This is a genomic window from Aquipseudomonas ullengensis (assembly GCF_014174475.1).
GTDB lineage: Bacteria > Pseudomonadota > Gammaproteobacteria > Pseudomonadales > Pseudomonadaceae > Aquipseudomonas > Aquipseudomonas ullengensis.
Genome location: NZ_JACJUD010000005.1, coordinates 112268 through 169044, shown reverse-complemented (window position 1 = coordinate 169044; position 56777 = coordinate 112268). Strand labels below are relative to the sequence as shown.

Annotated in this window: 47 protein-coding genes, 6 tRNA genes and 3 pseudogenes (1 of these 56 cut by a window edge); 40 read left to right on the top strand and 16 right to left on the bottom strand. The window is 57.4% G+C overall.

Annotation, left to right across the window (positions count from 1 at the left end; translation table 11 throughout):
- From H3H51_RS15890 to H3H51_RS15830, 13 genes are all read left to right on the top strand, one after another.
- Window positions 1-844: the 3' portion of an aspartate aminotransferase family protein gene (locus H3H51_RS15890; protein WP_183090036.1), read on the top strand. It extends 377 nt beyond the left edge of the window; only the last 844 of its 1221 coding nucleotides appear in the window; the start codon falls outside the window, past its left edge; the stop codon is at window positions 842-844.
- 179 nt (window positions 845-1023) lie between these two features.
- On the top strand, window positions 1024-2040 hold the full coding sequence (aruF, locus tag H3H51_RS15885) for an arginine/ornithine succinyltransferase subunit alpha (RefSeq protein ID WP_183090035.1): 1017 nt from the start codon (window positions 1024-1026) through the stop codon (window positions 2038-2040).
- A 109-nt stretch (window positions 2041-2149) separates the two neighbouring features.
- Window positions 2150-3175 (top strand): arginine N-succinyltransferase, encoded by a 1026-nt coding sequence (gene astA / locus H3H51_RS15880; RefSeq protein ID WP_183090034.1) that lies wholly within the window; start codon window positions 2150-2152, stop codon window positions 3173-3175.
- On the top strand, window positions 3172-4635 hold the full coding sequence (gene astD / locus H3H51_RS15875) for a succinylglutamate-semialdehyde dehydrogenase (RefSeq protein WP_183090033.1): 1464 nt from the start codon (window positions 3172-3174) through the stop codon (window positions 4633-4635). The genes astA and astD overlap by 4 nt, the downstream gene beginning before the upstream one ends.
- On the top strand, window positions 4635-5981 hold the full coding sequence (gene astB / locus H3H51_RS15870) for an N-succinylarginine dihydrolase (RefSeq protein WP_183090032.1): 1347 nt from the start codon (window positions 4635-4637) through the stop codon (window positions 5979-5981). The genes astD and astB overlap by 1 nt, the downstream gene beginning before the upstream one ends.
- A gap of 15 nt (window positions 5982-5996) precedes the next feature.
- Complete coding sequence (locus tag H3H51_RS15865) at window positions 5997-6284, top strand: topoisomerase II (RefSeq protein ID WP_183090031.1); 288 nt, start codon at window positions 5997-5999, stop codon at window positions 6282-6284.
- 14 nt (window positions 6285-6298) lie between these two features.
- On the top strand, window positions 6299-7291 hold the full coding sequence (gene astE, locus H3H51_RS15860; RefSeq protein WP_183090030.1) for a succinylglutamate desuccinylase: 993 nt from the start codon (window positions 6299-6301) through the stop codon (window positions 7289-7291).
- 156 nt (window positions 7292-7447) lie between these two features.
- Window positions 7448-10072, top strand: a complete 2625-nt coding sequence (gene alaS, locus H3H51_RS15855; RefSeq protein ID WP_183090029.1) for an alanine--tRNA ligase — start codon at window positions 7448-7450, stop codon at window positions 10070-10072.
- Window positions 10073-10173: 101 nt separating this feature from the next.
- The gene (locus H3H51_RS15850; RefSeq protein ID WP_183090028.1) at window positions 10174-11412 is read left to right on the top strand and encodes an aspartate kinase; all 1239 of its coding nucleotides are present in this window, start codon (window positions 10174-10176) and stop codon (window positions 11410-11412) included.
- A gap of 185 nt (window positions 11413-11597) precedes the next feature.
- Window positions 11598-11783, top strand: a complete 186-nt coding sequence (gene csrA / locus H3H51_RS15845) for a carbon storage regulator CsrA (protein ID WP_003244478.1) — start codon at window positions 11598-11600, stop codon at window positions 11781-11783.
- Window positions 11784-11845: 62 nt separating this feature from the next.
- Window positions 11846-11936 (top strand) — tRNA-Ser (locus tag H3H51_RS15840).
- 104 nt (window positions 11937-12040) lie between these two features.
- Window positions 12041-12117, top strand: a tRNA-Arg gene (locus tag H3H51_RS15835).
- Between the two features lie 70 nt (window positions 12118-12187).
- Window positions 12188-12264: transfer RNA gene (locus H3H51_RS15830), tRNA-Arg, on the top strand.
- Between the two features lie 40 nt (window positions 12265-12304).
- On the opposite strand, the gene H3H51_RS15825 is transcribed toward H3H51_RS15830, so the two are convergent.
- Complete coding sequence (locus H3H51_RS15825; RefSeq protein ID WP_183090027.1) at window positions 12305-12799, bottom strand: DUF4124 domain-containing protein; 495 nt, start codon at window positions 12797-12799, stop codon at window positions 12305-12307.
- 314 nt (window positions 12800-13113) lie between these two features.
- Here H3H51_RS15825 and mgtE point away from each other — a divergent pair, with 314 nt between their 5' ends.
- Window positions 13114-14556 carry a magnesium transporter gene (gene mgtE / locus H3H51_RS15820; RefSeq protein WP_183090026.1) on the top strand — a complete coding sequence of 481 codons (1443 nt, stop codon included), beginning with the start codon at window positions 13114-13116 and terminating at the stop codon, window positions 14554-14556.
- A gap of 75 nt (window positions 14557-14631) precedes the next feature.
- Here mgtE and H3H51_RS15815 read toward each other — a convergent pair whose 3' ends face one another.
- Window positions 14632-14958: an Arc family DNA-binding protein gene (locus H3H51_RS15815; protein WP_183090025.1), complete on the bottom strand. Its 327-nt coding sequence runs from the start codon at window positions 14956-14958 to the stop codon at window positions 14632-14634.
- Window positions 14959-15330: 372 nt separating this feature from the next.
- On the opposite strand from H3H51_RS15815, the gene H3H51_RS15810 reads away from it, so the two are divergent.
- Window positions 15331-15438 (top strand) — tRNA-Arg (locus tag H3H51_RS15810).
- A gap of 6 nt (window positions 15439-15444) precedes the next feature.
- Window positions 15445-15519: transfer RNA gene (locus H3H51_RS15805), tRNA-Arg, on the top strand.
- Window positions 15520-15661: 142 nt separating this feature from the next.
- Here H3H51_RS15805 and H3H51_RS15800 read toward each other — a convergent pair.
- Together H3H51_RS15800 and H3H51_RS15795 are read right to left on the bottom strand one after the other, a co-directional pair.
- A pseudogene (locus H3H51_RS15800) lies at window positions 15662-15804 on the bottom strand (IS3 family transposase); the annotation flags it as partial.
- Window positions 15805-15906: 102 nt separating this feature from the next.
- A complete protein-coding gene (locus H3H51_RS15795) occupies window positions 15907-16128 on the bottom strand; it encodes a helix-turn-helix domain-containing protein (RefSeq protein ID WP_183090024.1) in 222 nt (73 codons plus the stop codon).
- Window positions 16129-16233: 105 nt separating this feature from the next.
- Between H3H51_RS15795 and H3H51_RS15790 the strand changes: the two genes are divergently transcribed.
- From H3H51_RS15790 to H3H51_RS15765, 6 genes are all read left to right on the top strand, one after another.
- Window positions 16234-16821 (top strand): hypothetical protein, encoded by a 588-nt coding sequence (locus H3H51_RS15790; RefSeq protein WP_183090023.1) that lies wholly within the window; start codon window positions 16234-16236, stop codon window positions 16819-16821.
- A complete protein-coding gene (locus tag H3H51_RS15785) occupies window positions 16818-18212 on the top strand; it encodes a DEAD/DEAH box helicase (RefSeq protein ID WP_183090022.1) in 1395 nt (464 codons plus the stop codon). The genes H3H51_RS15790 and H3H51_RS15785 overlap by 4 nt, the downstream gene beginning before the upstream one ends.
- A 2-nt stretch (window positions 18213-18214) precedes the next feature.
- Complete coding sequence (locus tag H3H51_RS15780; protein ID WP_183090021.1) at window positions 18215-18706, top strand: HAD domain-containing protein; 492 nt, start codon at window positions 18215-18217, stop codon at window positions 18704-18706.
- Between the two features lie 137 nt (window positions 18707-18843).
- Complete coding sequence (locus H3H51_RS15775; RefSeq protein ID WP_183090020.1) at window positions 18844-19650, top strand: inositol monophosphatase family protein; 807 nt, start codon at window positions 18844-18846, stop codon at window positions 19648-19650.
- 158 nt (window positions 19651-19808) lie between these two features.
- Window positions 19809-20045: an AbrB/MazE/SpoVT family DNA-binding domain-containing protein gene (locus H3H51_RS21175; protein ID WP_235981392.1), complete on the top strand. Its 237-nt coding sequence runs from the start codon at window positions 19809-19811 to the stop codon at window positions 20043-20045.
- Between the two features lie 88 nt (window positions 20046-20133).
- Window positions 20134-20781 (top strand): HAD family hydrolase, encoded by a 648-nt coding sequence (locus H3H51_RS15765; RefSeq protein ID WP_183090018.1) that lies wholly within the window; start codon window positions 20134-20136, stop codon window positions 20779-20781.
- A gap of 74 nt (window positions 20782-20855) precedes the next feature.
- On the opposite strand, the gene H3H51_RS15760 is transcribed toward H3H51_RS15765, so the two are convergent.
- Window positions 20856-21278, bottom strand: coding sequence for a hypothetical protein (locus tag H3H51_RS15760; RefSeq protein WP_183090017.1), 423 nt, complete (start codon window positions 21276-21278; stop codon window positions 20856-20858).
- 458 nt (window positions 21279-21736) lie between these two features.
- On the bottom strand, window positions 21737-22189 hold the full coding sequence (cadR, locus tag H3H51_RS15755; protein WP_183090016.1) for a Cd(II)/Pb(II)-responsive transcriptional regulator: 453 nt from the start codon (window positions 22187-22189) through the stop codon (window positions 21737-21739).
- Window positions 22190-22461: 272 nt separating this feature from the next.
- On the opposite strand from cadR, the gene H3H51_RS15750 reads away from it, so the two are divergent.
- The 4 genes from H3H51_RS15750 to H3H51_RS15735 all read left to right on the top strand — a co-directional run bounded on the left by H3H51_RS15750 (window position 22462) and on the right by H3H51_RS15735 (window position 26992).
- The gene (locus H3H51_RS15750) at window positions 22462-24657 is read left to right on the top strand and encodes a heavy metal translocating P-type ATPase (protein WP_456237008.1); all 2196 of its coding nucleotides are present in this window, start codon (window positions 22462-22464) and stop codon (window positions 24655-24657) included.
- Window positions 24658-24669: 12 nt separating this feature from the next.
- Window positions 24670-25014 carry a DUF3703 domain-containing protein gene (locus tag H3H51_RS15745; RefSeq protein WP_183090015.1) on the top strand — a complete coding sequence of 115 codons (345 nt, stop codon included), beginning with the start codon at window positions 24670-24672 and terminating at the stop codon, window positions 25012-25014.
- Between the two features lie 260 nt (window positions 25015-25274).
- Complete coding sequence (locus H3H51_RS15740) at window positions 25275-26600, top strand: OprD family porin (RefSeq protein ID WP_183090014.1); 1326 nt, start codon at window positions 25275-25277, stop codon at window positions 26598-26600.
- Window positions 26601-26761: 161 nt separating this feature from the next.
- The gene (locus H3H51_RS15735; RefSeq protein WP_183090013.1) at window positions 26762-26992 is read left to right on the top strand and encodes a hypothetical protein; all 231 of its coding nucleotides are present in this window, start codon (window positions 26762-26764) and stop codon (window positions 26990-26992) included.
- Between the two features lie 204 nt (window positions 26993-27196).
- On the opposite strand, the gene H3H51_RS15730 is transcribed toward H3H51_RS15735, so the two are convergent.
- The 4 genes and pseudogenes from H3H51_RS15730 to H3H51_RS15715 all read right to left on the bottom strand — a co-directional run bounded on the left by H3H51_RS15730 (window position 27197) and on the right by H3H51_RS15715 (window position 31094).
- Window positions 27197-28003 (bottom strand): DNA/RNA non-specific endonuclease, encoded by an 807-nt coding sequence (locus H3H51_RS15730; RefSeq protein WP_183090012.1) that lies wholly within the window; start codon window positions 28001-28003, stop codon window positions 27197-27199.
- Window positions 28004-28222: 219 nt separating this feature from the next.
- Window positions 28223-28912: pseudogene (locus H3H51_RS15725) on the bottom strand (OprD family outer membrane porin); the annotation flags it as partial.
- Between the two features lie 65 nt (window positions 28913-28977).
- On the bottom strand, window positions 28978-30423 hold the full coding sequence (locus tag H3H51_RS15720) for a heavy metal sensor histidine kinase (protein ID WP_183090011.1): 1446 nt from the start codon (window positions 30421-30423) through the stop codon (window positions 28978-28980).
- The gene (locus H3H51_RS15715; protein WP_183090010.1) at window positions 30420-31094 is read right to left on the bottom strand and encodes a heavy metal response regulator transcription factor; all 675 of its coding nucleotides are present in this window, start codon (window positions 31092-31094) and stop codon (window positions 30420-30422) included. The genes H3H51_RS15720 and H3H51_RS15715 overlap by 4 nt, the downstream gene beginning before the upstream one ends.
- 562 nt (window positions 31095-31656) lie before the next feature.
- On the opposite strand from H3H51_RS15715, the gene H3H51_RS15710 reads away from it, so the two are divergent.
- The 5 genes from H3H51_RS15710 (at window position 31657) to H3H51_RS15690 (ending at window position 39099) form a co-directional block, all read left to right on the top strand.
- Window positions 31657-32847, top strand: a complete 1191-nt coding sequence (locus H3H51_RS15710) for a TolC family protein (RefSeq protein WP_183090230.1) — start codon at window positions 31657-31659, stop codon at window positions 32845-32847.
- A 371-nt stretch (window positions 32848-33218) separates the two neighbouring features.
- The gene (locus H3H51_RS15705; protein WP_183090229.1) at window positions 33219-34472 is read left to right on the top strand and encodes an efflux RND transporter periplasmic adaptor subunit; all 1254 of its coding nucleotides are present in this window, start codon (window positions 33219-33221) and stop codon (window positions 34470-34472) included.
- Window positions 34473-34495: 23 nt separating this feature from the next.
- Complete coding sequence (locus H3H51_RS15700) at window positions 34496-37687, top strand: CusA/CzcA family heavy metal efflux RND transporter (protein WP_183090009.1); 3192 nt, start codon at window positions 34496-34498, stop codon at window positions 37685-37687.
- Between the two features lie 297 nt (window positions 37688-37984).
- Window positions 37985-38419 carry a disulfide bond formation protein B gene (locus H3H51_RS15695; RefSeq protein WP_183090008.1) on the top strand — a complete coding sequence of 145 codons (435 nt, stop codon included), beginning with the start codon at window positions 37985-37987 and terminating at the stop codon, window positions 38417-38419.
- Window positions 38416-39099 (top strand): DsbA family protein, encoded by a 684-nt coding sequence (locus tag H3H51_RS15690; RefSeq protein WP_183090007.1) that lies wholly within the window; start codon window positions 38416-38418, stop codon window positions 39097-39099. The genes H3H51_RS15695 and H3H51_RS15690 overlap by 4 nt, the downstream gene beginning before the upstream one ends.
- A 116-nt stretch (window positions 39100-39215) precedes the next feature.
- Here H3H51_RS15690 and H3H51_RS15685 read toward each other — a convergent pair.
- Window positions 39216-40366, bottom strand: a protein-coding gene (locus tag H3H51_RS15685) for an IS3 family transposase (protein WP_183090006.1) whose coding sequence is annotated in 2 segments (ribosomal slippage) — window positions 39216-40123 and window positions 40123-40366 — 1152 coding nt in all. Because the reading frame shifts where the segments join, the coding sequence is not laid out codon by codon here.
- Between the two features lie 19 nt (window positions 40367-40385).
- Here H3H51_RS15685 and H3H51_RS21170 point away from each other — a divergent pair.
- From H3H51_RS21170 to H3H51_RS15670, 4 genes and pseudogenes are all read left to right on the top strand, one after another.
- A pseudogene (locus H3H51_RS21170) lies at window positions 40386-40708 on the top strand (LysR substrate-binding domain-containing protein); the annotation flags it as partial.
- 442 nt (window positions 40709-41150) lie between these two features.
- Complete coding sequence (locus H3H51_RS15680) at window positions 41151-42425, top strand: site-specific integrase (protein WP_183090005.1); 1275 nt, start codon at window positions 41151-41153, stop codon at window positions 42423-42425.
- On the top strand, window positions 42425-45601 hold the full coding sequence (locus H3H51_RS15675; RefSeq protein ID WP_183090004.1) for a hypothetical protein: 3177 nt from the start codon (window positions 42425-42427) through the stop codon (window positions 45599-45601). Before H3H51_RS15680 ends, H3H51_RS15675 begins: the two co-directional genes overlap by 1 nt.
- Before the next feature lie 9 nt (window positions 45602-45610).
- Window positions 45611-46243 carry a hypothetical protein gene (locus tag H3H51_RS15670; protein WP_183090003.1) on the top strand — a complete coding sequence of 211 codons (633 nt, stop codon included), beginning with the start codon at window positions 45611-45613 and terminating at the stop codon, window positions 46241-46243.
- 215 nt (window positions 46244-46458) lie between these two features.
- Here the strand turns inward: H3H51_RS15670 and zigA are convergent, their stop codons facing one another.
- A complete protein-coding gene (gene zigA, locus H3H51_RS15665) occupies window positions 46459-47664 on the bottom strand; it encodes a zinc metallochaperone GTPase ZigA (RefSeq protein ID WP_183090228.1) in 1206 nt (401 codons plus the stop codon).
- A 186-nt stretch (window positions 47665-47850) separates the two neighbouring features.
- Between zigA and H3H51_RS15660 the strand changes: the two genes are divergently transcribed.
- Entirely contained in the window at window positions 47851-49968 is a 2118-nt protein-coding gene (locus H3H51_RS15660) for a TonB-dependent siderophore receptor (protein WP_183090002.1), read from the top strand.
- A 17-nt stretch (window positions 49969-49985) separates the two neighbouring features.
- Complete coding sequence (locus tag H3H51_RS15655) at window positions 49986-50714, top strand: DUF4198 domain-containing protein (protein WP_183090001.1); 729 nt, start codon at window positions 49986-49988, stop codon at window positions 50712-50714.
- A 127-nt stretch (window positions 50715-50841) separates the two neighbouring features.
- On the opposite strand, the gene H3H51_RS15650 is transcribed toward H3H51_RS15655, so the two are convergent.
- The 3 genes from H3H51_RS15650 to mobA form a co-directional block, all read right to left on the bottom strand.
- Window positions 50842-50918: transfer RNA gene (locus H3H51_RS15650), tRNA-Pro, on the bottom strand.
- A gap of 111 nt (window positions 50919-51029) precedes the next feature.
- Entirely contained in the window at window positions 51030-51251 is a 222-nt protein-coding gene (locus tag H3H51_RS15645; protein WP_183090000.1) for a YgdI/YgdR family lipoprotein, read from the bottom strand.
- Between the two features lie 63 nt (window positions 51252-51314).
- Window positions 51315-51917: a molybdenum cofactor guanylyltransferase MobA gene (gene mobA / locus H3H51_RS15640; protein ID WP_183089999.1), complete on the bottom strand. Its 603-nt coding sequence runs from the start codon at window positions 51915-51917 to the stop codon at window positions 51315-51317.
- Between the two features lie 65 nt (window positions 51918-51982).
- Between mobA and moaB the strand changes: the two genes are divergently transcribed.
- Window positions 51983-52522 (top strand): molybdenum cofactor biosynthesis protein B, encoded by a 540-nt coding sequence (moaB, locus tag H3H51_RS15635; protein WP_183089998.1) that lies wholly within the window; start codon window positions 51983-51985, stop codon window positions 52520-52522.
- Window positions 52519-53715 (top strand): molybdopterin molybdotransferase MoeA, encoded by a 1197-nt coding sequence (locus H3H51_RS15630; RefSeq protein WP_183089997.1) that lies wholly within the window; start codon window positions 52519-52521, stop codon window positions 53713-53715. Before moaB ends, H3H51_RS15630 begins: the two co-directional genes overlap by 4 nt.
- 194 nt (window positions 53716-53909) lie before the next feature.
- Here the strand turns inward: H3H51_RS15630 and gliR are convergent, their stop codons facing one another.
- A complete protein-coding gene (gliR, locus tag H3H51_RS15625; RefSeq protein ID WP_183089996.1) occupies window positions 53910-54938 on the bottom strand; it encodes an AraC family transcriptional regulator GliR in 1029 nt (342 codons plus the stop codon).
- A gap of 126 nt (window positions 54939-55064) precedes the next feature.
- Here gliR and H3H51_RS15620 point away from each other — a divergent pair, with 126 nt between their 5' ends.
- Complete coding sequence (locus tag H3H51_RS15620; RefSeq protein WP_183089995.1) at window positions 55065-56666, top strand: FAD-binding oxidoreductase; 1602 nt, start codon at window positions 55065-55067, stop codon at window positions 56664-56666.
- The last annotated feature ends 111 nt before the right edge of the window (window positions 56667-56777 follow it).

The following is a 56777-nucleotide window of genomic DNA, read 5'->3' as shown; positions in this document are numbered from 1 at the left end:
ATTCGGCCCGGAGAAGTGCGAGATCATCGCCGCCACCAACAGCTTCCACGGCCGCACCCTGTTCACCGTCAGCGTCGGTGGCCAGCCCAAGTACTCCGACGGTTTCGGCCCGAAGATCCAGGGCATCAGCCATGTGCCGTACAACGACATCGAAGCGCTGAAGGCGGCGGTATCGGACAAGACCTGCGCCGTGGTGCTGGAGCCGATTCAGGGCGAAGGCGGCGTATTGCCGGCTGACCTGGCTTACCTGCAAGCGGCCCGTGAGCTGTGCGACAAGCACAACGCGCTGCTGATCTTCGACGAAGTGCAGACCGGCATGGGCCGCACCGGCGAGTTGTTCGCCTACATGCACTACGGCGTGACCCCGGACATCCTCTCCAGCGCCAAGAGCCTGGGCGGCGGTTTCCCCATCGGCGCCATGCTGACCACCACCGAGCTGGCCAAACACCTGGTCGCCGGCACCCACGGCACCACCTACGGCGGCAACCCGCTGGGTTGTGCAGTGGCCGAGGCGGTGATCGACGTGGTCAACACCCCAGCGGTGCTGGACGGCGTCAAGGCCAAGAGCGAGCAGTTCAAGGCGCGCCTGCGGGCGATCGGCGAGCAGTACGGCGTGTTCAGCGAAGTCCGCGGTCTGGGCCTGCTGATCGGTTGCGTGCTGTCCGACGCCTGGCTGGGCAAGGCCAAGACCATTCTCGATGCTGCGGCGGTCGAGGGTTTGCTGGTGCTGCAGGCCAGCCCGGATGTGGTGCGCTTCGCCCCGAGTCTGGTGGTCGAGGATGCCGATATCGAAGAAGGCCTGGCGCGCTTCGAGCGTGCGGTGGCCAAGCTGGTCAACGCCTGAGGCATTGATCGGAACGGCGGTGCAGGACGCGCCGCCGTGGTTGTTTCTCAGGATGAGCGATTTCATGCGTGATCGGGCTGCGGCCTGATCTTTCTCCAGGGGTTTTGCGAAACCCTTTGGAGTTTTTATTCGACAGGCGTCTTTCAGCGGAAGGCGCTGTTTTGGAAAGGAGTAACGCCATGCTGGTTATGCGTCCTGCGCAGATGTCCGACCTTGCCGAAGTGCAGCGTCTGGCCGCGGACAGCCCGGTTGGCGTCACTTCGCTGCCGGACGACCTCGGTCGCCTGGGCGACAAGATCCAGGCTTCCGAAGCCTCGTTCGCCGCCGAGGTCAGCTTCAACGGTGAGGAGAGCTATTTCTTCGTCCTCGAAGACACCAGCAGCGGGCGCCTGGTTGGCTGCTCTGGCGTGGTCGCCTCGGCAGGTTATTCCGAGCCGTTCTACAGCTTCCGCAACGAAACCTTCGTGCACGCCTCGCGCTCGCTGTCGATCCACAACAAGATCCACGTGCTCTCGCTGTGCCACGACCTGACCGGCAACAGCCTGCTGACCAGCTTCTACGTCAAGCCGGACCTGGTGGACTCGGTGTTCGCCGAACTCAACTCGCGGGCCCGCCTGCTGTTCGTCGCCAGCCACCCGGAGCGCTTCGCCGATGCCGTGGTGGTGGAGATCGTCGGCTACAGCGACGAGCACGGTGATTCGCCGTTCTGGGACGCGGTCGGGCGTAACTTCTTCGACATGAGCTACACCGAGGCCGAACGCCTGTGTGGCCTGAAGAGCCGTACCTTCCTCGCCGAACTGATGCCGCATTACCCGATCTACGTGCCCCTGCTGCCGGATGCCGCGCAGGAAGCCATGGGTCAGGTGTACAGCCGCGCTCAGGTGACCTTCGACATCCTCATGCGCGAAGGCTTCGAGACCGATCATTACATCGACATTTTCGACGGCGGCCCGACCCTGCATGCGCGTACCTCGGGCATCCGCTCGATCGCCCAGAGCCGCATGGTGCCGGTGCGCATCGGTGAGCCGGGCAAGGGCGGGCGTCCGTACCTGGTGAGCAATGGCCAGTTGCAGGATTTCCGCGCCGTGGTCGCCGAGCTGGACTGGGTTCCGGGCAAGCCCGTGATCCTCAGCGCCGATGTGGCCGAGGCCTTGGGTGTCGGTGAAGGAACCAGCGTCAGGCTGGTAGCGGTTTAACTGTCCTTCTCCCGTCGGGAGAAGGTGGCCCGACAGGGCCGGATGAGGGCTTTTCCCTCACCCTCGGCTCCTCTTCCGGAAGGAGAGGGGTGCGTATCTCGGAGGATTTATGATCGTTCGTCCCGTTCGTAGTGCCGACTTGCCGGCGCTGTTCGACCTGGCCCGCAGCACGGGCGCCGGGTTGACCACCTTGCCGGCCAACGAGGAGCGCCTGGCGCACCGTGTCGGCTGGGCGGAAAAAACCTTCCGTGGCGAGGCCGAGCGGGCCGACAGCGACTACCTGTTCGTGCTCGAGGATGACGACGGCAAGGTGGTCGGCATTTCCGCCGTGGCCGGTGCCGTCGGTCTGCGCGAGCCCTGGTACAACTACCGGGTCGGCCTGACCGTCAGCGCCTCGCAGGAGCTGAAGATCTATCGCGAGATCCCCACCCTGTTCCTGGCCAACGACCTGACCGGCAACTCCGAGCTGTGCTCGTTGTTTTTGCATGCCGATGCACGCGTTGGTCTTAACGGCCGCCTGCTGTCGAAGGCACGCTTTCTGTTCATGGCCGAGTTCCGTGAGCTGTTCGGCGACAAGGTGATCGCCGAAATGCGCGGCATGTCCGACGCCAATGGCCGTTCGCCGTTCTGGGAAAGCCTCGGCCGGCACTTCTTCAAGATGGAATTCAGCCAGGCCGACTACCTCACCGGTGTCGGCAACAAGGCCTTCATCGCCGAACTGATGCCCAAGTTCCCGCTCTACACCTGCTTCCTCTCCGAGGATGCGCGCAACATCATCGGTCGCGTTCACCCAGACACCGAGCCGGCGCTGGCCATGCTCAAGGGCGAGGGTTTCAGCTACCAGGGTTATGTCGACATCTTCGACGCCGGCCCCGCCATCGAAGTGCAGACCAACAGCATCCGTGCGGTACGCGACAGCCAAACCCTGGTGCTGGCCATCGGCACCCCCGGCGATGAGTCGGTGCCGTACCTGATCCACAACCGCAAGCGTGAAGACTGCCGCATCACGGCCGCCCCGGCGCGCATGGCCGCCGGCACCCTGGTGGTCGATGCGCAAACCGCCAAGCGCCTGCAGCTCAGCGCCGGCGCCCAGGTACGCGCCGTAGCGCTGTCGGCCAAGGAGAGCAAGCAATGACCACTCATTACATCGCCGGCAACTGGCAGGCCGGGCAGGGCGAAGCCTTCGATTCGCTCAATCCGGTCACCCAGGCTGTGGTGTGGAATGGCCAGGGCGCCAGCGCTGCCCAGGTCGACAGTGCCGTGCAGGCCGCTCGCGCCGCGTTCCCGGCCTGGGCTCGGCGTTCGCTGGAAGAGCGCATCGCCGTACTTGAGCAGTTTGCCGTGACCCTCAAGGCGCATAGTGACGAGCTGGCTCGTACCATTGGCGAGGAAACCGGAAAGCCGCTGTGGGAGTCCGCCACCGAAGTGACCAGCATGGTCAACAAGGTCGCCATCTCCGTGCAGAGCTACCGCGAGCGTACCGGCATCAAGAGCGGCCCGCTGGCCGACGCAACGGCCGTGCTGCGCCACAAGCCGCACGGCGTGGTGGCGGTGTTCGGTCCGTACAACTTCCCCGGCCACCTGCCCAACGGCCATATTGTGCCGGCACTGCTGGCCGGCAACGCGGTGGTGTTCAAGCCCAGCGAGCTGACGCCGAAAGTTGCCGAGCTGACGGTCAAGTGCTGGATCGAAGCCGGCCTGCCGGCTGGCGTGCTCAACCTAGTGCAGGGCGCCCGCGAAACCGGCGTGGCCCTGGCTGCCAGCGCCGGGATCGACGGCCTGTTCTTCACCGGTTCGAGCCGCACCGGCAACCTGCTGCACAGCCAGTTCGCCGGCCGCCCGGACAAGATCCTGGCGCTGGAGATGGGCGGCAACAACCCGCTGGTGGTCGATCAGGTCGCCGATCTCGATGCCGCCGTGTACACCATTATCCAGTCCGCCTTCATTTCCGCTGGCCAGCGCTGCACCTGTGCGCGCCGCCTGCTGGTGCCGGTCGGTGCCTGGGGTGATGGGTTGCTGGCGCGCCTGGTGGCGGTCAGCGCGACGATCAAGGTCGGTGCCTTCGACGAGCAGCCAGCGCCGTTCATGGGCTCGGTGATCTCGCTGACGGCTGCCGAGCACCTGCTCAAGGCCCAGCAGCACCTGGTCGACAAGGGCGCCGTGGCGCTGCTGGAAATGATCCAGCCGGTACCGAACGCTGCATTGCTGACCCCGGGCATCCTCGACGTGACTGCCGTCGCCGAGCGTATCGACGAAGAGTTCTTCGGCCCGCTGCTGCAGGTGATTCGCTACGACGGCTTCGACGCCGCCATTGCCGAGGCCAACAACACCCAGTACGGCCTGGCCGCCGGTCTGTTGTCGGATTCTGCCGAGCGCTACCAGCAGTTCCTTGTCGAGAGCCGCGCTGGCATCGTCAACTGGAACAAGCAGCTGACCGGCGCCGCCAGCAGTGCACCGTTCGGCGGGGTCGGCGCCTCCGGCAACCATCGCGCCAGTGCCTATTACGCGGCTGATTACTGCGCCTACCCGGTTGCCTCGCTGGAAAGTGAAACCCTGAGCCTGCCCGCCACCCTGACCCCGGGAGTGAGTTTGTGATGTCCGCCTATGAAATGAACTTCGACGGCCTGGTCGGCCCGACCCACAACTACGGCGGCCTGTCGTACGGCAACGTGGCGTCGCAGAGCAACAGTCAGGTGGCATCCAACCCGAAGGAAGCGGCCAAGCAGGGCTTGGGCAAGATGAAGGCGCTGATGGACATGGGCTTCAAGCAGGGCGTGTTCGCCCCGCAAGAGCGCCAGGACGTTGCGGCCCTGCGCAGCCTCGGCTTCACCGGCAGCGATGCCCAGGTGATCGAGAAAGCCGCCAAGGAGGCCATGCCACTGCTGGCGGCCGTAAGCTCCGCCTCCAGCATGTGGACGGCCAACTCCTGCACCGTCAGCCCGAGTGCCGACACCGCCGATGGTCGCGTGCATTTCACCGCCGCCAACCTCAACTGCAAGTTCCACCGCTCGATCGAGCACCCGACCACCAGTCGCGTGCTCGGCGCCATGTTCGCCAACGAGCAGCACTTCGCCCACCATGCCGCTTTGCCGGCGGTCGGCCAGTTCGGCGACGAAGGCGCGGCCAACCACACGCGCTTCTGCAAGGGCTATGGCGATGCCGGCGTGGAGTTCTTCGTCTTCGGGCGCAGCGCTTTCGATAGCCGCTTCCCGGCCCCGCAGCGTTACCCGGCGCGGCAGACCCTGGAAGCCAGCCAGGCGGTGGCGCGTCTGCACGGGTTGTCCGACGCGGGCGTGGTCTACGCCCAGCAGAACCCTTCGGTGATCGACCAGGGCGTGTTCCACAACGATGTGATCTCGGTGGGCAACGGCGAAGTGCTGTTCTATCACCAGGATGCCTTCCTAGACACCGACACCATGCTCGCCGAGCTGGGCGACAAGCTCGCCCGCCGGGGCGGCAACCTGCAGGCCGTGCGCGTGCCGCGTGACGCGGTGGCGGTCGAGGATGCGGTCAAGTCCTACCTGTTCAACAGCCAGCTGTTGAGTCGCGCCGACGGCGGCATGCTGCTGATCGTGCCGGAGGAATGCCGCAACAACACTCGCGTGTGGAACTACCTGCAGCAGCTCACCAGCAGCAACGGGCCGATCCGCGAGGTCAAGGTCTTCGACCTCAAGCAAAGCATGCAGAACGGCGGTGGTCCGGCGTGTCTGCGCTTGCGTGTGGCGCTGAAAGAGCAGGAATTGGCAGCGGTTAATCCGGGTGTGGTGATGAGCGCTAGTCTGTATGAGACGCTCAATACCTGGGTCGACAAGCATTACCGTGACCGTCTGGCAGAAAGTGACCTGGCCGACCCGCAATTGCTGGTCGAGTGTCGGACAGCATTGGATGAACTGACGCAGATCCTTAAACTGGGCTCGGTTTACCCATTTCAATTGGCTTAAAAGAGTACTTATTTCATGTCTGACGCCCTGCAACTGATCCTCGAAGACACCGACGGCACCCAGCTGGAAACCTCCTGCACCCGCTTCGCCGTGATCTGGCAGGGCAAGGAAGTGTGGATCCAGACCGCCGGCAACGGCCAACTGCTGATCGGTGTGGACGTGGAGGAGGGTGACGCCGAGTACGCCAACCTGCTGCTGCGCCCGCTGGCTACCAACCTGGTCAGCCTGCAGCTGGAAATGGAACCGGCTGAAGTCGACGACGAAGACGAAGGTCATGTGCACGGCCCGGACTGCAATCACTAAGGAAGTTCTCTGCCATGCTCGCCCTCGGAAAACTGCTCGAACTGACCCTGGCCGGCCGTGAGCCGACCGAGAAGATTCAGCTGACCCGCGAGGGCGCGCGTCTGCACTGGTTGGCGCAGGGGGCTCTGGAAGTCACCCCGCCGGCCAGCGAGGATTGTGGCCTGGACTTGCTGCTCTCAGCCGGCATCCACGGCAATGAAACCGCGCCGATCGAGCTGCTCGACCGTTTGCTGCAAGGCATCGCCTCCGGTCAGTTGATCCCGCGCGCACGCATTCTCTTCCTGTTCGGCAACCCCGAGGCGATCCGCCGCGGTGAGCGTTATGTCGAGCAGGACATCAATCGCCTGTTCAGTGGCCGTCACGAACAGGCCAGCGGCTTCGAGGCCCTGCGCGCCAATGAGTTGGAGCGCCTGGCTGCTGCCTTCTTCATCCGCGAAGGACGCGAGCGCCTGCACTACGACCTGCACACGGCCATTCGCGCTTCGAAGATCGAGCAGTTCGCTCTCTATCCCTATGCCGAAGGTCGCGAGCATTCGGCCGCGCAACTGGCACGCCTGAACGCGGCGGGAGTGGAGGCGGTACTGCTGCAGCAGAAGGTTGGCATCACCTTCAGCTCCTACACCTACGCCCACCTGGGTGCCGAGGCCTTTACCCTGGAGCTGGGCAAGGCGCGGCCGTTTGGGCAGAACCAGGCGGTGAATCTCGATCTGCTGGAAAAGCGCCTGCGCGAGATCATCGAGCATTGCGAGCCCGCAACCACCACGCTTGATGGCCTGCAGCTGTTCAGCGTGGCTCGTGAAGTGATCAAGCACAGCGACGCGTTTCGTCTGCACCTGCCGGCCGATATCGAGAACTTCAGCGAGCTGCCGGCCGGTTATCTGCTGGCCGAAGACATTGCCGGCACCCGCTGGGTGGTGGAAGAGCAGGGCGCGCGCATCATCTTCCCCAACCCCAAGGTGAAGAACGGCCTGCGCGCCGGCATCCTGATCGTGCCTGCGCAGCTCTGATTCGCAGCTTTCCCGGCAACTTTCCGTCTGCCGGTTCAGCCAATAGACGCTTTCTATCCATTTTCCCTGCAAACGGGCTGTCCCTGCCGCGCAGGGCCGATATAATGCGGCCCTTTGCCGGCTTTGCCGTGGCCGTCGTTTGCCTGGATGAAATAAATGAAAAGCGCAGAAATCCGTGAAGCCTTCCTCCGCTTCTTCGAAGAGAAGGGGCACACCCGAGTCGCCTCCAGCTCGCTGATCCCGGCGAACGATCCGACCCTGCTGTTCACCAACGCCGGGATGAACCAGTTCAAGGACTGCTTCCTCGGTCTGGAAAAGCGCGCCTATACCCGCGCCACCACCAGCCAGAAGTGCGTGCGTGCCGGCGGCAAGCACAACGACCTGGAAAACGTCGGCTATACCGCGCGCCACCACACCTTCTTCGAAATGCTGGGCAACTTCAGCTTCGGCGACTATTTCAAGCGTGATGCGATTTCCTACGCCTGGGAGTTCCTGACCTCGCCGCAGTGGCTGAACCTGCCGAAAGAAAAGCTCTGGGTCACCGTCTACGCCAGCGACGACGAGGCCTATGACATCTGGCACAAGGAAGTCGGCATCCCGGCGGAGCGGATGATCCGCATCGGCGACAACAAGGGCGCGCCATACGCTTCCGACAACTTCTGGGCGATGGGCGATACCGGTCCGTGCGGCCCGTGCACCGAGATCTTCTTCGACCACGGCGACCATATCTGGGGCGGCCCACCCGGTTCGTCTGAGGAAGACGGCGACCGCTACATCGAGATATGGAACAACGTGTTCATGCAGTTCAATCGCACCGCGGACGGCGTGCTGCACCCGCTGCCGGCGCCGAGCGTGGACACCGGCATGGGCCTGGAGCGCATCAGTGCCGTGCTGCAACACGTCAACTCGAACTACGAGATCGACCTGTTCCAGAGCCTGCTGAATGCCGCAGCCAAGGCCATCGGCTGTGCCAATGAGGCTCAGGCATCACTGAAAGTGGTGGCTGACCACATCCGTTCCTGCGGCTTCCTGATCGCCGACGGCGTGACCCCGTCCAACGAAGGCCGTGGCTACGTGCTGCGCCGCATCGTTCGTCGCGCCTGCCGCCACGGCAACAAGCTGGGCGCCAAGGGCAGCTTCTTCTACCAGATCGTCGCTGCGCTGGTGGCTGAGATGGGCGAAGCCTTCCCCGAACTGAAACAGCAGCAGGCGCACCTCGAGCGCGTGCTGAAAACCGAAGAAGAACAGTTCGCCAAGACCCTGGAGCAGGGCCTGAAGATCCTCGAGCAGGACCTGGCCGACCTCCAGGGCTCGGTCATTCCCGGCGATGTGATCTTCAAGCTGTACGACACCTACGGCTTCCCGGTCGACCTGACCGGCGACATCGCCCGTGAGCGCGAACTGACCCTCGACGAGGAAGGCTTCGAGCGCGAAATGGAAGCCCAACGCGTGCGTGCCCGTTCCGCCAGTTCCTTCGGCATGGACTACAACAGTCTGGTCAAGGTCGACGTAGATACCCAGTTCCTCGGTTATGACGGCACCACGGGTAGCGGCAAGGTCGTCGCCCTGTTCAAGGCTGGCGCGGCCGTCGACAGTTTGGGTGAAGGCGAGGATGGCGTGATTGTCCTCGATCGCACGCCGTTCTATGCCGAATCCGGCGGTCAGGTTGGCGACAGCGGCTACCTTTCTGCTGCGGGCGTGCGCTTCGATGTGCGCGACACCACCAAGGCCGGTGGGGCGTTCCTCCATCACGGCATCGTGGCCCAGGGCGGTATCAAGGTCGGCGCCGAGCTGCAGGCCGAGGTTGATGCCTCGGTACGCCAGGCCACAGCACTGAACCACTCCGCTACCCACTTGCTGCACGCTGCGCTGCGCCAGATTCTCGGCGAGCACGTGCAGCAGAAGGGCTCTCTGGTCGACAGCCAGCGTCTGCGCTTCGACTTCAGCCACTTCGAGGCGATCAAGCCCGAGCAGCTGAAGGCCCTGGAAGAGCTGGTCAACAATGAGATTCGCAAGAACTCCGAAGTGGAGACCGAAGAGACCGATATCGAAACCGCCAAGCAGAAGGGCGCCATGGCGCTGTTCGGCGAGAAGTACGGCGACGACGTGCGCGTCCTGAGCATGGGCGGTAGTTTCTCCGTCGAGCTGTGCGGCGGTACCCACGTCTCGCGTACTGGCGATATCGGCCTGTTCAAGATCACCAGCGAAGGCGGCGTGGCCGCTGGCGTGCGCCGTATCGAAGGCGTCACCGGCGCCGGTGCGCTGGCCTGGCTGAACGGTGCTGAAGAGCAACTGAAAGAAGCGGCGGCGCTGGTCAAGGGCAGTCGCGACAACGTGCTGGACAAGCTTTCCGGCCTTATCGAGCGCAACCGTCAGCTGGAAAAAGAGCTGGAGCAGCTCAAGGCCAAGGCCGCCAGCGCGGCAGGTAATGACCTGGCTGGCTCGGCTGTCGACGTCAAAGGCATCAAGGTGCTGACATCGCGTCTCGATGGTCTGGATGGCAAGGCCCTGCTGGCGATGGTCGACCAGTTGAAGAACAAACTCGGCAGCGCAGTGATCCTGCTCGGCGGCGTGCAGGACGACAAGGTCGTGCTGGTCGCCGGCGTGACTCAAGACCTGACTGCCAAGCTCAAGGCCGGTGACCTGATGCGTCAGGCCGCAGCGGTGGTGGGTGGCAAGGGTGGCGGTCGTCCGGACATGGCTCAGGGTGGCGGCATCGATGCCGGCAAGCTGGATGAGGCTCTGGCCCTGGCTGCTACCTTCGTCGAACAAGCTCTGTAAATCAGCGATATCCAAGGCTTGCAGCGCGTCCGGCAAGCCTTGGCAGTGTGACCCGATGCGGGTCTAATGGGCGCCCTTGAGGAATCAGGCGGCTTTTTGACATGGCTTTGATCGTACAGAAATTTGGTGGCACCTCCGTCGGCACCGTTGAGCGTATTCAGCAGGTGGCCGAGAAGGTGAAGAAATTCCGCGAGAACGGCGATGACATCGTCGTCGTGGTTTCGGCCATGAGTGGCGAGACCAACCGCCTGATCGAGCTGGCCAAACAGGTCAGCGACGATCAGCCGGTGCCGCGCGAGCTGGATGTAATGATTTCCACCGGCGAGCAAGTGACTATTGCTCTGCTGGCCATGGCGCTGATCAAACGTGGTGTGCCGGCGGTTTCCTATACCGGTAACCAGGTGCGCATTCTCACCGACAATTCGCACACCAAGGCGCGCATCCTGCAGATCGACGACGCGAAAATTCGCGCCGATCTCAAGGCGGGGCGTGTTGTGGTTGTCGCTGGTTTCCAAGGCGTGGACGAGCAGGGCAACATCACCACGCTCGGCCGTGGTGGCTCCGATACCACAGGCGTAGCCCTGGCTGCGGCGCTGAAAGCCGACGAGTGCCAGATCTATACCGACGTCGATGGGGTCTATACCACTGACCCGCGCGTAGTGCCCAAGGCTCAGCGTCTCGACAAGATCACCTTCGAAGAGATGCTGGAAATGGCCAGTCTCGGCTCCAAGGTGCTGCAGATTCGTTCGGTGGAATTCGCCGGTAAGTACAACGTCCCGCTGCGCGTACTGCACAGTTTCCAAGAGGGCCCGGGCACCCTCATTACCCTTGATGAAGAGGAATCCATGGAACAGCCGATCATCTCCGGCATCGCCTTCAATCGCGACGAAGCCAAGCTGACCATCCGTGGTGTGCCGGATATTCCGGGCGTGGCCTTCAAGATTCTCGGTCCGATCAGTGCCGCCAATATCGAAGTGGACATGATCGTGCAGAACGTCGCGCACGATAACACCACTGACTTCACCTTCACCGTGCACCGCAATGACTACCAGGCTGCCATGGCCGTGCTGGAGAACACTGCGCGTGAGTTGGGCGCCCGTGAAGTGATTGGCGACACAAACATCGCCAAGGTGTCGATCGTCGGCGTGGGCATGCGCTCCCACGCAGGTGTTGCCAGTCGCATGTTCGAGGCCCTGGCCAAGGAGACCATCAATATCCAGATGATCTCCACATCGGAGATCAAGGTTTCCGTGGTGATCGAAGAGAAATACCTAGAACTGGCGGTGCGTGCCTTGCACACCGCTTTCGATCTTGACGCTCCGGCCCGACAGGCCGAGTGACGCACAACCCAAAAGGCGCGGCTAGTCCGCGCCTTTTGTCTTTTTTGGTCGGTGTGACAGGAACTTTCCTTTTGTCCGCACTGGTCAATACTTGGGTGTAGGTTCCGGCTTGAATTCTGCGGGGCTGACACCATTTTCTTATTTGCAGACTGTTGTCCCTGAATTTAATCCGTAAGGAGAAAGGAATGCTGATTCTGACTCGCCGGGTCGGAGAGACCCTGATGGTGGGTGACGATGTCACTGTCACCGTGTTGGGCGTTAAAGGTAATCAGGTGCGCATTGGTGTCAATGCACCCAAAGAGGTTGCCGTGCACCGTGAGGAGATTTACCAGCGCATCCAGAAAGAGAAAGGCGACGAACCAAGCCACTAATTTTTATCGAAATTTTGGCTTTGCAAACGGGGAAAACATGGTTATCATGCGCCCCGTGTTGCGGAGAGGTGGCCGAGTGGCCGAAGGCGCTCCCCTGCTAAGGGAGTACACCTCAAAAGGGTGTCGGGGGTTCGAATCCCCCCTTCTCCGCCATTATTTACAACTTCGGTTGTAGTGCATTAAGGCCGATAAGCTATTGAAGTTATTCGGAAAAGTGCTTGACCATAAGGTCTGGCTCCCTATAATGCGCACCCCATGCACTCATAGCTCAGCTGGATAGAGTACTCGGCTACGAACCGAGCGGTCGGAGGTTCGAATCCTCCTGAGTGCACCATATTTAAACAACTCGCAGTTATGCGGGTTGTTTGGTTCAACCAGCGGTGATCTGGTCAAAAAGCGCTAATGCACTCATAGCTCAGCTGGATAGAGTACTCGGCTACGAACCGAGCGGTCGGAGGTTCGAATCCTCCTGAGTGCACCATAAAAACGAAAGGCCCGCAGAGATGCGGGCCTTTTGCTTTTCAGTGTTTTCCTTTTACGCAGCCGGACTCGTCAAAGGTGACTTGGCGCCGATTGCCTTCGTTGTCTTCGTAGTGATAGCGGGTCTGGCCGTCCTGGCTGGTGATCTTGTCGGGTTTGCCCAAGCTGCTTTCAACATCGCGCTGGGTCATGCCGCTGCGCGCTTGTTGGCGAATCATCGCGCTGCGCCGCTCGCTCCCGGTAACGCGGTTGCCGCAGCCATCCTGCTTCTCGCCTACTACCAGTAAATCCTCGCTCTTCTTGTCTTTCTTGCTGCGCTTGCCTTCGCCTTTACGGGTTTTTGCCAGCGGCACGGCTTTGCCTTGCCCGGGTGTTGGGTTGTCGGCGCTCTGTAGTTGTTGGTCGGCCGCTACAGGGCAGCCTTGCAGGGTGTAGGTGATATGGCCGCTGGCGTCTTCGCAGCGAAATACGGTTGAGGCGTGCAGGGTGGGGCAGAGCAGAAATGCGCAGATTCCAGCGCAGCATGATTGCAGCATGGGTCGTCCTCCTTGACGGTTGCACACAAGCCTAGTCGGGCTTTTCGGCTTCGCCAGTGGTGTCTTGTGATGCAGTGCAAGCGTCGGATAAAGGATTCACAGGTTGCTTAGGTTTTTGCTGCAAGCGCTTGTTCTAGACGCGATTTCGGCCCTACAAACTCTGTGTGGGGTGGTATTATTGCCGTGTCAGCCCCGCCGGGGCTTGTGGGATACCACCATGGACTTACCCAGTAGTTGCTCAATCTCGTTTGACCGATCGCGTATTGACTGATTGACCCCGTGGCGTGCTCTGCTGCTGGGGTGGAGCGCGCCATATGACTGAAGTAGAAGCCAAAAAGCCGCAAGAAAGCTTGCAGGATCGCCTGGCCCAGGTGATTGATCTGCTGCATCGCCACAAACTGGTGGAAAGCCTGGCGCATCGCCAGGAAGGCCAGAATCAGGACCTGGTCGAGAACCTGGTCCACCGGCAAAACCTCGCCGAGTTGCAGCGCAAGCTGGATGAGCTGCACTCCGCCGACGTCGCGCATATCCTCGAAGCACTACCGCTCAATGACCGGCTGACCGTTTGGCAGTTGGTCAAGGCTGAGCGTGATGGCGACATCCTCCTTGAAGTCTCCGACGCAGTCCGCGAATCGCTGATTGCGGACATGGACGATCACGAGATCCTCGCTGCAGCCAAGGACATGGATGCGGACGAGCTTGCGGATCTCGCGCCTGAGCTGCCGCGCGATGTTGTTCTCGAGCTCATGGAAACGCTCGATGCGCAGCAGCGCGAGCGTGTGCGTTCGGCTTTGTCCTACGAAGAGGACCAGGTTGGCGCGCTGATGGACTTCGAGATGGTCACCATTCGCGAGGATGTCAGCCTCGAAGTGGTATTGCGTTACCTGCGCCGCCTCAAAGAGCTACCGGGCCATACCGACAAACTGTTCGTGGTCGATTATGACGGTGTGCTCAAGGGTGTACTGCCGATCAAGCGCCTTCTGGTCAACGATCCTGACAAGCAGGTCAGTGAGGTCATGGCCAGTGATCCGGTGAGCTTCCAGCCAGGCGAGGATGTTTATGATGCCGCGCAAGCCTTCGAGCGTTACGACCTTATTTCGGCCCCGGTGGTGGAAGCCAATGGTCGGTTGATTGGTCGTCTGACCATCGATGAAATGGTCGACCTCATTCGTGAAGAGAGCGAGACCGAAGTCCTGAACATGGCGGGTCTGCGCGAGGAGGAGGATATCTTCGCCTCGGTGTGGAAATCCCTCGGTAACCGTTGGGCCTGGCTGGCAATCAACCTGGTGACCGCATTCATCGCTTCTCGGGTGATTGGCCTGTTTGAGGGTTCTATCGAGAAGCTGGTGGCACTAGCGGCATTGATGCCGATAGTGGCGGGTATCGGTGGCAACTCGGGTAATCAGACCATCACCATGATCGTGCGCGCCTTGGCACTCGATCAGCTGAGTTCCGGTAACACCTCACGACTGATGCGCAAAGAGCTGGCAGTGGCGCTGGTCAATGGCGTGGTCTGGGGTGGGGTCATTGGTGTTGTGGCTTATCTGCTGTATGGCAGTTGGTCGCTGGGGCTGGTGATGACCGGGGCGATGACGCTCAATCTGCTATTGGCGGCCTTGATGGGGGTGCTGATTCCCATGACGTTGCTGCGCATGGGGCGCGACCCGGCGATGGGGGCGAGTGTAATGATCACTGCCATGACCGACAGTGGTGGCTTCTTCATTTTCCTGGGTATGGCGACGCTATTCCTGATCTGATCTTGCTGCCGCTCCTGTGGAGCGGCCACAAAAAAGCCGGCTAATAGCCGGCTTTTTTATGTGCTGCAGTAACTGTCAGGCTTCTTCGCTGGCCAGTTCTGCATCATGAGCGATCAGGGCGACCAGTGCATTCTGCTGGCGTCGCGAGAGCTGGCGAAAGCGCTGTAGAAGCTCGCGTTCGTGCAAGGAGAGCTCGGGGCTGTCCAGCCGCAGTTCAAGGTCATCGCCCAGGGAGTCTTCCTGAACCAGGCTCTGCTCGAGGCGAGCGATGATTTCCGAGTTCATGCTGCGGTGATGATTGCGCGCTACGTCGGAGATGCGCTCGCGCATGCCGTCGGGTAGGCGGACCACAAACTTGTCAGCCGTACGGCTGGAATAGATTGCCTGTTTCATAGGGCGCATATATTAAACCGGTTAGTTCAGGAAAGCGATGCTGGCATTCAGCTACTGAATTGTCACTGCTTTGACCGTGTTTGGCACTAGCCGTTCAGCTGGGATCAGCATCGAAAATTTAAGTGGTCGACTATTTGACGCCAATTGCGTGTCGGATTGTGGTCGGAATGCAGGCGCATTGCCAGCACCAGTTGTCCGAAATGCGTGCCAATAGGCAAAACGCCGCTGCATGGCGCTAGCTAGAGCTGCTGGTGAGACAGCGCCAATGCGCCGGGGTTCCCGGTACGTTCCCGTAAAGTTAACGGCATGACAAATGCTGACGTGCCCGCTAACATGCCGCCCGCTAGGTTGCGACAGAGCTGTCGTTACTCTGCATGTCCCAGTAGCTCAATTGGATAGAGCATCCCCCTCCTAAGGGGAAGGTTGGAGGTTCTTGTACAGTCAAGATTTCACTGCACATTGGAACCTTGTAAAATCTGAGCCCCGCCACAAGCTGTCCCCTTAGTTCAATGGATAGAACAAGCCCCTCCTAAGGGCTAGATGCTGGTTCGAATCCAGCAGGGGGCGCCATCCACTAGGCCCTGTTCCATCACTGCGCATTGATGTTAATTCGGTGCGAGTGAGGCACGAGCTATTAGCCTCTCACCTTCTAGATGGCCCATGCTTAGGCTGCGATTTGCCTGCGGTCGCTAGATATATTGGCCTTGGATTAGGTCTGACCGGGACGCTGTCCCGCATCGGTCTGCTGGCGACGAATCCAGCCATGCAGGGTTTGCGCAGCGTAGCCAATCTTCGGCGCTATAACCTCAATGGCAGCCCATTTGGAGGGTGGCCGTTCAGGTGTTCAAGAACCATGCGCACGGCACGTTCACCGACTTCAGGGGGGGCGTAGTCTTTCTTATAGCCTCATCTTCTCAAGAGTTGAGGCCTCCACGAAACCCGTGGCTATTCATGTAGCTAAAGCTCTGACAGTTGAGGCAGAAGGGACGAGGGATCACAAGCGAGCTCCCCGGCGATCCGATACAGCTTCTCGATCGTAATGTTTACTTCACCACGCTCGATTCTTCCCATATAGCTGCGGTCGATGCTACAGGCTAGCGCTAGTGCATCCTGAGAAATCTGGCAGGCCTTTCTCTGTGCTCGGATGCGTCCCCCCAACGCTTTCGCCAACTTATCCATGACTGCCTCAATCCCACTTGAGGCGGCACTATCGTGTGTTTGCGGACGCACCAGCCACGGACTATAATCCGTATTAATTTCGCAATTTAACCTTCTGGTACCTCAATGAAATCGGCCTCGTTTCTCTTTGACAGGCGCCTGTATGAGCTGCTTCAGGAGGGAGGGAGAGCAAGGTTCACGATAAGTGAGCTGCGCGATGCCTATGCCAAGCACCTAGCTGGCAGAACTTTTCGCATCGGTGATGTGCGCCGCTATGTGTATGAGCAAGTCCGCCGAATGGTGCGTATGGGGTGGGTTGTGCTCGATGAAGAGCGGCGCTCACGGGGACAGGTCTACCATTTGCAGCCGATGCCGGCTCGTATGCAGCTGGAGTTAATCGATAACGGGTTTGACTGTCCCAGGACTGTCTGCCAACCCGAGCAAGAGTCTGGCGTTTCCGAAGTTGAGGCGGTGCCAATTCAGCCTCCAGTAGATGCGGATCAGCACTTGGAAGCGCTCCACAAAGAGATCCGTTTGGATTTTCTTTCTTCTATGGGGGAGGCGGAGCGATTCAAACTACTTCTGGAGGATATGCCGCATCTGCGAGGAAAGGTGGATGGCGAGTACATGGAGGCAAGGGATCGCAGTTCTCGTCTGTTAGGACATCTGCGTGCTATCGAGAAGACACTCAAGACGCTAGCCGCCAATCAATGACCGGATCGCTACGGGACTGGCAAACCAGCTGCATCAGCACGGCGTTGGAGCACTTCACCCTCACGCCACACTTCTTCTGTCAGGCCACACCGGGAGCCGGTAAGACTCGTATGGCTGCAGGATTGGCCAGCCGACTGCTTGAGCAGAACAGAATCGATCTAGTGCTGTGCTTTGCGCCATCTTGCCAGGTCGTTGAGAGTGTCCGTTCGACTTTTTCCTCGGTGCTTGGTAGGCGCCTCGACGGGCAGATAGGTGCAGTGGGTGCGGCATTCACCTACCAGGCTATGGAGCACCGTGATGAGGACTTCTGGCAGCTTCTTAATGACTACCGTGTGCTCGTCGTCTTCGATGAAGTCCACCACTGTGCTGGCCATGACCTGCTGTTCAGCAACGTCTGGGGGCAGCAGATATTGCACCGCATACAGGATCGCGCGGCCTTCACACTAGCCCTATCAGGCACGCCATGGCGTTCGGACGATAGAGCCATTGTCCTGGCTCGCTACTCGACGCCTGAAGGGCATCTGATTTGCGATTACCGCTATGGTTTGGGAGATGCAATTGCCGACGGCGTCTGTCGTTCCCCTCGAATTGTCCTGCTCGATAATCAGAAGGTGAAGCTCACAGAGGAGCTAGGCACAGATAGCGCCGTGAGGTTGTTCCCTAGCATTGCGAAGCTATTGGGGGAGTCACCCGTTACCTACGAAGAATTGCTGCGCCATAATGAGTTGATCGATCAGCTACTTGATCTTGGCTGCAGCAAACTCAATGAGCTTCGCCTGACCAAGTCTGATGCTGCCGGATTGGTAGTTGCTACTGACATTGAGCATGCTCAGCAGATTGCTCAGGCCCTGGACGCAAAGGGTGAAGATTGCTGCATCGTGACCAACAAAACTCCAGATGCTCAACTGGTTATTAATGGCTTCAGGCACAGTACCTGTCGCTGGATTGTGGCCGTCGGAATGATCAGCGAAGGCACTGACATTCCGAGGTTGCAGGTGTGCTGCTATCTAAGTCGTATCCGAACCGAGCTGCATTACCGGCAAGTGCTGGGGCGGGTGCTTAGGCGAACGGGTGAGTTTGATGACCAGGCTTGGTTATTCATGTTGGCGGAGCCCACGTTGCACGGCTTTGCAGAGCGAGTTGCTGATGACCTTCCGGATGACCTAGCGGTGTTGAGGGAGGTGTCTGGCCTTATTCCATACTCAAAGCCTGAGCTTCTGGAGCATGTTGGCAAGCTTGGGGGCTTGGAGGATCGCGTCGGAGGTGGGGCTGAACCTACTGATAGAGCAGGATCAACGAACGTTCTTTCAGTTGGAAGTTTTGCCGCAGAGCCAAGCTATCAGGTGAGCTTTTCTCATCATTTCAGACAGCAGCTTCTGGCTTGCTTTTGACCATGATTCTGTTTCTCGACTTCGATGGTGTCCTGCATCCTGACGCCGTGTATCTGCGGCTCAATGGCAAGATTGAGCTGCGTGCCGCGGGCGAGCTATTCATGTGGGCTCCGCAGTTGATTGGGGTGCTGAGCACACATCAGGACATCCGTATCGTCCTGTCGACGAGCTGGGCGCGAAATCTCGGTTACCAGAAGGCTCGCAAGGCGCTGCCGGCTGAGCTGAGGCACCGGGTAATCGGTGCGACTTGGCATTCGGCAATGAGTCGAGGCTGGCCCGACGGCATCCCTTGGGATGATCAAACGCGATACGAGCAGATTGCGGCTTGGCTGGCTCGCCGACCAGATCACTCCCCCTGGCTTGCAATCGACGACGATGCCGTGGGTTGGCCGGATTGTCTGCGTGAGCACCTGATTACAACTGATCCTATGTGTGGCCTTTCTGCGCTGGGGGCTCTGGCTGAACTGGTTGGTAAGCTCCAATTGCGCAATTGACTTCGACAGATGCTCGATCCTGGTGGGCTTTTGGCCCTAGTCGTAGAGGCGACTAAACAAGCTTTCGTGCAACGTAACGAGCACAGGGATTGATGCGTTTGCCGACGGTGTAGGGAAGGTGCTTCTTGGAAAAATCTATGAATTGCTTGAAGTTGCTGAAGCCAGTAACTGAGATAGTGCTGTTAGCAGGCAATCTCCTATCCGCAGAGTGGTGTCGTCCTGGCGGGCCAAGAGGTTATGGGGACAAGGCAGAGGTCGATGCTGAGATCGAAGTCATGCTACGTAGGAGCTTACTTGAACTTCTGGACTGTGATTTCTGGGGAGAGGAAACAGGCGCTCGACTGACAGGCCACGAATATTGCTGGGTAGTTGACCCCAATGATGGTACCAGCGACTTTCTTCTGGGCCGGAAGGGGTCGGCGATTTCGGTTGGGCTGCTACTCAACACCGCTCCTGTGCTTGGAGTGGTTTATGCGCCGGTCACGTCAGATCGCGGCCCTGACTGCATCTCCTGGGCGATAGGTGGCGACAGCGTTTTCCGCAACGGTAAGTCCGTACTCTTTCGACTGAATCACCTTAATCTGACACTAGGCAGCCGCGTGTTGGTGAGCACGGCGGCCGCGAGCAAACCAAAGCTCAATGCGGAGCTTTGTGCACCTGCCGAATTTATTCCAACGCCGAGTATCGCCTACCGATTAGCCCGTGTAGCCGCTGGCGATGCTGTCGCAGGTGCTTCTCTCGTCCCGGTGTCAGCTCATGATGTCGTTGGCGGCCATGCGCTGCTAATTGGGGCTGGTGGAGTTCTACTTGACCAAGATGGACAGCCAATTTCTTACGAATCTGAAGCCCTGATGATGAGAGCGTCATTGAGATGCTTCGGTGGAGCTCCTGACGCATGCAGAGAGCTTTCTAAGAGAGATTGGGGACGGTTATTCGCCGCGTAGGCGATGCAAAGACCAACAAGGCAGTCGAAGAGAATGGTTTTCTCTGGTCAAGCGCTACCGATGGCGACGATCTGATCTCGGTCGTTACTGGTGTTGGATAGACTTCCTGATACTCCGCCAGTCCAAGGCGTCAGCTCTGCTATTTGAGGACCCGATAGATGACGGTAACGCAGGTGGTAATTGAGGATTGGGATGGTGATGGCACCATCCGGGTTCCTGACGAAGTTCTTCAAGAAATGGGTGTTGACGTGGGGGATAGCCTCTACCTCATAGAAGAATATGTCGGCACAACCCGTTGTATTGTGCTGAGCAAAACTCCCCGTGTTCGTGACCGCATAGACGAGCTGTTTGAGCACACGAGCTCCGCGACAAATCGAAAAAATACCCCCACCTAAACGCTTATAAAGGTCCAGTCGTTGCTCCTCAGTCAGCCTGCTTAGCTCCTCTAATCAAGTACTGATGGTCTGAGAGCGAGGTAAGTCAGTGTCCAGTCTCCAAGCCGTAATCTTCGATGCGTTTGGCACCATAGTGCGGATAGCTAAGCCGACTCATCCGTTCAAGACGCTTCTAATGCATGGTCGAGCACAAGGACTACAGATTGATCTGAATGATGCGGCGGTCATCATGACGAACCCCTTCAATCTGGAACGAGCAGCGGCTCATTTTGGCATCGATATCCCTAGTGCAGAAATGGCTCTCCTCCAATCCCAGCTTGATGCGGAGCTGGAAACCATCGAACCCTTTCCGGACGCCGCAGATTGCATAAGTACGCTGAAAGCGACTGGCATAAAGGTTGCGATTTGTTCGAACCTGGCCATGCCATATGGAGCGGTGGTTGATGAGTTATGGCCGGGGCTTGATGCATACGGCTACAGCTATGCAGTGGGAGCTCTCAAGCCTGATCCACGCATCTACGCAGTGGTACTGGAGCGGCTTGGTGTAGCCGCGCGAAGTGCGTGGATGATCGGTGACTCTCAGCGTTGCGATAGAGACGGCCCAACCGAGATTGGTATCAAAGGGCATTTCCTCCGCAGATCTCAAGCAAAGTCACTTGGTGACTTCTCGGAGCTAGCAGCGTTTACAGATACAGTGCTGAGGATGAGATTGCAGGTTCCACATGATCGGAGATAACTATGAAAATCGCGTTGGGCCGCGAGTAGTCTCGCGTAAGTAGCTCGACTGGTCGAAAGCTGTGAGGCAATGAATTAGCGGATGCGGGCGAGAACTGGCCATCGATCATGAATCCATTTGTGTTCTTCGGGGGCGCCGGTGGTCCCGATATAGGCTTGCCGCGCATCACCCTCTCCAAGTACCAGGCATTCCAGCGCATAACCATCTGGCACATTGAGCCAGTGTGATTGACGATTTTTCTCGCCGAACTTGCCTTCTTTCTCCATAAAGCGCTGAACCATGACGAAGCCACGGCGCGGACTATATCTAGCCCAGTCACCGGCCTTCAGAGTGCTGGGTTGTGCCCAGCCCCCCTGTGGGCCGCTGCCAGGCTGTTCCTTACGCCTGCCCCAAGTAATCCAGTCCAGTTGACCACCTTCCTCCAGCAGCACTGGGATAACGGCCTTGGGGTTGGGGAAATAGATCTTCCAGACCTTGTCCGCCTCACGGGCTTCCACGCCTCCGCACATACCTGGCTCCTCACGCTGCGTGCAGTTGCACATTCGACATCCGCCACCTTGTTCTAGACTGCCTGGGCAGGACGCGCACTTCCCCAATCAGCAAAGGACTTGCCTTATGGGATTTCTGACTCTCTCTCGCCGCGAAGGCGAGATGAATAGCCCCAGTTTTCCTAGAGATCTCGACGCCTCAAATGAAGGAAAGCTTAGGCAAGGTTCGATCTCCGCTTCTGACCGATTACGGCCTATCGCTGGGTGAGGCTTCGGATTGATCCTCCCCAGATCAGGGCCTCGAAGCATGCCGGTCAAGTTCGATGTAAATGGCTGGCCAGTGGCTGTGCAATTACCCAACTACATCCGCGAGATCGAACTCGTGTCTGCAACGAAGCTGCATAGCTAATTCCTGCTACAGGGCACTCTCATGTCAGCGCAGCGTAAGAGAGCACGCGGTGGTCGTTTCAGTGGCGATGGCTCTTACCCACGTGGGTATGCTCTGCCTCAGGCAACGGTTGAACTCCTCCGCTTGAGCTGAGTTGCTGGATGATCGCGCATTCATCGACACCTCTATCCGCTGCGCATCGATGGCGCAACTCAACAAGCTGTTTCTGCAGAGCTATCAGGCTGTTGATCCGAAGCTCCACATGGCGAATGTGCTCATCTACCAGGCCGTTAACGCTATCGCAGCTCTCCTCCGGACGATCGATGAGCAAAAGCAGCCGCCGTATTTCATCAAGCGTCATGTCCAGAGTTCGGCAGTTACGGATGAATACAAGCCGCTCTAGGTGGTCCTTCCCGTAGACCCGGTAGTTCCCCTCGTTTCGACTAGGAGCAGGCAGCAGCCCTTCACGCTCATAGTAACGAATAGTCTCCACCTGACAGTCAGCCTGCTTTCCGAGCTCCCCAATCTTCATGGGCCGAATCTCCTGATCAATGCTTGACCCTATAGTGGCTTCAGGGTGTTGACTCTGCAATGACTTAGATATGAGGCCCCACCATGAGCAACTGCTGCAGTCACGACCACTCGGATAATCAAAAGCCTGAAGACCAAAAGCCTGAGCCTGCGCCATCAGGAACGACATTCAGTGCTTTCCATATCCAGGCGATGGACTGTCCAACAGAACAGAACCTCATTCAGAGCAAGCTTGGGTCTCTGGCTGGGATACACCAACTCGACTTTAACTTGATGACCCGCGTTCTAGGTGTGCAGCACAGCCTTCCTTCGGTCACCCCCATCATTGATGTGATCGCCTCCCTGGGTATGCAGGCCGAGCTCACGGACGCCCATGTACAAACCCGAATTCGCATCGAGCAGATGGACTGTCCTACTGAGGAGACGCTCATCCGCGACAAGCTCGCTAACCAAAAGGGCATCAGCAGCCTGCAGTTCAACCTGCTGCAACGCACTCTGGTCGTAGACCATGCCCCTGAGCTGTTGCCTCAACTCATGGCAGCCATCCAGGAGCTCGGGCTTTCTCCAGTTGTTGAGGGTCGTGCCGACAGCCAGGAACCTACCCCAACGAAGAAGAAGCATTGGTGGCCACTGGCGATAGCGGGAGTCGCTGCGGTTTCAGCCGAGATAATCCACTTCGGGCAGTTAGCCCCCGAATGGGTGGTTGCTGCCCTAGCAGTAGTGGGGATAGCACTAAGTGGGCTCGGTACCTACAAGAAGGGCTGGATTGCGATCAAGAACCGCAACCTGAACATCAATGCCCTCATGAGCATTGCTGTAACCGGTGCAGTACTCATTGGCCAATGGCCTGAAGCGGCCATGGTTATGGTGCTCTTCGCGGTAGCCGAGGTTATTGAAGCGCGCTCACTGGAGCGAGCACGTAACGCCATCCGCGGGCTCATGGATTTAACTCCAGAGCGGGCCACTGTTTTGCAGGCCGATGGATCCTGGCTCGATACGGATACCAAGGCGGTGGCGCTTGGTGCTGTTGTCCGGGTACGGCCAGGTGAGCGGATTGGCTTGGATGGCGAGGTGACGGCAGGTACCTCCACCGTCAACCAAGCACCCATCACCGGCGAGAGCTTGCCGGTAGATAAGATCGTTGGAGATCAGGTTTTTGCGGGCACGATTAACGAGGCCGGGTCGTTGGAGTTCCGGGTGTCAGCGGCGTCTACCAACACCACCCTGGCGCGGATCATTCATGCGGTGGAAGAGGCCCAGGGCTCCCGGGCGCCTACTCAGCGTTTCGTTGATCGCTTTTCTCAGATCTACACCCCCGCCGTGTTCTTGGTGTCTCTAGGGGTCGCCATACTCCCACCGCTATTGCTGGGTGGCGCGTGGCAGGAGTGGATCTATCGGGCGCTGGTATTACTGGTCGTTGCTTGCCCGTGTGCTCTGGTCATTTCCACTCCCGTTACCATCGTCAGCGGCTTAGCGGCGGCAGCACGCAAAGGCATCCTTATCAAAGGGGGTGTCTATCTGGAAAGCGGTAAAGATCTGGCACTGCTTGCGCTCGACAAGACTGGAACCATCACTCAAGGAAAGCCGGTTCAGACAGACTTCCTGCCGCTCAAAGAAACAGATATCGAAATGCATCGTGTCAGTGCCGCCAGCCTCGCTGCTCGCTCTGATCACCCGGTATCAAAAGCACTAGCTCGACATGCGATGGACAACAATGTGTCGCTGCTGGATGTCGAGGAGTTCGAAGCGCTGGCTGGTCGAGGAGTCAAAGGCCGTGTGAAAGGCCAGTTGTTGTATCTAGGCAACCATCGTTTGGTTGAGGAGCTGGGGATTTGTTCAAAGGAGCTGGAGCTTACGCTGGAGCGGTTAGAGCGTCAGGGTAAGACCGTCGTAATTCTGTGCAGCGACCAACAGCCCTTTGCTCTGTTCGCGGTCGCAGACACCGTGAAAGAGACCAGCGCCGATGCCATGCGGCAGCTCCATGAGCTTGGGGTAAAGACCTGCATGCTCAGTGGCGATAATGAGCACACAGCCTTGGCGATCGCCCAGCAGGTGGGTATCGATGAAGCTCGTGGCAACCTGTTGCCAGCAGACAAGCTCACAGTCATCTCTGACTTGCAGGCTCAAGGCCTAACGGTTGGCATGGTGGGAGACGGAATTAACGATGCCCCAGCATTGGCAAAAGCTCAAATTGGTTTCGCCATGGGTAGTGCAGGGACCGACACGGCGATAGAAACCGCAGACGTTGCACTGATGGATGACGACTTGCGCAAGGTCGCTACGTTCGTCCGCCTATCCCGTAGTACCGCTGCCATCCTGAAGCAGAACATCGCCCTGGCACTTGGCATCAAGGCTATCTTCCTGGGCATGGCCATCACAGGAGGCGCCACCATGTGGATGGCGGTCTTCGCGGACATGGGCGTCAGCCTGCTCGTGGTGTTTAACGGGCTGAGACTACTCAGGCAGTAACTGGGGTAAGCGATGCAATCTCAACTGAAGTCAGCAATTGCAAAAGCCTTTGCGCAAGCCGACACATACCTGCGGCTGAAGGAGACTGACAGAGCATTCGAGTGGCTAGAGCGCGCCCACATCCTGACTCAGCGGCACCCCTACCTGCATGCCAAATCGCATTGGCTGATGCTACGCCTGGGACTGCAAACCAAGGACTATCGGGAGGTCCTTGGACAAATACCTCGCATAGTGGCTGCCCTGCTTTTCTCTCGAATCTGGGTTCCCATTGGCAATACTGGGCGCGCACGAGTTAGCGCGTTTCTCCCAATGCCCGTCTCAGAAGACCTGCAAGACCTCCTCGCGAACGACAACTGAACCAGAACAGACGCTCTTTTACTATGCGCACCCTTCGCGTGCGCCATAGGGCTTCGGTTGTGCAAAAAGTGTCAAATTAAGTAGCGGACTCCCTCGTATTTTCGAAGATTACAGAATTGTAATTTTCCGATCATCTTCAAGTTATCTACGGCTTGCAACGATAGGTGCGATCGCCTCTGGCCGCCCTCGCGCCGAGGCTCCATACCTACAAGAAGATTCATGGCAAACATCCAAATCTGCCAAAAATAAAGGAGCATTTAATGAGCAACACCAAATTATCTCTTGCAGTTTTTTCGGCAATTATTGGTGTCAGCCCTATAGTTGCTAATGCTGAGGAAGCAAAAGGTGAGGGTTTCGTTGAGGGAAGTAGCCTTAATATCCTCAATCGAAATTTCTACATGAACCGTGACTTTCGTAATGGTCAGTCCAGTTCAACTGGTAATGGCTATTCCGAAGCTTGGGCACATGGTGTCATGGTTAGCTTCGAATCTGGCTTTACCGAAGGTACTGTCGGTGTAGGTATCGATACCTTCGCGATGCTGGGCATCAAACTGGATACCGGTGACGGCCGCTATGGTCCGGGCGGCAGCATCAATCTGCTACCTGTGAACAGTGACGGGGAAGCCGAAGATGACTACTCCAAGCTGGGCGGAGCCGTAAAGGTTCGACTCTTCGATACGGTCATCAAGGCTGGTGATGTATTCCCGACGACTCCGGTTCTCCACTATGGAGATTCTCGCCTCCTTCCGGAAAGCTTCAAAGGTGTCACCGCCGTCAACAACAGCATTGACGGTCTTACCCTGCAGGGCGGTCGAGTTCATGCAATGAGCCAACCGCAGCAGAGTGGCATGCGCGAAGACTTCGCCACCTTCTACGCCGGCGGCGTTGATGCGCCTTGGGCTGCCTACTTTGGTGGCGACTACACCCTGAACGACAATCTGGCCTTCAGTCTCTACACCAGCCGCCTGGAAGATGCCTGGAACCAGCACTATGCCGGCCTGTCCTGGAGTCACCCGCTTTCTGAAAGCGTCTCGCTGTTCGGTGGTCTGAACTACTACAAGGCCGTCGACCAAGGGCAGAAACTGCTGGGTGAGTTCGACAACGACATCTACAGTGGCAAGGTCGGTGTGAAGTTCGGCGCACATTCTCTGGCGCTGTCCCATCAGCGCAACAACGGCGACGATGACTTCGATTACCTGCGCCAGTCCGACTCGATTTACCTCGACAACTCCATCCAATACAGCGACTTCAACTCTCCTAAAGAGCGCTCCTGGATGGTGCGTTACGACATCGACATGGCCGCTTATGGCGTTCCTGGCTTGAGCTTCATGACCCGCTATGCCTTCGGTACCGACGCGGACTACTCCGATGCGAACGGCGTTTACATGCGCCGCGATGAGAACGGTAACCCGCTAACCGACCAAAAGCGTTGGGAGCGAAATATCGAAGCGAAGTACGTTGTGCAGTCTGGGTCGCTGAAAGACATGTCTTTCCGTATTCGCCAAATGACCACCCGCGCAACTGACTATGAATCCGACTTGGATGAAGTTCGTTTAATTGCCGAATATCCGCTGGAGGTTCTCTAACTAAGAAGCGGAGCGGGTAGTCAGCTGCCCGCCCCATCCGACAAGCATGTCAATATTGTAATTTTGGGCTCATGCTCCCGTTAGCTTCATCTTCGTAAGATTAGGACATCTTCACAGAGCGACATTAAAGAGCTCATCACCAACTGAAAGAGACCTAACTTATGAAGATTGCATATGCAGCCCTTATTGGAATTCTTGCTGTCGGCGCTACAGCCCCCGTGCTTGCACGAGGAGATGGCTACAACCGTTCGCAAGAGTTTGTGAAGCGATTCAAAGAGAACCAGAAAAAAATTCATGGGAAAGAAAAGCAGGCGGCACAAGTAGAAAGCCAGAAAAATGGCAGCACTAAGAAAGATACCGCCCAAGACAAAAGTACAGCCAACGAAGGCTGATCGTCTTTCCCCTCCCGAGTTCACCTCTAGAAGCTCCACGAGCTCCTTTGGAAAGAGGTGTACCCTCTGCGCCCTCCCCAGGGCGCATTTTTTTATCCCTCGCCCCACTGAAAACTGCCACTCCCCACAGGGCAAGCAATTCTCTAACTCACGTCTCACCTCATGCCGCGACTGCCCTTCAGCAGAGCGCTGTAACCATATTGGCTATTCCAGATCACAGCCGGTTGGTAGCTCCCAGCTCCGGGCCGGCTTGATGTCCTTGAGCTCCTCGGGAATGTTAATCGGGGGTTCATAGGGGCCGAGCAATACCTCGATCTCGCGCACGGTACGAACGAACGGGTCTAGATTGGTGCCCAGCCCTTTCTTGTGCGGTATCCACCAAGCGATGACTGTCGGTTGATCTGTTTCGTCCGTGGTCAGCAGGACCTTCCAGAAGGCCTCTGGCGTTGCTACACCATGCGACTTCACGAAGTGGTCATTCATCAGGTCCTCAAGCATGTCGCCGAATACAACCCCGCCGATAACCTTGATCGGTTTGAAGTCCCGGTAGCATTCGGTAAGCGTTTCAGTCCGATACCAAGTGACTCGATTGTGCGACGACAGCTGAGGAACGATGTTCGTCATCATGTTGCTGGCGTTCATAGCTTGGATGCTGTCGTCGAAGTGGTTGGACGGAGCTAGGTGCCCCCGATCAAAGCCGGGCGTAGTCGAGTAGGTGGAGGCTGAGTGCTGCCCTTTGCAGCCCTCTGGCAGGCTGCGATCCACTCGAAAATTATCAACCCGTGGAATCGCACTTCTGTCTTCAGTGGCCGTGTAGGTGAATCTGTGTGGCTCACCGCGTTGGCAGTCGTACAAAATCTGAAAGCGGCCGTAATCCAACTCAACCAAAGAGACATCCTCGTTCAGCGCAGGCGCTGCCGCAGGCACTGGGGGGCCCTTGTGAATTGATGTCTCTTGGTTCGTGCACGATCCAATTAGGATCAGCAGAGGGGCTAGGAGAAGGCGGCGCATAGATCTCTTCCTTGAGGTCGTTGACGAAGGATTGTAGTCCTTCATGACCTGGCCGCTGCACCTAGGATGTGGTTCTACCACTGCACCGGGATATGCAGTCTCATAGGTTCAGCCCCAACCCTGATTAAGTCAGCGTGGGCCTAGTAGAGCGGTTCGCCGAGCGGCTGCTGCGACGAACCGTGATAGGGGTATTAGAGAAGCGACAGGGTGTAGCTGACGATCAGACGGTTTGCCGTAGTAGTACTGCGCCAGTAGGTCTTTGCTGATCTTGTAGTCGGCACCGCCGTAGTAGAACTTGTTGCTGAACTGGCCGGTCTCGGCGTTGTTGGAGCCAGCGATGGACAGGCCTTCGTTGTTGCTCGAATTACGGCCCTGGGCGTGCTCCAGTTGGCCGCCGATCAGCGTCAGGTTGTCGATTTCGGCGGAGGTGACCTGGCCTCCCTCGAAGGTCTGCGGCAGCAGGCGGCCGTCGTTGAAGGTCACTACCGGTAGCTTGGGCTGCAGGGTGCCGATACGAGCCTCGGTCTTCGACAGGCGAACCTTGCCGGTCAGGCCCAGGCTACTGAAATCGTCTACTGCTCGGCCGTTTTCATCTGTGGGGAATACGGTGCCGCCGTACTTGCTGGAGTCGGGGTTGTAGTGACGCCCCTTGCCAGAATCCAGTTTGACACCGAGCAGACCGAGGGCGTCGACGCCGAAGCCGACAGTGCCTTCGGTGTAGCCTGAGATGTAGTTGAACTGGAAGCCCTGGCCCCACTCTTCCTGAGTCTTGGCGTCCTGGTTGCGGGTGTCTTGGTTGATGTAGAAATTGCGCAGGCCGATGGTGACCTTGCTGTCTTCGATGAAACCAGCGGCGTATACGTGCTGGCCCAGAAGTCCCAGTGCTAGGGAGGCAGTTATTTTTTTCATGGTGATGCTCCGGGGTAAAGGAGGCTCAGCCGCATGTGAGACCACAGCGGCTAGGGCGATAGAAGTCAGCTCAGCTGTCTTCTCTGCTTTCCGATTCCGGCATGCACCAGGCTCGCTGGAGTTTCTGGCGCTCGAGGGAACAACAATCGGAAAACGGTGTAGTTGCCCGGTACGCTGGACACATCAACGGAGCCTTGGTGCAGGCTCATGATGGAGCGCACGATAGCCAGCCCCAGGCCTGTGCCTCCCTCTGCCCGGGATCTACTGGTATCTACCCGGTAGAAGCGCTCGAACAGATGTGGAATGTGCTGGGCTGGGATACCAATCCCTGGGTTGCCAACCGACATTGAGACCGTCTCATGCTGCTTTTCAATCAGCAGCGAGATCCTGCTTTTGCGTGGGCTGTGGCGTATGGCGTTCGATAGAAGGTTCGAGGCGGCTCTTTGGATCATCAATCGATCGCCAAAGGTATGGCCGGCCCCGCTGATGTCTATCGCAATTTGCTTTTCCTCGGCGGAGATAGAGAAGAGGTCCGCTACCCGGCGTGCTTCGTCGTCTAAATCAATACGCTCGAAAGGAACCAACGAAGCGGGGTGGCTCACCTGGGCGAGGAAGAGCATGTCCGAGACGATGCGCGTTACGCGCTCAAGCTCCTCGGTACAGCATTCAAGAACTGCCTTGTACTCTTCAGGCGGGCGCTCTCGTGAAAGCGTTACCTGAGCCTTACCCATCAGATTAGTGATAGGGGAACGTAGCTCGTGGGCCAGGTCATCAGAAAACTGCGACAGCTGCTGAACGCCGCTGTCTAGGCGATGGAGCATGAAGTTGATGCCGTGCGCCAGTTCGCTCAGCTCTTGAGGCAGTCGCTCAATTGGTATGCGATGGGTCAGGTCCTGCGTAGAAACCTGTGAGGCAATTTTTCTGAACTGGCGCAGCGGTGACAATCCGCGTTGGACAATCCACCAGGCACCAACACCAATGAAGAGCAGAAGAAACGGCAGAGCGATCATGGTGGATCGAAGGTATGCCGTAAGTAGTGCATCGTCTGCAGAGCGGTCTATAGAGAGCTGGATCGTTACTTCATTGCCATCTTTCAAGCGCACATTCTTCGAAGCCGTCAGGAAGCTGTGCTTGGTGCTATCCAGCCATTCATGGAAGAAGACCCCTACGACACCTTCAGAATGTAGTTTCGGAGCATCTGACCTGTTACTAACGCTCAGCAACTTCTTCCCGTCAGGCCCTCGTTCATAGATGGCTAGCTGCAGATTGTCATGGCCTACCACTAGGTCGAGCAGTCCATGCGGTTGCTTGGCGATACCAGCGCTCGATAGTGAATCCTCTTCAAGGCGGTGCTGGATCTGCTCCAGCTTACCGCTCAGGCTGCTTCGAGCCAGTGAGGCAAGCTCATGCGTCAACGAGAAGTAAGCGAGGGTGGCCAAAAGCACCACTAGTGCGGCTCCCATCAGGGCAACAGAGAGCCCTAAGCGCATGGAGAGGCTGGCAGGTTTCATTCCCGCTCCTCGAGCACGTAACCCACCCCTCTGAGGGTATGAATTAGCTTTCTGTCGAAGGCATCGTCGATTTTGGCGCGCAAGCGGCGGATGGATACTTCGACCACATTCGTGTCGCAATCGAAGTTCATGTCCCACACCAATGAAATGATCTGAGTGCGAGAAAGCACCTCGCCAGAACGTCTCATCAGCAGGTACAACAGAGCGAACTCTTTTGTCGTCAGATCTATTCGTTGCTCACCGCGGAAGGCTCGATGTCTGGCAGGGTCCAACTCCAAGTCTGCTACACGGAGAGTCTCCGGCGCCGGTGCTTGCTCACTGCGTCGCAGGAGGGTGCGAACTCGAGCCAGCAGCTCAGGAAACTCGAAGGGCTTCACCAGATAGTCATCTGCACCCAGGTCCAATCCCTTGATCTTGTCCGCCAGCCTTCCTCTGGCGGTGAGCATCATTACGCGTGTGTTGTTATCACGGCGGAGATTTTCCAACACGCCCCAGCCATCTATTTCTGGAAGATTTACATCCAAAATGACCAAGTCATATGTATGTTGTCTTGCAAGGTGAAGGCCATCTAATCCATTAGAGGCCTTGTCTACTACATATCCACTTTCAGTCAGTCCCTGATGCAGGTATTCAGCAGTTTTCGGCTCGTCCTCAATAACTAGGATTCGCATATTAAATTCATCCAAGGAAGGCGACTTATTGTTATTTGATGAGTCGCGTAAAGTTTCAAGAAAGTAATAATGGTATGGAATTAAAAGTCTTTGAGAGCACAATTCGAATAGCCAAGCCTAAAGCCTGTAGCGGCTACAGGGTCAACACGTGGGTCTTGATATGACTGGCATTGCGACAAGCTGTCGCATGGCTGTGAGCATCTCGGACAGGTTGCTTTGCTGGATTTGCTGATTTCTAGAAAGGTTCCTTAGCAGGAGCTAGGTTTGTTTCAACATGTAACTTCGCAGGGTTTCCTGATGGGGCATCTTAATACAGCGGAGTGGCCTGTAGGCCTTGATTACATATTTGTAATTTTCCAGTCACCTTGGCGATATGAACTGATATCTAAATTCTGCGGCTAACTCACTCCCTGTCTTCATCAGCTGATCGCAATTACCGGATCGAGCCATTTGAACCAAGGAATGATCATTGGTTGCGGAGGATTAACCCTTGCTTTCTTGCGATGGTGTTGTTGCGGGTTTTTATCGGAAGTTTCTTCCGGTGTTACTGGTGTCCCTTTGGATGGTTGGCCGGCCAGCACAAGCTGCGCCTGTGGAGCTGTCGCTGGCTGACGCATTGAGTCAGGCGCAGGACAACAATCCGGCTCTCTCGGCTGCGAGCCGCTTGGTAGATATCTCCCTGGGCGAGCGGCAGCAGGCAGGCCTACTGCCAAACCCAGAGCTCTCATGGGAGGTGGAGGACACCCGTAGCGACACGCGGACTACCACTACCCAAATTACTCAGCCAATTGAGCTTGGGGGGAAGCGAGGGGCCCGCATTGAGCAGGCGGAGAAAGGCCAGAGCGCAGCGTCGGTCGAACTAGAGCGCAGCCAGAATGCGCTGCGCGCCGATGTCATCCTGTCGTTCTACGACAACTTGCAAGCAGAGATGCGTGTCGCACTGGCAGAGCAATCTCTCGTGCTGGCTGAGCGAGGAGTTCAGGGAGCTGAGGGGCGCGTCAAGGCGGGCAAGGTTTCACCAGTTGAGCTGACGCGCGCTCAGGTGCAGCTCTCTGAGGTTAGGCTTGAGCTACGTCGAGCTCAGCGAGATCAAGCAAGCGCCCATTCACGACTGCAGGCTGTCATCGGTGGTGGTAGTGCAGAAATCAGTGTCGTGGGAGATGCAACCAGCATCCCTGAGCCGCCGACAGTCAGCCAGCTGTGGTCAGCTCTAGGGGCAACCGCAGAAATGCGCCTGGCCCGGTTGTCCGTGGAACAGCAAGAAGCTTCATTCGAGCTGGAAAAGACCCAGCGTATTCCTGATCTGAACGTGAGTCTGGGCAGCCAATACAGCGCTGAAGATCGGGAGCGAGTCAACGTAGTTGGCCTATCGATGCCGATTCCTCTCTTCAATCGTAACCAGGGCAATATTTTTTCTGCTGCACGCCGAGCCGACCAAGCCCGCGACCTGCGCAATGCCACCGAACTGCGCCTCAGGGCAGATGTGCAACAGGCCATGGAGCAATGGATCGTCGCAAACGAGGAGATCAAGTCACTCAACCAGACGATTCTGCCATCGGCCAAAAGCGCTGTTGATAGCGCTACCCGCGGGTTCGAAATGGGCAAATTCGGTTTTCTCGATGTGCTGGATGCTCAGCGAACCCTGATTGGTGCCCGTACGCAGTATGTCGACGCCCTAGCCTCAGCCACCGCGGCTTGGGTGCAGTTAGAGCGCGTGTATGGCGACGTATCAGGCATCCCTGCTCCACGTTGAACCACTGAATTACCAACGACCTTCTTTGTGACCCGCAACTGGACTGCGGGTCGCTGTATTTTATTCAGGAGTTGCTTATGAGCAGAAAATTACCCCTCGTACTCGCGATCATTGCAGGCATAGGGCTTGTTGGTGGCGGAGTACTCCTCATGGATAAGGAGAAAGGCCAGGGATCTGATGGGCATGCCGAGACAAGCAGCCATCAGGACACAGAGCACCATGGTGAAGAAGCTAAGCAGGGTCACGACGATGCTGATGATCATGGGGATACCGAGCATCATGCCCGCGGCCCTAACGGCGGAACGCTGTTCACTCAGGATAACTTCTGCGCTGAGCTAGTCGCACCGGAGAGTGCAGATGGAAGTACTCCCATGTCGTTGTATCTGGCACAGGGAGGGCAGCAGATTCTGTCTGGCGACAACACTCGGGTGTCCATGGAGATCAGGCGACCTTCAGGGGAAGTGAATACCCTTCGGTTCGAGCCAAAGGGGAACGCCTTCGTCAGTGCAACAGGTATCGCCGAGCCGCACTACTTTGAGGCTCTCATCCTGATTGAGCGAGTAGGAAGGGCTTACCGTTTCAGCTACTCCAAAGAGGAAGGCCTCATCGAGCTCAGCAACGAGCAAATCGATGCAGCTGGAGTCCAGTTGGCTAAGGCTGCCGCTGGAGTGATGAGCGCTACTATCAACCTCCCCGGTGAGATTCGCTTCGATGAGGACCATACGGCTCACGTGGTTCCTCGAACGGCCGGTGTCGTGGAAAGCGTCAAGGTCAACTTGGGAGTGTCTGTTAAGAAAGGCCAACTCCTGGCAGTCATCGCAAGCCAGCAAATATCCGATCAGCGCAGTGAGTTTGCTGCGGCTCAGCGCAAGGTCGAGCTGGCCCGCACAACCTTTGAGCGGGAGCAGCAACTGTGGAAGGAGAAGATTTCTGCAGAGCAGGATTATCTGCAGGCTCGCCAGTCGCTACAGGAGGCAGAAATTGCTCTTGGTAATGCCCGTCAGAAAATGGGGGCCCTGGGCGAAAACGTCGCTCTTGCAGGTGGTAACCGCTACGAGCTGAGAGCCCCGTTCGATGGCATTGTGGTGGAGAAACACCTAGTGCTTGGCGAGGTCGTTAACGAAGCGAGCAACGCCTTCACCATCTCAGATCTCAGTCGTGTCTGGGCAACCTTCAGTGTTGCACCTCGGGACTTGGGCAAGATTCAGGTCGGAAAGCCAGTCAAGATCAGTGCGCCTGAGCTGGAGGCTGAGGTTGTAGGCAACGTCTCGTACGTTGGGAGCTTGCTTGGCGAGCAGACACGTACAGCGACTGCCCGTGCAACCCTCGAGAATCCCAATGGCGCATGGCGTCCAGGCCTCTTTGTATCGGTCGCACTATCGACCGACTCCCGCCAGGCCAACGTCACCGTCCCGGCGCAGGCAATTCAAACCATCGATGAGAAACCCACGGTTTTCGTTCGTGTGGAAGATGGTTTCGTAGCGCTTCCCGTGGTGTTAGGCACGCGCAGCGAAGGGACCTTGGAAATTACCCAAGGCTTGGCCGCCGGCGCGCAGGTTGCGACAGAAGGGAGCTTCATCCTCAAGTCCGAGCTGGGTAAAGGCTCCGCAGACCACGCCCACTGACCCGCTATTGACGGAAGATTCTTATGTTCGAACGCATCATTCAGTTCGCTATCGAGCAGCGCATCATTGTGATGCTCGCCGTATTGGCGATGGCTGGGTTGGGTATTGCCAGCTACCAGAAGCTCCCCATAGATGCTGTTCCTGATATCACCAACGTTCAGGTACAGATCAATACCGCAGCGGCAGGTTTCTCACCTTTAGAAACCGAGCAGCGCATTACCTTTCCGATCGAGACGGCCATGGCCGGCTTACCGCATCTCAAACAGACCAGGTCACTTTCGCGCTCCGGGTTGTCGCAAGTGACCGTGATTTTCGAAGACGGTACGGATCTCTACTTTGCCCGTCAGCTCGTCAATGAGCGCCTACAGGTTGCCCGCGAGCAATTGCCGGAAGGTACAGAGGCAATGATGGGCCCAATCTCGACAGGCTTGGGCGAGATCTTCTTGTGGACGGTTGAGGCAAAAGAGGGAGCGTTGAAGGAGGACGGCACGCCATATACGCCAACCGACTTGCGGGTAATCCAGGATTGGATCATCAAGCCTCAGCTGCGCAACGTTCCAGGTGTGGCCGAGATCAACACCATCGGTGGCTTCGCGAAGGAATACCAGATCGCCCCGGATCCTAAGCGCTTAGCCGCCTATAAGCTCACACTGGGAGACCTGGTCACTGCACTTGAGCGTAACAATGCCAACGTCGGTGCTGGCTATATCGAGCGTAGTGGAGAGCAGTTGCTGATTCGGGCGCCCGGTCAGGTTGCCACCGCGGCGGACATCGCCAACATCGTTATCAGCAACGTCGACGGGACCTCCATTCGGGTCAGCCATATTGCGGATGTGCAGATTGGCCGAGAGCTGCGTACTGGAGCTGCCACCGAGAACGGCCGAGAAGTTGTGCTCGGCACGGTGTTCATGCTCATCGGCGAGAACAGTCGCAGTGTCTCTCAGGCAGTGGCCGCCAAGCTGGAACAGATCAATCGATCGCTCCCGGATGGGGTAGTCGCCATCACGGTTTACGACCGAACTGATTTGGTGGACAAGGCCATCGCCACGGTTAAGAAGAACCTCATTGAGGGGGCGATCCTGGTGATAGCCATCCTCTTCCTGTTCCTCGGCAATATCCGTGCAGCGATCATCACCGCGATGGTGATCCCGCTGTCGATGCTCTTCACCTTTACGGGCATGTTCACCTACAAGGTGAGTGCAAACCTGATGAGCCTTGGTGCTTTGGACTTCGGCATCATCGTTGATGGCGCGGTAGTTATCGTCGAGAACGCCATTCGCCGGTTGGCTCACGCACAACAGCATCATGGCCGGATGCTTACCCGCTCCGAGCGCGTGCATGAAGTTTTTGCCGCCTCGCGAGAGGCGCGCAGGGCCCTGATCTTTGGGCAACTGATCATCATGGTGGTCTACCTTCCGATCTTTGCGCTGACAGGGGTCGAAGGGAAGATGTTCCATCCCATGGCGTTCACGGTGGTGATCGCTCTGTTGGGGGCGATGATTCTTTCCGTGACCTTCGTTCCAGCTGCGATTGCGCTCTTCATCACTGGCAAGGTCAAAGAGGAAGAGAACTTCGTCATGCGTGCTGCCCGTAAAGGCTACGAGCCGGTGCTGGGCTGGGTCATGGGCAATCGAACCGCAGTATTTGCCGGCGCAGTTACCTTGGTAGTGCTGTCTGGTGTATTGGCCAGTCGCATGGGCAGCGAGTTCATCCCTAGTCTCAGCGAGGGGGACTTTGCTCTGCAGGCGTTGCGCGTACCAGGAACTAGCCTGACGCAGTCGGTGGAGATGCAGGCGCGCCTGGAAAAGAGACTGGTAGAAAAAGTGCCAGAGATCGAGAGGGTATTTGCCCGGACCGGTACCGCAGAGATTGCCTCTGACCCCATGCCGCCGAACATCTCGGATGCTTACGTCATGCTCAAACCCAAGGATCAGTGGCCTGACCCGGGCAAGTCGCGAGAGGCGTTGATAGCTGACCTGCAGCGTGTGAGTGCGGAAGTTCCGGGTAGCAACTACGAGCTTTCTCAGCCCATCCAGTTGCGCTTCAACGAGTTGATTTCAGGTGTGCGCAGTGACGTCGCAGTGAAGGTGTTTGGTGACGACATGGAGGTACTCAACAACACTGCTGCTGAGATTGCTGAAACGCTGGAGAAAGTGGAGGGCTCTTCCGAGGTGAAGGTGGAGCAAACCACCGGGCTGCCTGTGCTAACCATCAATATCGATCGTGACAAAGCTGCTCGCTTTGGCCTGAACGTAGGCGATGTTCAGGACACTATCGCTTTCGCGGTAGGAGGCCAGCGTGCAGGCACCTTGTTCGATGGCGACCGCCGCTTTGACATGGTGGTGCGCCTCTCGGATCGGCTGCGTACAGATATCGATGGCCTTTCGCGCTTGCTGATTCCTGTTCCGGCACCATCAGGCGGAGCTGCAGAGCAGATATCGTTCATTTCGCTATCTGAGGTCGCAAGCCTCGACCTAGTACTTGGTCCCAACCAGGTCAGCCGTGAGAATGGAAAGCGCTTGGTGGTGGTTAGCGCCAACGTGCGAGGACGGGATATTGGGTCCTTTGTTCAGGACGCCAGCGATCGCCTGCTGCAGGATGTGAAGGTTCCGGCTGGATACTGGAGCACCTGGGGTGGCCAGTTTGAGCAGTTGCAGTCGGCAGCCAAGCGGCTTCAGATCGTCGTCCCGGTCGCTTTGCTCTTGGTCTTCACCTTGTTGTTCATGATGTTCAATAACGTCAAGGATGGCTTGGTGGTGTTCACCGGCATTCCCTTCGCGCTGACTGGTGGTGTACTCGCCCTTTGGCTGCGAGATATTCCCCTGTCCATCTCGGCTGGCGTCGGTTTCATTGCCTTGTCGGGCGTCGCGGTTCTGAACGGCTTGGTGATGATTTCCTTCATCCGTAATCTGCGCGAGGAAGGAAGGTCGTTGCACGCAGCAATCATTGAAGGCGCTCTGACTCGCTTACGACCGGTCCTGATGACAGCGTTGGTGGCGTCGCTGGGCTTTGTGCCGATGGCGCTGGCGACAGGCACAGGGGCCGAAGTGCAGCGACCACTGGCATCAGTCGTCATCGGAGGGATTCTATCCTCCACGACCCTCACTCTCTTGGTACTGCCAGTGCTGTATCAGTGGGTGCACCGGCGGGACGAGGAAGAAGAGGATGCTGAGTCGTCCGACTCCGATGGAGATGTAGCGTTGCACAAGGGCTGACGTCTCTCGTATGAACTAGGTGGTCCAAGCCGCAGACGGTATTGGACCACCACGTGGTGAGCCCACCTTCGCTTTCGCGACCTCATCGAGAATTAGTTTGTGCAGGGATTGTGGGGCTAACTCCTGCAGCAGTAATCTGGTCACGAAGAGCGTGTCCACCCTAAATGCCGATCGCCGATGTAGTCTGCATGCGGCTTTGAGCCGCGTCATCGTCCAGCCGATCTCGCGACACCTTCCATTCTACGAGGCTGCTCTGCTACTGGTTGCAGCTCCCACCACCCCTTTGGGCGAGTCGCAATGAGCCTTAAATCTTCCCCCGATAGCTGGAATCTGCTGCTGATCGCTTGGCTGGTTGCTCTGGTATCGACCCTCTCCGCGCTGTTCATCGGCGAAGTGATGGGACAGGCTCCCTGTGTTCTGTGCTGGTTCCAGCGTGCCTTCATGTTCCCGCTGGCGATAATTCTGGCTATCGCCTGCTATCGATCTGACTTCGCCATCTGGCGCTATGCCTTGCCGTTATCCGCCATCGGCGCGGTGTTGGCATTAGCCCACACGCTGCTCTATGCGGGGCTGATTCCTCAACCTATCCAGCCGTGCACGGCCACCGGTCCGTCCTGCTCGGGAGCCGGTATGACCATTTTCGGCAGCGTGCCTTTGCCAGTGCTGGCCTTGCTTGCCTTCATCCTGATTGCCGCGCTACTCATCATCATCCGTCGGAGAACCATCGAATGAATCGCCGTCCCCTGGTCCTGATCATCAGCGTGGTGATCCTGGCTGCCTTCGCTGCCGCCGCATACCTGTATGCACCCTCGAAGTCACCACAGACATCTCAGCAGCCTCAAGCGAGCGTATCGTCACAGGCCGCAATGGAAGCCACCTCGGACAGCAGTAATCTGGTCCGTTTCCACTCTCCGGTATTCGGCCCGGCGAAAGCCCCAGTAACCATCGTCGAGTTCTTCGATCCGTCGTGCGAAGCATGCCGGGCCTTTTACCCGCATGTGAAGAAGATCCTCGCCGAGAACCCTGCTGACGTGCGCCTGGTGCTGCGCTATGTGCTGTTCCACCAGGGTTCTGAGGAGGTGGCACGCCTGCTAGAAGCATCGCGCAAACAGAATTTGTATCAGCAGGTGCTGGAGGCCGTTCTCGAAGCCCAGCCGGGCTGGCACGACGATCCCAAGGCCCAAGAGGCATGGGTTGCTGCAGAGCGGGTCGGGCTGGACGTAGAGAAAGCTCGCGCAGACATGCACGCACCCGGCGTCGATGCCGTACTGAAGATGGACATGCAGGACGTCAAAGCGGTGGGAGTTCAAGGCACCCCGACCTTCTTCGTCAACGGTCGCCCGCTGGATAAGTTTGGCCCAGAGCCACTACGCCAGTTAGTGGGTAGCGAAGTCGCCAAGGCCAGGGACTGAGACCATGGGGGCTCTGGAGAATCGGATTCCACCGCCTCTGGTCGCGACCCTAATTGGTGTCTTGATGGGGGTAAGCGCTCGCTATTTCCCGGGCTTTGTGAATAGCCCCGGCTTTTCTAGAGACCGTCCTGCCTCAGAAAATAACGTCGCTCGAACTCTACCGGCGACAGCTTCTCGGCGAAACCATGTCGCCGCTTGGGGTTGTAAAACAACTCGATGTAATCAAACACATCGCGTCGTGCCTCATCTCGATTGCCGTAAATCCTGCGCTTGATCCGCTCACGCTTGAGCAGCTGGAAGAAGCTTTCGGCAACCGCATTGTCGTGGCAGTTGCCACGGCGACTCATGCTACCGACCAAGTTGTTGGCCTTGAGAAAGCTCTGCCAATCCGAACTACTGAACTGACTACCCTGGTCAGAGTGAATCATCACTTCCTGCTTCGGCTTTCGTCGCCAGACGGCCATCAGCAGTGCATCAATGGCTAGGTCGCTGCTCATGCGAGGTTTCATCGACCAACCAATGACCTGTCGAGAGAACAGGTCGAGTACCACCGCCAAATACAGCCAACCTTCGTAGGTGCGGATATAGGTGATGTCGGTGACCCAGACCTTGTTTGGCTCGCTGACGTTGAACTGGCGCTCCAGCCGATTCGGCGCAGGTGTTGGCGGCTTGCCGCCATATCGACCAGGGCGACGACGATAGCCTGTTTGTGAACGCAGTCCTTCCGCACGCATCAGCCTAGCCACGCGATGACGCCCACAGCACTCACCTAGTTCGCGCAGATCTGCATGGATCTTGCGATAGCCATAAACCCCACCGCTCTCCAGCCAGGAATGTTTGATCAAACCCAGCAGGCGCTGATCATCCTTGGCCCGTGCCGACTTGGGCTCAGCCAGCCACGCGTAGTAACCGCTGGGATGTACTTTCAGAACCTGGCAGAGGCGTTGAATCGAGTAACTTGCCGCCAATTGGCGGATGAAGGCGTACCTCAGCCGGACTCCCTGGCAAAGTACGCGGCGGCCTTTTTTAGGATGTCTCGCTCTTCGGTCACCCGCTTGAGTTCAGCCCGCAGACGACGCAGCTCCGCCTGCTGATCGTCTTCTTGCTTACGCTGGGCTTCTGGCTTGCTGTAGCGCTTGATCCATGCATACAGGCTGTGCGCAGACATGCCCAACCGGGCCGCTACATCGGCAACAGGCAGGCCGCGTTCGGTTACTTGCCTGACCGCTTCGATCTTGAACTCTTCGGGGAAACGCTGGTTGCTCATGGCACCTCCTAGTGGGCCTCATTATGAGGCTTGGAGGTCTCTAGGGAATCCGGGGCTATTCAAACTGTCGAGCGAGCTAGGGCGGGAGGAAGTTGAGGTGGGTGGGCGCTTTGAGCTCAACAGCGTTGGGATGATTCGGCGCATGGCGACATTGGATCTAGGTATCGCCTTGTTGCCGGAGGGCATTGCCGCTCAGGCAGTTGCCAATGGAGAACTGTGCTAAGTCTTGCCTGAGGGCAGGCTTCGCCGGTCTCGGTGTATGCCCATACTGAGACGCCGCTACTGCCCGCTAAGCCCCAGCGATTTATTGAATTATTGCGTGAGAAAATTGATAACGGTTAAAGAAAGTTGACTCAGAAAGGTCCGCCTTTGGCGCAAAATAAGGCGCACGCAGAGGCAAACCTCTAAAGAGAAAAGCCAGGCAGTGCCTGGCTTTTCTCATCGTGGATACTGCCTTATTGCAGCCACTCTTTATATACGGCATTGATCAATCTACGATCTCAGAGCCTAAAACAGCTAAGCAAACAGATAATAATTTGCATGCAAAATCGCTACTAAGTTCCTATCAAAACTGCCAGAGATCTGTATCCTCAGCGCCGATTAGCACCGCCGTCAGTCAATTTTTAAAACGCTAATGTATTACAGACTTGCTGCGTCTATTCCAAACTGAAGTTACCTGGGATTTGTTAATTCTCCTTTGGCATAAGTAGGTGTGGTGCTCTCACATGTTTGACCTTCATACAATCATGGCCTACACAGAATTACACTCTATAAGAGGTGTGACATGAAGAATGTCGTGGTGCGTAAGATTGTTAGTGGCGATGAATATACTTGGGGTCTTTCATATTCCGATTCGGAGTTGGAGGTGCCGTCATTGAGGCTGTTTGCCAATCGCTTGCTGTCTTTGGGCTGCTCAGATAGTACCGTCAAAACATACTGTAGAAGTGTGTCTGGCTATATAGATTACCTAATAGAGGCGCGTGCTTCGGTCGGCTCAGGCTGGGGGGCGGAAACGTTGTTGGCTATGTTTTTTAGGTGCTTAATAGCTGGAGAGTATTCAAATATTGAGCAGGTTCGTAAGTTGTCAGCTGTACTTAAGATAAAGCCTGCATCTAATGCGAGTATTTTGATTCATAAAGCCGCACTGACTAGATATTTTTCAGAGATGCAAAAAACTGGGGAAGATGTAGAGGTACCTATCGGTTGTCCGGATGTTATTCCTGGTGGGGAAGCGATTGTCAAAAAGGCATTGGGGCTTAGTTTCCGCAAAAGAATTAATGAGCAGAGTTATTTTGCTGGCTCGGTATCTAGGGGGGTAAATTCGAGTGCTGCGAGTAATCTGCCAAGTTACTTAAATGGGGTTAAGACTCAAAGATATGAGATAGATAGCCTTCCGGGCTATCTTGAGTTTGAAGTCGAAATTGAAAAAATGAGCAACTTAAGGGATAGATGTCTATACGCACTTATCTTGGCGTCAGGATGTCGTATATCAGAAGCACTACAGTTGCTAACTGATGACTTGGATTTAGAGAAAAAAAATGTGTATTTCAGAAATCCAAGATTACGAAGGTGTGTATATTATGAAATGGGGATTCTGCCACACGATGTGAGAGGGCTTTCATATAAGGGGAGGCTCACTCCATTAGCAAATTTACTGGAGCCTTATGCAAGTATATTCTGGGCTGAATATGAAAAGCTTCTTCATTCAGCAAAGTATATGCCTGTAATGGATGATTGGTGTGAATATATAACTCATAGGTTTGTGTTTCGTTCTACGCGAGGCCGATTAAAGGGGAGGCCTCTATGTCTCTCGGAGAACTGGTCCAATATAGAGAGGGATTTTAAAAGGCGAATGGGTGGGGTTGCGGGAAGGGTATGGCTGCACTCTACTCGACACAGTTATGTTTCGTATATTTGTAATGAGGTTGGCTATGGCGAAAATCTAGGTGCTGGAGTTGACGTGGCGAGGGAGATGGTTGGACACGTTAATGTAGATAGCACTGAAAAATATAATCATAAAGGGTTGCTTGAGATTTCTATGAAAATAAAAGGTCAATAATGATTAATCTGGGCAGAACTCCAATCTCCTTAGTCAGTGATCAGGTATTGGATGCTGGTGTCCGGGGCTGTCTCAGTGAAGTTGGAAGGTATCTTGATGAAAAATACGAGCTTGGTGAATTTAAAGGCATAACTGCTAGGGAGTATAAAGGTACAGGGGCGGCAGACTTTAAACGTCTATTTTTCATGGGTGATTCACATGTGTGCGGCCCTTTTAATTATGCATGGCTAGTTTCTGCATTTAACTATGCAAATTGTGAAAAGAGTTTGAGTGAGGCCGAGTTGCTCAAGGGTTTGCTTGGTGAGCAGTGGATTAACTATAGGCGGAGCGGAGAGATTTCGCTCAGGAGGGGGTTATGGTTAGTTCTGGTTTTGCTGTTTGGCCAGCGAATGATCTTGCTCCCAGCGAACTTTAGAGCCTTGAGGATTAAGATATCTAAAAATGAGTTTACTGACTTTGGAATCGAACTATATCCAGAAATGGTAAGGTTTTTTATTTCGGCTAGGCACAAGGTGCACGGTGATGAGAGGTTTTGGGGAGGCATTGATAGAAAGGTTAGAGAGAGAGTGGCCCAGTATGGAACCAAACTGTGTTGGATCACTGGCTTTATAGGGCCTGAGTCGGTATCGCTAGATCTTCTTTTAGAGGCATATGAGGCGTTTTACTATCGTGAGATTGGAGCTGCAGCTGAATTGCCGATCTCTACGATTGTCCCGTTTGCCTTAAAAAGATACTGGGAGAGAATTTCTTTCAATCAAGAAATGTTTGAAGAGTCTATGGCGGGGCTTAAGAGGAAATGGCGGCAACAGGAAATTGAACATTCTGAAGGTGAAAAAATCTGTATCGAGATTGGTGGCTTGGGAGCCATAGGGTGGGATGAGTCAATTATAGAGTTTTGCAGTCGTTGCATTAAGTCTCATCTCTTTCCTTCTTATGTCAGTGAGAAAGGGATGCCAGGATGGGCGCTTCAAAAAATTGATGCCTGGATAATGTACGAGCTTTACTATGTGTTAAGTATTAATTATGAAAATAGGAAGACTTCTCAGTATGGCTTTGGCTATTTGAATTTGTATTTGTCGGTCTATCTTCCTGCTTGGTTTGAAGGCGCTCAAGATAAGAATGGCTATAAATTTCCCCATACCCCCTCTTTGTTTTTTGTAGATTACTGCTGCCCTGTGTACAGAAAAGCTAACGGGCCGATGCCTTTAGATGATTTCTTTACGGCTATGCTGAGTGTGAACGCAAAGTATCGCGCAATGCTGCAAATTAAGAATTTTTTTGAATGGTTAAGTTTAAAGTACATCAGCGGGCAAGATGGGCTCGTTGCTACTCAGATTTCCAAATATGACCTCCCGAAACTAGAGTCCCGGTATAAAACAGAGAAAATTGAACTGTCTTATCAGGAGCATGCTCTTGCTTTGAATTACCTGTACTGCCTTTTAGGTGCTGTAATTACAATAAATAAAGCTATTTTTAGCTTTCAGGGGGAGTTGAAAGAGTGGGGTGACCTGTATAGACAGGCAAAGAGTCTGGGTTGGGATTCGGTGTTCCAATGCTCAGGAAAAAAATATGACGTTGATGAGTTGCCTTTTGGTTTGATATGCCTCTGGAGAGTTCCGATAGCTAAAGATAAGTATCGGACTATTTTGGCGCCTCATAGAATCGTTCATTTGATATTTGAGTTAGATGGTGGAAAAAGAAATCAGAGTACTCAATGGTTGGCCGCAGATTGTGTGGCTAAATTAGCTGGATCTGAGATTGATCTGGATAAGGTCTATGAGGTGGATTTGAAGGTCGACAAGGTTGAGATGTATCCCGCTCCAGCCTATGTTTCAGGTAGAACTATTACAGCTTTACGTTATCAGTTGGAAGTTAGATCTTTGGTTTGTGCTGAGTCATTCCGTCGGGAATTATTTTGCGAGGGTAGAGAGCACTCTAAGTTTGGGAAATTCTTGCCGCTATTTTCATATGACATACAGACCGGTAAGCCGTATGGTGATAATTACTACTGTAGTGGGTTTGATTGCTTTCTAGTGGCGCTTCAAAGATTTCTGAGAGCGAATTTGATCTCGTGTAATTTTTATAAAATTGTTCCTAAGGGTTTTTCCTTCTTTGGGTTGATTAATCCATTGGATGTGGAAGTTTTTAATGGGCCGGATGGTGAGTTCTGTAAGGTAGTGCTGGCCTTTAAGCTTACACCGCACTCATGTCGAGTATCTGTGGTTACTAATTTATGTAAATTTATCTCGCATGATGTCGTGGGTAAATATAAGACAGGGCAAACTAGGCGGGTCGCGGCGTATTATGATAAGTCTACTCTGAGTCGTAATGCTGAGGAACTAAAAAGCATTAACGAGGCCACTGCTCTTTTATGGTCGGGTGAAGCAGTGCATGCCAACAGTTTGGGGTCCTCATTGCGGCGAGCACTTGATAAGTCTCCTGATATGGCTGTTGTTGAGTTTGGATGTGTAAGCTACGCTTTTGGAAGCACTGATAAGCCTAGCGGTATAGACCAGATTAGGTTGAAGAATCACGCTGGTTTGGCGCACCATCCGACTCATATCTGTACTAGAAACAATAACTGTCTGTTTGGTTTTAGGTGTGGTACGTGCACATGGGCGGTTTCAAGTATTGATCACTTGGAGGCAATCGAATTTAAAATATATTCTTTCGAAAGGGAGATACTTTCGCTTCATGATTTTGCTGATTCTCTTGATGTGAGTGTGGACGACGGCCGCCTTGCTGAAATCGATGATCGATTAAAAATAGTTGCCCATCAAATTATTGGCTGGCGTTGGAGGGCGGAGCAGCTTCAAAGTAATTGGAGAGATATCTCGGCCTCTGGTAAGGATTTCATAACAGTTCGCCCCGATATTTTGTCTAAGGAGCTATTTTATATAGAGCTTGATGCGGCAAGCGGTGAGTATCTACTTTCAAGGATGTACCTGGCGTCTCAGTTCCCATCGTTGCAAAATGATGTTGTTAGGGCTGATATAGAGTCGTTCACCAATTCTGTCTTATCTAATAACTCATCTATGCTTGGGGGCAAGTCTACGCATTCTTTCGGCCAAATCTCAATGCTGGGTATGATTAAATCAATTGTTAAGGAGCGAGGAATCTTGAGTGATAAGTTGGTTGAGCTTCTTTCTGAGGCTAAGAAAGGGGGGAAGGTTTAAGGAGGGTTTATGGGGAATAGAAACAATTTTTCAAGCTGGCAGCAGCATAGAGTTCTAGAACGGCGTGCCTTGGTGATTGATGCTTTGGATTTCTTGCGCAAACACAAGGCGAAATTTGATTCTATAACTGAATTGGCAAATTCTGTTGCTGAAATTGTTGCGGAAAAGGAGTGTAGGGTCGAAGATAAATCTCAACTAAATCCAAGTACTTTGCTGCGAAGAACCGGCGGCTATCGCCTTTTGCTTGACGCTTTTATCTATAGTGATCTTCAGTATAAAGGACAGCAAGATAAATATAACTCCTCTGATCCCGTGGCCAACCATTTAATCATGGCGTTAAAAGCTGAAAACCTGAATTTAAAGGATAAGTTGTGCAGGAAGGATTCAGAGTTGAAGGCACTTTCTCAGAAGAGCTCTCTCTATGAGAGGGCTAATTGTAATGCAGTAGATGCAAGTATTATTATTGCCCCAATGGCAAGGGTTGTCAGGTTACTGTTGGATGCTGCCCTAGCGACAAATTCATTCAGATTTGATAGCTCCAACCATGAATTGCTCTATGTTGGGAGGGCCCGTCGTGTGGCGGTCTCAACCGCCGATCTGTCTCCTTACCTTAATTACCTGAGAACTAGGCCTCCTGAGTGATTCATCTCAGTAGTGGACGGGTCACCTTCGCGCTATATGCAGTTACTGCATATTAAAATATTAATATATTTCATATGTTTAGGGTTGTTTCTGCCGGGCGGTGACTGCCTAACGGTTCGACCCCTCTCTGGGACACCAACACAATCTGCAGCTATTGCCCGCATTGCTGAAAGACAAGCAGGTGGGCTGTCTAAACATTTTCTTCGCGGCTGCTATCAGCTCATCAGCTCCTGCCAAGGACCGAACGGGTCGGGCAGGCGGCGCCAGGCGTCGGGGCCGAGAGCGAGTTCATCGTCGTTCAGCAGGCAATTATCCAGCTCATGGCTGAGGCCCTGGTAATCAATGTTCTGCCCAATGAAAACCAGCTCCTGTCGGCAATCCCCGCTCTCTGCTGTCCAGTTTTTCAAGATCGCCTGTTGGCTTTCGTCGTCTTCGGGCCACTGGTCCTGCGGTACATGCCGCCACCAGCGTCCGGCAAAGCCGTGACGCATCAGCCCGCCGGCTTGTGACCAGCTGCCAGCGTCTTGCGGTTTGCTGGCCAGCCAGAAGTAGCCTTTTGAGCGCAGCAGCCTGCCATTGCTCCACTCCTGATTGAGGAAGGCATGGAAACGCTGCGGGTGAAACGGGCGGCGCGCACGATAGACGCTGGAAGAAATTCCGTATTCCTCGCTTTCCGGAAGCTGTTCGCCGCGCATTTCCTTGAGCCAGCCAGGTGCCTGGGCGGCGCGTTCGAAATCGAAGCGGCCGGTATCCAGAATCGTGTCCAGCGCGATGGCGCCCATGCTCATGGGCAGGATTTCAGCGTGGGTATTGAGGCGCTGCAGGATGGCGATCAGTTCTTCGCGTTCAGTCGAGGTGATCAGATCGATCTTGCTGACCAGAATGACATCGGCGAACTCGACCTGCTCGATCAGCAGGTCGGTTATCGAGCGCTGATCGTCTTCGCCCAGGGTTTCTCCGTAACTCGCCAGACTGTCTGCCGCTTGGAAGTCGCGCAGGAAGTTCACCCCGTCGACCACCGTGACCATAGTGTCTAGACGCGCCAGGTCGGCCAGGCTCTGGCCTTTTTCATCGCGGAAGGTGAAGGTTTCGGCCACCGGTAGCGGCTCCGAAATACCCGTCGACTCGATCAATAAGTAATCGAAGCGCCCGTCGCGGGCCAGTCGGCTGACTTCCTCCAGCAAGTCTTCGCGCAAGGTGCAGCAGATGCATCCATTGCTCATCTCCACCAGCTTTTCTTCGGCGCGATTGAGGCTGACGCCACGCTGCACTTCGTTGCCATCAATATTGATCTCGCTCATGTCGTTGACGATCACCGCGACGCGGCGGCCGTCGCGATTCTTCAGTACGTGGTTGAGCAGGGTGCTTTTGCCGGCACCGAGAAATCCAGAGAGCACGGTGACGGGGAGGCGCTTGGGGATGGCATTCATTCGGTTATTTCTCGGTTCTGGTGTTGCGTCCAGGCTTCTGTGGACTGGCGCGTAAGCGATTGGGTTGTTGATTTAAATATTGTTATAACATAACAATAAAAACAAGCCGAGCCGCTACTCGATGTCCGATAGCGCCGTCGCTCGCTTGAGACATGACCCGCCCGCAAGGAATCCTGAATGCTTTGCTTCTCCTCATCCCAGAAAAGCCGCCGGTTGCAGCGCCTTTCGCCATTTGCCGCCGCATTGCTGGGCTCTTTTGCCTTTGCCGAAGACGCCACGACCACGCTCGATCCCGTCCTCATTACCGATGAACATCCACAGGAAGTCGCCGATGGGCCAGTGCAAGGCTATCTAGCCACGCGCTCGGCCACGGCCAGCAAAACCGATAGCGATATCCGCGACATCCCACAAAGCATCGATGTCGTACCCGCTCAGGTGCTGGATGACCTGAACGCTACGCGGCTGGACCGTGCCCTGGATTTCGCCGGTGGCGTGGCCCGGCAGAACAATTTTGGTGGCCTGACCTTCCTCAATTACAGCGTGCGCGGTTTCACCACCGGTGAGCTGTACAAGAACGGTTTCGCGGTGAATCGCGGCAGCTACAGCGCGCCGGATGCGTCGGTGATCGAGCGTATCGAAGTGCTCAAGGGGCCGGCTGCCAGCCTGTATGGGCGGGGCGATCCGGGCGGGATGATCAATATCGTCAGCAAGCGCCCGCAGGCGCAGGCGTTCAGTGAGCTGAAGACGAGTACTGGGAGCTGGGATCGCTACCGCAGTAGCCTCGACGTCAATACGCCGCTCAGCGATGACGGCAGTCTTCTTTCCAGGGTCAACCTGGCTGTGGAGGACAACGACAGCTTCCGCGATTACGTCGGCAACCGACGGCAGATCGTCAGTCCATCGCTCAGCTGGCAGCTCAGTTCCGACACCCGTCTACTGATCGATAGCGAGTTTTCGCACACCGAGTCGGTGTTCGATCGCGGTATCCCAGCGGTCAATGGTGAGCTGGGCTCCGTCCGGCGCTCCACTTTCCTGGGCGAGCCCAACGATGGCGAGATCAGCAACGCCAACCAGACCCTCGATCTCGCGCTTGAACACTACCTGAACGATGCATGGCGGCTACGCCTGGCTAATCACTACACCCAGGGCACACTGCGTGGCGACAGCTCCGAGCCGCAGCAGTTGATCGGCGAGACGGTGACGCGCTTCTACCGCCAGCGCAATTTCGAATGGAATGACAGCATCACTCAGACCGAACTGCATGGCAGCTTCGATACGGGAGCCTGGCAGCACCAGACCTTGTTCGGCCTGGAGTACGAGAACTACCGCAACAGCCAGAAATACCCGCAGAGCGAGACCTCGCTCGATTACGGCCAGGACATCTACAGTCCGGTGTATGGACGGCCCAAGCCGGCCATCGTCAAGCCGAATGACTTCCACGAACACACCGAGAGCTACGCCCTCAATGTGCAGGATCAGATTGCCTTTACCGAGCGCCTGCGTGGCCTGGCAGGCGTGCGCCTGGAGCATTTCGAGCAGACATCCCTGAATCGCGCCAGTGGCTTGAGGCTGGAGCAGGAAAAGGATGTCGCCACTCCGCGTGCGGGCTTGCTGTACCAGCTGACCCCGCAGGTCGGTGTGTTCGCCAATGCCTCGACCTCGTTCCGGCCCAACAGCATTGGCAACCAGGGCCAGGTGTTCAAGCCGGAGAAGGGCGTGGGCTACGAGAGCGGCCTCAAGCTCGATCTGTTCGATGGTCGCCTGGGCGGCACCGTCGCGCTGTTTCATATCGACAAGGAAAACGTGCTGACCACCGATGCCAACGGCGACAGCGTCGCGGCTGGCAAGGCGCGCAGCCAGGGGCTGGACCTGCAGTTCAGCGGGCAACTGAGTGATGCCGTTCGCATCATCGGTGCCTATGCCTATATCGATGCGCAGGTCACCGAGGGCGATGCGGCCATTCCCGATGGCAGCGACCTGCTCGGCATCGCCCGGCACAGCGGCAGCGTACTGGCGGTGTATGAGTTCCAGGAGGGTGCCTTGCGCGGCTCGGACTTCGGTGCGGCGGCCAATTATGTCGGTGATCGTTCCGGCCAGGCCGGCAGCGACTTCGAGCTGCCGGCCTACAGCACGGTCGATCTGCTCGCCCATTACCGGGCCAGTGACGAGGTCACGCTCGGCCTGAACCTGAACAACCTGTTCGACCGCAAGTACTACGAGCGTGCCTACAACAGCACCTGGGTGATGCCCGGTGACCCACGCAACATCAGCCTAAGCCTGACCCTCAGTCTCTAATCGCAAGGATGTTTTCCATGACCCTTCATAAAGTCATTTCTCCCTTTGGCCTCTGCGCTGTGCTCTTCGTTGGCCAGGTTCAGGCCCACGGCCTGTGGACGGAACAGCGTCGCGGCGCCATTGAGGTCGTCTACGGCCATGGCGCGGAAGACGATGCTTTCGACGCGAAAAAGATCAGCAGCGCCTGGGCCTATGATGTGGCCGGCAAACAGATTCCGGTCACCGTGCAGCGCCTCGCGGATCATGCCCGCCTGCAACCACTCAAGCCGCCGGCCGCAGTGGCCGTGGTTCTGGACAATGGCGCCTGGTCGCAAACCCCGGACAAGCAGTGGATCAATCAGGGGCGCTCGCAGGTACCGACTTCGGTGCACTCGCTGCATACCTATAAATTCAGCCTGGCGATCTACCGAGAAGGCGTCCGCTTGCCGGCCCTGGATGTGTTGGGGCTGGCCATCGTGCCGGAGGTCGACCCGCTCAAGGTCGGCCCTGGCAAGCCGTTGCCGATCCGCGTGCTGCTCGATGGCAAGCCGGTGGCGGGCGTCAAGCTGATCGGGGATTATCGTGGCGCACCGCATAGCGTCAGTGCCGAAACGGACAGTGAAGGGCGGGCGCAGGTGATGGTGCGCAATGAGGGGCTGAACATCATTGCCGCTGAGCTTTATGTGCCGGTCGAGAATGATGCGGATATCAGCGAGCGCGGGTTGTTCAGTTCGCTGACCTTTGTTGGCAGTGCGCACCACGAGTGAGTGCCATCGGCGGCCGGCAGGACCGGTCGCTGTAGCCAATGGATGGAGTGGGAAAGGCAGAAACGAAAAAACCGGCCAAGGCCGGTTTTTTGTTTCGATCCGTTGTAGCTGGATCGATTCGGGAATTTGGTCGGAGCGACTGGATTCGAACCAGCGGCCTTCTCGTCCCGAACGAGACGCGCTACCAAGCTGCGCTACGCTCCGAGTAATGGCGCGCATTCTACTGAAAAAGTTTTACTGCACAAGGGGTTAGCGGGAAGAATTTTGCCGGGGGAAGGGCTCCACATCCGTGTGGCGAGGCGCCTCTGGCGCGGCTCAGAGCTCTTTGACGGTGATGACCTGATCCTTGTTGATGCGTGCCGGTTTACCGTCCAGTTGCTCGAACTCATAGAAGCCGGAAGCGTCGTCAAATTCCGGCGCATCCACGGTCTGGATCTGGCTGCCGTCATTGAGGGTGATCACGCTTGGCGTCGAACAACCTGTCAGGGCCACAAAGCCAAACGCGGCGAGAGTGAGTGGCAGGCTCCGTTGGGTCATGGGTGTCTCCTTGCTCGGTCTGATGTACCCAGTTTCTGACGAGAGCCTTGCGTCAAAGTTCAGTCACTGGCCTGTTACAGACGCGTCAGCGAGCAAGTGCGGAGTGTTCAGGTTGGCCAGGCGTGGGTCGTCGGGGGCGCAGTCCAGGGCTTGCGGATCGAGCTGCAGCAAGGCTCGGCGCGGGCTGCGCTCGCCCTGCTGCCAGGCCTGTTGCAGAGGCAAGTGCAGGGTGCGTGGCAGCAGGCAGAGCAGCGGTTCCCACTGTTCGCCACGGCGCAGCATCAGCGGTTTGTCCGGCTGGTTGGCCGCTTGCGTACGCATCGCATGCAGCAATGGCAGATCAAGCAACGGGGCATCGCAGGGCAGCACCAGCAGCCAATCGTGACGCGCTACGGCGAGGCCGGCGAGGATGCCGGCCAGCGGGCCGGGGAAGTCCGCCTCGGCATCTTCCACCAGGCGGTCGGCGTACGCGGTATAGCGCGGCTGATTGCGGTTGCAGGAGATGATCAGGTCATCGCTGAGTGGGCGAGCCAGTGCATGCAGGTGGCTGATAAGCGGTTGTCCGCGCCACTCCAGCAGGCCTTTGTCCTGGCCGCCCATGCGCTGTCCGCGACCGCCGGCCAGGAGCAGGATGGAGCAGGCGGGAAGGGGGGCGGAATGGCTCATGACGGCGCTCTGGCTGGGGCCTGTGATATAACACCGGCCTGTTTTCGCCACAACCGGATCACGCCATGAGCTCCAAGGCCGAGGCGGCTTTTGTGCCGCTGAACATCGCTGTTCTCACCGTCAGCGATACCCGCAATCTGGACACCGATACGTCCGGCCAACTGTTCGTCGACCGCCTGACTGCCGCCGGCCATAACCTGGCCGCCCGGGTGCTGCTCAAGGACGACCTGTACCGCATCCGTGCCCAGGTCGCGACCTGGATTGCCGAGGATCAGGTGCAGGTGGTGCTGATCACCGGTGGCACCGGCTTCACCGCCCGCGACAGCACCCCGGAGGCGGTGAGCTGCCTGCTGGACAAGCAGGTCGATGGATTTGGCGAGCTGTTCCGGCAGATTTCCGTTGCCGATATCGGCACCTCCACCATCCAGTCCCGTGCGCTTGCCGGTCTGGCCAATGGCACCCTGGTGTGCTGCCTGCCCGGCTCGACCAACGCTTGCCGCACCGCCTGGGATGGCATCCTCGGCGAGCAGCTGGACAACCGTCATCGCCCCTGCAATTTCGTCCCGCACCTCAAGCAGGCGGCTCCCTGCGAGAGTCGTGGATGAGTCTGCTGCCGCTTGAAGCCGCGCAGGAGCGCCTGCTGGCCCTGGCCGATGCGGCGCCGATCGATGAGCAGGAGATCCTGCCACTGGCGGCGACCGATGGCCGCGTGCTGGCCACGGACCTGATTGCCGGGCTGGACCTGCCGCCCTGGCCGAACAGTGCAATGGATGGTTATGCGCTGCGCCTGGAAGACTGGAGCGGCGAGCCCCTGGTGGTGAGCCAGCGCATTCTTGCCGGCCAGGCGCCCGAGCCACTGCAGCCGGGTACCTGTGCGCGGATATTCACCGGCGCGCCGCTGCCGGCGGGTGCCGACTGCGTGGAGATGCAGGAGAACGCGGAGGTCCTGGACGAAGGCCGGGTACGTTTCCGTGAGCCGCTGCGGCTGGGGCAGAACGTCCGTCCCCAGGGCCAGGAAACCCGCCTGGGCGAGTTGGTGTTGAGCGCCGGCAGCCGTCTTGGTCCGGTAGAGCTGGGGCTGGCGGCCTCCCTCGGGTTTGCCGCCCTGGCAGTGCGGCGCCGGCCACGCGTGGCGGTGCTGTCCACCGGTGATGAGTTGATCGAGCCGGGCCAGGCGCTGGGTCCGGGGCAGATTTTCAACAGCAACCGCAGCCTGCTCTGCGCCTGGTTGTTGCGTTTGGGCTGCGAGGTGCGCGATGCCGGCATCCTCGCCGATGACCTGCAGCGCACCCGCGACGCCCTGGCGGCGCACGGCGATGCCGACCTGATCCTGACCACCGGCGGCGTGTCGGTGGGCGAGGCGGATTTTCTTGGCCAGGTGTTGCATGAAGACGGTGAGGTCGCCCTGTGGAAGCTAGCGATCAAACCGGGCAAGCCGCTGACCTGCGGCCACTACCAGGGCGTGCCGGTGCTCGGTTTGCCGGGCAACCCGGCCTCGACCCTGGTGACCTTCGGCCTGCTGGCACGCCCCTACCTGTTGCGCCGCCTGGGCGTGGTGGATGTCGCACCGCTGAGCGTCGAGGTGCCGGCCGGCTTCACCTGGAGCAAACCGGGAACACGGCGCGAATACCTGCGCGCTCGTTTAGAACAGGGGCGCGCCATGTTGTACCCCAACCAGAGCTCCGGGGTGCTGCGCAGCGCGGCCTGGGCCGATGGTCTGGTGGAGGTGCTGGAAGGGCGCAGCCTGGTCGAGGGCGAAGCGGTGCGCTTCATTCCGCTTAGCGAGTTGCTCAACTAGAAGGTTGGGCTCTGCGCAGCTCAACCCAGTCCTGCAGGAGCCAGCTTGCTGGCGATGCTGGTACGGCGCCGGTTGGCAACGGATCGCCAGCAAGCTGGCTCCTACAAAAGCGGCATTGTCCTGTCGCGCAGCGAGTAGGGCGGGTGAAACCCGCGTGTCTACTGGCGCGGGTTGCACCCGCCCTATGGGCTCAACTAGCCGAGTGCGCCCTTGCGGGTTTCGCGGTATTCGCCGGGGGTCATGTTGGTCCAGGCCTTGAAGCTGCGGTGGAACGAGCGCGACTCGGTGAAGCCCAGGTAGCTGGCGATATCCTGGATCGCCAGGTCGCTGCGCAGCAGGTAGTGCTCGGCCAGTTCCTGACGCAGCTGGTCGAGGATTTCCTGGTAGCTGGTGCCGGCCAATTGCAGGTGGCGCTGCAGCGTGCGCACCGTCATGTGGAATTTCTCGGCGACCCGCTCCTTGCGCGGCAGGCCGTCCTTGAGCAGCAAGCGCAGGGCGTTCTTTACCCGCAGCGGCAACGGTTCGTCGTTGTCGATCCCGGCCATCATCGCCAGGGCGTGTTCTTCCAGGGTGCGTAGCAGGTTGGCGTCGGCCTGGCGCAGCGGCACGCCAAGGTAGACCAGCGGCACCAGCAAGGCATTGCACGGCTGCTCGAAGCGCACCGGGCAGCCGAATACCGCCTCGTAGTCGGCCATGTGGGTGGCTGCCGGTTGGGCGTGCTCGAACCACACTTCATCGGGTGACTTGTCCATATCGGCGATCCAGCGTGCGTACAGCAGCCAGGAGGCCAGCACGTTCTCCACCATGTGCCGGCGGATTTCGCGGTCTTCGTGGCGGCAGTTCCAGATCAGGCGAATATGCTCGCCCACTGGCTCGATACGGCTGGTGCCCATGTCGCCGACCAGTTTCTCGTACGGCACGATGCGGCTCATGGCTTCGCCCAGGGTGGCGCAGTTCATGGTGATGTAGCCCAGCACGCTCCACGAGCCGGGCTGCACGAAGCTGGCGGCGTGCAGACCGAACAGCGTATCGCCGGTGGCGGCTACCAGGTGGGCGAGCAGACGCTCGTGCACTTCGCTGGGGATGCGCTTGCCGTTGTCGGCCAGGGTTTCGCGGTCGATACCGGCGGCGGCCAGCGCGGCGTCGCAGTCCAGGCCGAGCTGTTCGGCGTGGCGCAGATACTTGAGCAGGGCGGGGACGGAGGTATAGCCGAGGTTGAGCATCGTTCTTGTTGTTCTGCTTGGCTTGATTGGCGACAGCCGCTGTCTTGATCCGACAGTGACCCGTGGCAGCGGCTGGCTAGTATAGGCAGCCATTAATGTCGACCGGAATAGGTGGGGTAGCTGCAGATGCGACGTTGGAACGGATGGGGTGACGAGGCCACTGTGGTGGAACTGCCGGCGCACGGCGCAGCCTTCCTCGGCGCGCGCCTGGGTGCTGGCCAGGTGCTGCCCGATGCCAGCCTGGAACAGGTGTTGGCCCAGGTCCCGGCTTCGCGCCTCGCTGCCCATCCGCTGATCAGCACCGATGCCGAAGTGCGCGTGCGACATGCCCGCGGGCAGAGCCTGCCGGACTGGCTGGCGATGCGCGAAGGGCGCTTTGGCCAGTTTCCCGATGGCGTGGCCCTGCCGGAAAGCGCCGAACAGATTCGCCAACTGCTGGCCTGGGCGCGCGCCCAGGACCTGGTGGTGATTCCCTACGGTGGCGGCACCTCGGTGGCCGGGCACATCAACCCGCAGGCCAGCGAACGCCCGGTACTGACCCTGTCTCTGGAGCGCATGACCCGGCTGCTGGAACTGGACGAGGAAAGCCAGATCGCCACCTTCGGCCCTGGCGCCGCCGGCCCGCAGGTAGAAAGCCAGCTGCGGGCACGGGGCTACACCCTCGGCCACTTCCCGCAATCCTGGGAGCTATCGACCCTGGGCGGCTGGGTAGCCAGTCGCTCCAGCGGCCAGCAGTCGCTGCGTTACGGGCGCATCGAGCAACTGTTCGCTGGTGGCAAGATCGAGACCTTCGCCGGCACCCTGGAGATCCCGACCTTCCCGGCGTCGTCGGCGGGGCCGGACCTGCGCGAGATGATCCTCGGTTCGGAAGGGCGCTTCGGGGTGATCTCCGAGGTCAAGGTGCGGGTCAGCAAGCTGGCCGAACAGGAGCAGTTCTACGCGGTGTTCCTGCCCAGCTGGGAACAGGCCCTGAAGGGCATCCGCAGCCTGGTGCAGGCGCGTGTGCCACTGTCGATGCTGCGCCTGTCCAACGCCATCGAAACCGAAACCCAGCTGGCCCTGGCCGGGCACCCGGAGCAGATCGCCCTGCTGGAGAAGTACCTGGCGCTGCGTGGTGCGCGTGCCGGCAAGTGCATGCTGACCTTCGGCGTTACCGGCAATCGCAAGCAGAATGCACTGTCGGTGAAACAGGCCAAGCAACTGCTCAAGGGCTTTGGCGGGGTGTTCACCGGCACCTTGCTGGGCAAGAAATGGGCGGAAAACCGCTTCCGCTTTCCCTATCTGCGCCACGGCCTGTGGGCTGCCGGCTACGCGGTGGACACCCTGGAAACCGCCACCGATTGGGGCAATGTCGACAACCTGCTGAACCAGATCGAAGACAGCCTGCGCGCCGGCCTGGCCGAAGAGGGCGAGCCGGTGCACGTGTTCACCCACCTGTCGCACGTCTACGGCCAGGGTTCGAGCATCTACACCACCTACGTGTTCCGTCCGGGGCAGAGCTACGAGCAAACCCTGCAGCGCTGGCAGAAGCTCAAGCACAACGCCTCGCAGACCATCGTCAATAACCGCGGCACCATCAGCCACCAGCATGGCGTGGGGCGCGACCATGCGCCCTACCTGGCGGTCGAGAAGGGTGAGCTGGGGATGGCTGCGCTGCGGAGTCTGGCGGATCATTTCGACCCGGATCAACGCCTGGCTCCCAGCGTGCTGCTGGAAACCCATGAATAACTCTGCTGCGCGCTCCGATAGCTGCGTTGGGCGGTGCTCGCTCCTCGTCTATCGACCTGATATGCCTCCTCGCTGCGCTCCGTCCGCCTTGCTCTCGGGGCGCTCGCGACG

What these genes read in the sequence shown, in the direction of transcription:
- aruF (WP_183090035.1), top strand. Translation starts at nt 1,024, where the DNA reads ATGCTGGTTATGCGTCCTGCGCAGATGTCCGACCTTGCCGAAGTGCAG.
- astA (WP_183090034.1), top strand. Translation starts at nt 2,150, where the DNA reads ATGATCGTTCGTCCCGTTCGTAGTGCCGACTTGCCGGCGCTGTTCGAC.
- astD (WP_183090033.1), top strand. Translation starts at nt 3,172, where the DNA reads ATGACCACTCATTACATCGCCGGCAACTGGCAGGCCGGGCAGGGCGAA.
- astB (WP_183090032.1), top strand. Translation starts at nt 4,635, where the DNA reads ATGTCCGCCTATGAAATGAACTTCGACGGCCTGGTCGGCCCGACCCAC.
- H3H51_RS15865 (WP_183090031.1), top strand. Translation starts at nt 5,997, where the DNA reads ATGTCTGACGCCCTGCAACTGATCCTCGAAGACACCGACGGCACCCAG.
- astE (WP_183090030.1), top strand. Translation starts at nt 6,299, where the DNA reads ATGCTCGCCCTCGGAAAACTGCTCGAACTGACCCTGGCCGGCCGTGAG.
- alaS (WP_183090029.1), top strand. Translation starts at nt 7,448, where the DNA reads ATGAAAAGCGCAGAAATCCGTGAAGCCTTCCTCCGCTTCTTCGAAGAG.
- H3H51_RS15850 (WP_183090028.1), top strand. Translation starts at nt 10,174, where the DNA reads ATGGCTTTGATCGTACAGAAATTTGGTGGCACCTCCGTCGGCACCGTT.
- csrA (WP_003244478.1), top strand. Translation starts at nt 11,598, where the DNA reads ATGCTGATTCTGACTCGCCGGGTCGGAGAGACCCTGATGGTGGGTGAC.
- H3H51_RS15825 (WP_183090027.1), bottom strand. Translation starts at nt 12,799, where the DNA reads ATGCTGCAATCATGCTGCGCTGGAATCTGCGCATTTCTGCTCTGCCCC.
- mgtE (WP_183090026.1), top strand. Translation starts at nt 13,114, where the DNA reads ATGACTGAAGTAGAAGCCAAAAAGCCGCAAGAAAGCTTGCAGGATCGC.
- H3H51_RS15815 (WP_183090025.1), bottom strand. Translation starts at nt 14,958, where the DNA reads ATGCGCCCTATGAAACAGGCAATCTATTCCAGCCGTACGGCTGACAAG.
- H3H51_RS15795 (WP_183090024.1), bottom strand. Translation starts at nt 16,128, where the DNA reads ATGGATAAGTTGGCGAAAGCGTTGGGGGGACGCATCCGAGCACAGAGA.
- H3H51_RS15790 (WP_183090023.1), top strand. Translation starts at nt 16,234, where the DNA reads ATGAAATCGGCCTCGTTTCTCTTTGACAGGCGCCTGTATGAGCTGCTT.
- H3H51_RS15785 (WP_183090022.1), top strand. Translation starts at nt 16,818, where the DNA reads ATGACCGGATCGCTACGGGACTGGCAAACCAGCTGCATCAGCACGGCG.
- H3H51_RS15780 (WP_183090021.1), top strand. Translation starts at nt 18,215, where the DNA reads ATGATTCTGTTTCTCGACTTCGATGGTGTCCTGCATCCTGACGCCGTG.
- H3H51_RS15775 (WP_183090020.1), top strand. Translation starts at nt 18,844, where the DNA reads ATGAATTGCTTGAAGTTGCTGAAGCCAGTAACTGAGATAGTGCTGTTA.
- H3H51_RS21175 (WP_235981392.1), top strand. Translation starts at nt 19,809, where the DNA reads ATGACGGTAACGCAGGTGGTAATTGAGGATTGGGATGGTGATGGCACC.
- cadR (WP_183090016.1), bottom strand. Translation starts at nt 22,189, where the DNA reads ATGAAGATTGGGGAGCTCGGAAAGCAGGCTGACTGTCAGGTGGAGACT.
- H3H51_RS15750 (WP_456237008.1), top strand. Translation starts at nt 22,462, where the DNA reads ATGACCCGCGTTCTAGGTGTGCAGCACAGCCTTCCTTCGGTCACCCCC.
- H3H51_RS15745 (WP_183090015.1), top strand. Translation starts at nt 24,670, where the DNA reads ATGCAATCTCAACTGAAGTCAGCAATTGCAAAAGCCTTTGCGCAAGCC.
- H3H51_RS15740 (WP_183090014.1), top strand. Translation starts at nt 25,275, where the DNA reads ATGAGCAACACCAAATTATCTCTTGCAGTTTTTTCGGCAATTATTGGT.
- H3H51_RS15735 (WP_183090013.1), top strand. Translation starts at nt 26,762, where the DNA reads ATGAAGATTGCATATGCAGCCCTTATTGGAATTCTTGCTGTCGGCGCT.
- H3H51_RS15730 (WP_183090012.1), bottom strand. Translation starts at nt 28,003, where the DNA reads ATGCGCCGCCTTCTCCTAGCCCCTCTGCTGATCCTAATTGGATCGTGC.
- H3H51_RS15720 (WP_183090011.1), bottom strand. Translation starts at nt 30,423, where the DNA reads ATGAAACCTGCCAGCCTCTCCATGCGCTTAGGGCTCTCTGTTGCCCTG.
- H3H51_RS15715 (WP_183090010.1), bottom strand. Translation starts at nt 31,094, where the DNA reads ATGCGAATCCTAGTTATTGAGGACGAGCCGAAAACTGCTGAATACCTG.
- H3H51_RS15710 (WP_183090230.1), top strand. Translation starts at nt 31,657, where the DNA reads ATGGTTGGCCGGCCAGCACAAGCTGCGCCTGTGGAGCTGTCGCTGGCT.
- H3H51_RS15705 (WP_183090229.1), top strand. Translation starts at nt 33,219, where the DNA reads ATGTCGTTGTATCTGGCACAGGGAGGGCAGCAGATTCTGTCTGGCGAC.
- H3H51_RS15700 (WP_183090009.1), top strand. Translation starts at nt 34,496, where the DNA reads ATGTTCGAACGCATCATTCAGTTCGCTATCGAGCAGCGCATCATTGTG.
- H3H51_RS15695 (WP_183090008.1), top strand. Translation starts at nt 37,985, where the DNA reads ATGAGCCTTAAATCTTCCCCCGATAGCTGGAATCTGCTGCTGATCGCT.
- H3H51_RS15690 (WP_183090007.1), top strand. Translation starts at nt 38,416, where the DNA reads ATGAATCGCCGTCCCCTGGTCCTGATCATCAGCGTGGTGATCCTGGCT.
- H3H51_RS15680 (WP_183090005.1), top strand. Translation starts at nt 41,151, where the DNA reads ATGAAGAATGTCGTGGTGCGTAAGATTGTTAGTGGCGATGAATATACT.
- H3H51_RS15675 (WP_183090004.1), top strand. Translation starts at nt 42,425, where the DNA reads ATGATTAATCTGGGCAGAACTCCAATCTCCTTAGTCAGTGATCAGGTA.
- H3H51_RS15670 (WP_183090003.1), top strand. Translation starts at nt 45,611, where the DNA reads ATGGGGAATAGAAACAATTTTTCAAGCTGGCAGCAGCATAGAGTTCTA.
- H3H51_RS15660 (WP_183090002.1), top strand. Translation starts at nt 47,851, where the DNA reads ATGCTTTGCTTCTCCTCATCCCAGAAAAGCCGCCGGTTGCAGCGCCTT.
- H3H51_RS15655 (WP_183090001.1), top strand. Translation starts at nt 49,986, where the DNA reads ATGACCCTTCATAAAGTCATTTCTCCCTTTGGCCTCTGCGCTGTGCTC.
- H3H51_RS15645 (WP_183090000.1), bottom strand. Translation starts at nt 51,251, where the DNA reads ATGACCCAACGGAGCCTGCCACTCACTCTCGCCGCGTTTGGCTTTGTG.
- mobA (WP_183089999.1), bottom strand. Translation starts at nt 51,917, where the DNA reads ATGAGCCATTCCGCCCCCCTTCCCGCCTGCTCCATCCTGCTCCTGGCC.
- moaB (WP_183089998.1), top strand. Translation starts at nt 51,983, where the DNA reads ATGAGCTCCAAGGCCGAGGCGGCTTTTGTGCCGCTGAACATCGCTGTT.
- H3H51_RS15630 (WP_183089997.1), top strand. Translation starts at nt 52,519, where the DNA reads ATGAGTCTGCTGCCGCTTGAAGCCGCGCAGGAGCGCCTGCTGGCCCTG.
- gliR (WP_183089996.1), bottom strand. Translation starts at nt 54,938, where the DNA reads ATGCTCAACCTCGGCTATACCTCCGTCCCCGCCCTGCTCAAGTATCTG.
- H3H51_RS15620 (WP_183089995.1), top strand. Translation starts at nt 55,065, where the DNA reads ATGCGACGTTGGAACGGATGGGGTGACGAGGCCACTGTGGTGGAACTG.